Below are 57,671 nucleotides of genomic sequence, written 5' to 3'. Positions count from 1 at the left end.
ATTGCACACGCCAATGCCTTAGCCAATCATTTAGAGATGGAAGCGTTTACATGTAAGGATTTTTTAGAGGAGCGTTTTGAGTTTAAATTTGATTTTATCATTTCAAATCCTCCTTTTTATCATCAAGGTGTTGTCAAAAGCGAGAATGAATCCCTGCGCTTAAGTCGTTATAGTAGTGCGTTACCTTTTGAGGCCTTTGTGAAAAAGGTCAGTAAAAATCTCTCCAATCGTGGTTATTTTTGTTTCTGCTATGATGCTAAACAATTAGGCAACGTTATGCATGCTTTGCTTGAAAATAAACTCAGCGTTGAAGCGCTCCGTTTCGTTCACCCTAAAGAGGATAAAGAAGCCTCTTTGGTGTTGGTTAGTGCACGTAAAAATTCAAAATCATTGTGCAAAATCCACGCACCTTTAATGATGTATCAGCAAAATGAGATGAGCGAAGAAGCTCAAGCAATTTTTAAACATTCCCAAACAAAGAGTCTTGAATGGACGAATTAATCTATTGTGAAAATTATCCTTATGCCTTCAATCCCAAAGCGTGTCAAAGTTGTGAAGGACGCTGTTGTATAGGCGAAAGCGGATACATTTGGGTGACGCCCTTAGAGATAGCAGCCATGGCTGAAAAACTTTTATTAACAAAAGAGACGTTTATCAATAACTATTTACTAAAAATTCGCTATCGTTTCACGATTAAAGAGGTTGCGTATGAAGATGGGTATGGGTGTATCTTTTTTGATAGAGCAAAAAAGAGTTGTTCCATCTATGACGTGCGTCCATCTCAGTGTCGAACCTTTCCTTTTTGGGAATATTTTAAAGAAAACATTGACGAGGTAGTTTCAGAATGTCCCGGTATTATTCGCTTATAGTCGTTCTCTTTTTAGTCGTAGGATGTAGCACAAAAGAGGTTGTTGTGCTTAATGAAACCACTAAAAAAGTGTTTGAAGAAGAAGACAATCTTATTTTGCAAGCTTTGAATTACCAACAAAATGGTGATTATGTCAATGCTAGAAAAATTTACCATCTTTTGTATGAACAGAGTCAAAAAAAAGTTTATTTGATGGAAGATGCTGGACTGGCGTTTGTTTTAGGCGAGCCTGATGCGTCCACGCTCATTCAAGAAGGGCTTCAAAAATACCCTGATGAGAAAAACTTTAACCGTTTGTGGGTTGGGCAGTTGGTGAAAGAAAAACGCTACGAAGAAGCAGAAAAAGAGATTTTAAAACTCATCGCACACGATAAAAGTGTTCAACATTTAAGTATCGCTGGGAATTTATACCTTCAAATGAAAGCGTATGATCTAGCACTTAAGTATTTTGAAAGTGCCTATAAACAAGAACAGTCTGAGGATTTACTCATTAACATTGTTGAGTTACAATACCGCTTTTTGGATCGTAGGGATGATGCTATCGCACATTTAGAAACTTATGCCAATATGGAAGGCTGTGGCAATAAAACGTGTTTTAAATTGATTGAGATTTATGGACGAGAACGCAATGTACAAGGCTTAATTGCAACTTATAAAAAGCTCTATAAAGAGCATCAAAATGAAGAGTTGTCTAAAAAAATTATAGAATTGATGTTGTATATGAAAGATACAAAAGGTGCCATTGATTTTCTGCAAGAAACTCCCTACAATCAAGATATGCTTTTACACATTTATGCGACACAAAAACGTTTTTTAGATGCCTATACATTGGCAGAGCGTTTGTACAATGAGAGTAAAAATCTTGATTATTTGGGAAAAATGGCTATTTATGAATATGAGTTGCATAAGAATGATTTAACGGCTGAAGTGCTTCAGTCGATTGCCAGTAAATTTGAAGAAGTGACGAGTGTTTTACGGGATTCGGTCTATTTTAACTATTATGGTTATTTGTTGATTGACCATGATATGCAGATTGAAAAAGGGATTAGTTTAGTTCAAGAAGCCCTTAAAATGGAACCCAATTCTCCTTTTTATCTTGACTCATTGGCATGGGGATACTACAAGATTGGACAATGTGAAAAGGCGTATGAAATCATCAAAGAGTTGGGTGAGTCGATTATGGAAGAAGAAGTTTTGGAACACCTTAATGCTATTAAAAAATGTTTAGAAGAGAAAAAATAATGATTTTAGATGAGATTATTAAGCGTACACGTGAGGATTTAGAGAAAAAGAAAAAAGAGTACACGATGGATTGGTTGGGAAGAAGCCTTGCCTTCAACCCTTTTATGCCTCGTGATGTAAAGCCCTACCTGAAAGCGACCCCACAAAACCCTTATCGCATTATTGCTGAAGTCAAAAAGGCAAGTCCAAGTAAGGGAATTATTAAAGAGGATTTTGACCCTTTGATGATTGCTAAGGCGTATGAACTTGGAGGCGCTGATGCTATCTCTGTACTCACGGAGCCACACTATTTTAAAGGCAACTTAGAATACCTCACTCAAATTCGCCGTTATGTTCCAACCCCTTTGTTGCGTAAAGATTTTATTATTGATGAGTATCAAATCTTAGAAGCGCTTGTATATGGGGCTGATTTTATTTTATTGATTGCAAAAGCGCTGAGTAAAACTGAACTTAAGCATTTATTGGAGTATGCATTACGACTTGGACTAGAAGTTTTAGTCGAAATACATGACAAAGAAGATTTAGTCAAAGCGATGTATGCGGGAGCTAATATTATCGGGATAAACCATCGAAATTTAGAGACGTTTGAGATGGATATGAGTTTAACGGAAAAGCTGATGCCCCTGATTCCTCAAAATAAAATTATTGTCGCAGAGAGTGGCTTGAATGATAAAGAGACTATTAAGCATCTAAGTCAGGTCGGTGCAGATGCGTTTTTAATTGGAGAGTATTTTATGCGAGAAGATGACATAGAAGCTTCTCTTCGTGCGATAAAAAAGGTAGATTGATGGATTATATGTACGCACCATGGCGCAGTGCTTATTTTAGTGAAAAACCAGAAGGATGTGTTTTTTGTAATATTACAAACCATCCCCAAAAAGATGAAGAACATCATGTACTTTACCGTGATGAACACTGTTTTATTGTTATGAATCGTTACCCGTACTCTCCTGGGCATTTTATGGTAATTCCGCACCACCATACTGACTGTGTTGAAGCGTTAAGTCCTGAAGTGTGGATGCATATCTCTTTCATTGTGCAGCGTTGTATTGTTCTTTTAAAAGAGGGCATTGGAGCGCAAGGAGTGAATTTAGGAATGAATTTAGGTAAAAGTGGTGGAGCGGGCATTGCTGAACATATTCATTATCATGTGATTCCTCGCTGGTTAGGTGATACCAACTTTATTACCACCATTGCGGATAGCAGAGTTTATGGGGCTGATTTTGAAAAAATCTACACACATCTTAAAGGTTTGATTCCAAAGTATCTTTCATGCTAAAGGATTTAGAGATTGAGGCGTTTATAGCGCAAAAATCCTCTTTTGATTTGCTTATTGATGCACGAAGCCCTAAAGAGTTTAATGAATCCCATATCCCTAGTGCTTCTAATTATTATGCGTTAAATGACGCGGAACATCATGAAGTAGGAACGGTTTATAAACAAGTGTCGCATAACGATGCAAAGCTTTTAGGGGCACACTATATCTGCCTTAATGCTGCACGTCATTTAATGGAGATTGGTAGAGCCTATAAAATAGGTTCAAAAATAGGTATTTATTGTGCTAAAGGAGGGCTTAGGTCAAGTTCTCTGGCTATCATTCTCTCTCATATTGGCTATCAGGTATTTCGTCTTCAAGGTGGCTATAAACGTTATCGCTACCATGTTTTAAATTACTTAGAACATTTGCCCCACAACCGTTTTATTGTCTTAGGTGGCAATACAGGCTGCGGAAAAAGTGAGTTGCTTCAAAAACTCTCCTCTTCTTTAGACCTTGAATCTCTTGCCAATCATTTAGGTTCAAGTTTTGGAAGTATCAAAGGAATTCAGCCTAGCCAAAAGAGTTTTGAAAATCATTTGTACGAGAGGCTTCGAGCATTGCCGCCAGAATCGTATATTTTTGTGGAAGCAGAAAGTAAAAAAATGGGTAGATGTACCATTCCTTCACTGCTGTATCAACGTATTCATCAAGGGTTTCGTGTTGAAGTTTTTGCGCCATTAGAACAGCGTATTCAACGTATTTTAAATGATTATCAAACGATGAGCCCTGAGTTTTTTTATCATGCGATGTATAAAATCACCCCTTACATTCAAAAAAATATAAAAGAAGCGATTTTGGAAGCGTATGAGCATCATGACCTTGAAAAAGTGGTAGCGATGCTTTTAGTGGAGTATTACGATAGGGTCTATAAAAAACCTCAGCATAACGATATGTCGCTTGAAAATAACGAAGAAAAGAGCGCTTTAGAAACGCTCAAATCTTTACATGTAAAACTCTCTTCGTTATCTGATTCTAAAATGTAAGTAATTTTTTTCCATTAGCGAGTTTAACTGCTTCTTTAATCGCATTTACGTAACTGAGTATTGAGGGATGTGCATCTTTATAGGCAATATCAAATGCTGTTCCATGATCGACGGATGTTCGAACAACGCCTGCATTGAGGCTTACATTAATGCTTTCATCAAAATAGAGTGCTTTGAGTGGAATCAGTCCTTGATCGTGATACATACAGACGAAGTAGCGAAATTTCTCACGATTGGCTTTGGTAAATGCCATATCAGGAACTAAAGGTCCTATAAAGACTTCACGCTCTAAAAAGTGGTTTGCTTTTGCAATCGCTTTTTTAATCTCCTCTTCTTCTCCTCCAATGACACCATTATCTCCCGCATGTGGGTTCAGTCCTAAGACAGCGATTTTATCTTCCCCTAGCTCTTCATAGACTTTGAGTAAAAAAGGTTTGAGTTTTTTTGCTTTGATTTCATGCGGAACATCACACAAAGGAATATGATGGGTGTATAAAATGGTAAACATCTCCTCACATCCTAGCATCATAATCGCTTCACAACCCAATAAATCACTGAGTGCATCGGTATGACCTTTGTACTCCAGTCCTGCCATTGCCCATGACTCTTTGTTAATAGGAAGGGTGACAATGCCACTGACTTCATTACTTTTAGCCAAAGCCACAGCAGTAATAAAAGAGTCATACGAACTCTCTCCCGCTTCTGCTGAACAGACACCTGCTTCAATTTCAAAAACTTTGCCACAATCTCGTATCTCAAAATCCAAAGGAACATCTAAGCCTAAAAGCGCAGCCCCCCAACCTAGCATATTTTCATTAATACAATAAATCGGTTGGCACAGCTTTTTAACTTCATCATGCGCTCTTAGCGCAATTTCCAGACCAATTCCATTTAAATCCCCAATGCTAATCGCTATTTTTTTCATCGTAACAATCCTAACATCTCTTTGATAGCGCTTTCAAACCCAACAAAAACAGAGCGTGCGATGATGCTCTGTCCAATGTTCAGTTCGCAAATTTCTTTAATTTGTACAATACGTTTGACATTGTGGTAGTTTAATCCATGCCCTGCTGCTACTTTAAGCCCTAATTGATGAGCATATTTAGCTGCCATTTCAAGTTCATGCGTGGCTTCAATTAGCTTTACATGTAAGGATTCTCTGTCTAATTCTAAGGCTTTAATGCTATGTGCTGAGCGAGAGAGGTTAGAGTAGAGCATGGCGTAAATGTTGGCATAAAGACCCGTATGCAGTTCTACCCATTGAGCGCCTGTTTGTTGAGATGCTTCTATCATAGCGCTTGTTGGGTCAATAAAGAGTGAAAGTTCAATATGCTCTTTGGCTAAACGTTTGGCGATATCTGTGATACGTGTTTGGTTTTTATACACATCTAGCCCTCCCTCCGTTGTCACTTCTTCACGTTTTTCAGGAACTAATGTTGCACGGTGTGGACGAAGTTCTAAAACTTTTTCAATAATCTCTTCATTAATAGAACACTCTAAATTAACAGGAAGTTGTGCGTTTTGAATGATTTTAGAAGCATCATCATCATTGATGTGACGGCGGTCTTCTCTTAGATGAATGGTAATTTGATCCGCTCCTGAACGTTTCACTAAAGAGATGGCATCCAAAGGATCAGGGTCGTTGACTTTTCTCGCTTCTCTAAGCACCGCAATATGATCAATATTTATACCTAAAAGCATTTGTCTTCCTTTGCTCTGTTTTAAGCGATTATAGCCAAAAGATGATTCTAAAAAAATTTTATCTTATGGATAGCGTTTTTGTAGAAGGTGGTTTATGAAGAACTTAAATAGACTTTTTGCAAAATTAATTTTGCAAGAAGGAAAAGCACCAAAGGTGCGTGGGCTTTTTGCCAAAAAAAACCTAGTGTTAACGTAGCCTTTTCACAGAAACTGCGTTTTGAGCTTTGCTTTAAAGGCGTGTCAGGAGTTCTGCAAGAACTCTAATGGAGCTTGATATGCGCTTTATCTAAAATGCCATACTCAAAGTTGGTATGACAAGCAAAGCAGTTAGAACCATTTTTAACGTCTGTTGGCATGGGAATATTTTTGTGAATCTCTCTCCAGTACGGGACTTTTCGCATAGAAAGGGGACGAAGTTCACCTAAAGAGTGTAGGGTGTTGAAGGCAAGTTTATGGCTAGAGTGTTCTGCACTGTTGGCAACAAGATAGGCTTCAATGCTTTTTTGGTCTGCTTTAGTGATGTTATGTTCTGTGATTTTTTCTCCAAAATGGTTCTCTAAACCTCCCATAAGCCTCACCCATGAATCTTTGGGTAACATAAAAGGAGGGTAGGTTTTATGACATTTTTCACAGCGCTCATAGGCTAAATGTTCTGCTTTAAAATCACGATTTTCAAAATGGCTTTGTGTGAGTATTGTCGTTGGATTTATCTTTACATGTAAAAGGATTGCAAGGCATAAAAAGATAATGCCATAGGCAAAAAATTGTAAACGCATTGAGATGTGCGTTGTTTTGCCTTCTGCTTTTTTATATCCCGTAATCATGGCAAAAACCATCTCTGTTTTGTGGTAAAACTGTTCAATCAAAACACCCAAAATATGTACGATGGCACAGGAAAGAAGCAGGTAGGAAAAGGCTTGATGAAAAAAGGAAAGCGTGAAAGCGTGTGAAAAATAAGAAGGATTTAAAAAGGCAAAAAGACCGCTGGCTTCTTGCACTCCTTGCAACATAAATCCGCTCAAAACAATGAAGCTTCCAAGCGTTAAGACAATCAGCGTAAACCAGCTTGATGCGGCATTGTGTCCTGCATAGATTTTACGCCATCGGTTTTGAATTTTTTCAACAAAATAGAATTTTAAAGCCTCAAAACTGAGTTTAAAAGTTTTAAATTTAGCATACGAAGGTCCGATAAATCCCCAAATAATTCTAAAAAGCAAAACAATCCCAAAGATAAATCCAAAGGCAACATGCCATTTAAAAAGAGGATAAAAAAAGGATGTGATAAACGAGAAGAAAAAAGAGAGCGCAATAATCCAATGGATAATGCGCGTACACAAAGGCCATACAAAAACATACGTTTGAGGCGGTGTATGATTCATGGAAGAGGAGGATGTTTTTTGCGCTCTATGAGATTTAAAAAACATCCGTATCCGTTTTATTGAGCGGGATGAAAGCTATTGTAGATATAGTTTGCCATCGCTTTAATGTCGTAGTCATACCCTTTTTCAGCCAGTTTTTTCATGTTGTGTTCCATCACTTCATGCTCGCTGGCGGTGGATTGACCCAAGCCTCCATTTTTGATATCAAACAGTCAGTTTGTTGATAGCAGGGCTTTTTTTCTCCGCTACACCTTCACCTTTTGTACCGTGGCAATGCAGACATGTCTCTTTATAGACAACATCCGTGGTATATTTATACGATTTTACTTCTTCTTTTGGCTTCGAATCACAACCACTTAACACGACAAGGGCAACCATCAGCGATAATGCTACATTGATTTTTTTCATTTTTAGTCCTTTTTGTATCATCTGTTTCATTAAGCACGACCTGAGAGCATGCCGTAAATTGTCATTGGTTTTAAGGCATAAACTTTCACTAACCACCATATCCATCGTTCTTGTGTTGGATCAAGTGGAAACGAAGGCGTTGGTTTCGCCGTCCAGTTAAACTCTGCCATCATAATAGTGCCTATACTTGTAACCAATGGACACACCGTATAACCATCATAGGCAGCAGGTAATTTCTCTTTTTTCTCCATCACGGCGATGAGATTATCTACGACAACGCCATACTGTTTTCTCGCACTTCCACCTGTTTTTCCCATAGGAAGCGCTGCAATATCCCCAATTCCAAAGACATTTTTATAGGTGACATGTTGCAAGGTCTCTTTCACCACAGGCATCCACCCTTTGCTAGAACCAAGAGGCGATTTGCCAACAATGTCAGAGGCTTTTTGCGGTGGCGTGATATGAATAAAGTCATATTTTTTCTCAACATTTTGGCTTTTAACCACCATGGTGTATTCTTCTAAATCTTCGTCGTATTCGCCTTTTTCAAGCCATTTTTTCTCAAACGTTGCTATTTTTTTATCCGTGTCGATTGCCACAAGATTGGTTTTGTATTCCCATTTAAAGTCTCTAACCTGGAACTGTTTTAAAATAGCTTCATGGTACTCAGGTACACCAAACATTTTATCACCTGAAGGGCAGAAGGTCAACTCCACTTTATCTCTCACACCCGCTTTACTCAATAAATCATGGGCGATATACATGATTTTTTTAGGCGCACCACCACACTTAATCGCAGTGTCTGGGTCTGTAAAAATCGCTTGTAGTTTTTCACTGCCTTTGTGTGCCTTAGCCTTAGCAATTAACTCTTGAATGCCTTTGTAGGTATCAACGGCACCGTCTGCAAAATAGATAGAGTAAACTCCCTCTTTACCTATTTTCTTTTTAACAATGCTATTCTCCCCCGAAGAGGTTATCTCACCTTCAAGCCCTTTAATCGCGCCAAAGTTGAGCATTAAACCTGTGGCTACAATCAAATAGTCATAACTGACTTCTGTACCATTTTTCAAAATCACTTTATTGGCGTCAGGATTAAATTCTACCACCCAGTCTTGAATCCACTTGACCCCTTTAGGAATGAATTTTTCAGTTTCATAGGTGATATCACTCTTTTGCCAAACACCGGCTGCAATGAGGGTTTGTCCTGGCTGGTATGAAACAGATGTTGGGTTAGGTTCAATAATCGTAATGTCTGGATTTGAAAGGTTGTGCGTAAGCTTAGCGGCGGTTGCAACACCTGCGAGTCCTCCACCAACAATGACGATTTTTCCTATTGCATTTGAAGCTGCCTTTGCAGAAGTTGCAGTTGCACTGCTTCCTACAATACCAGCTACCATTGGAGAGAGGGCTAGAAGTTTCATCGCTTCACGGCGAGAAAGGCCACTCTCCTGTTTTTCAAGATCACGAAGTATCTCTTCTATGATTTTGTCGTTTTTCATAGATTGTCCGTCCTTTTTGTTGTGTTCCCCCATTCTACTTCCAACAATCTGAGGTTTTCCTTGGTTAATAAAATTATACTTAATAATTTTACTTGTTTATAATTTTCTGAAAATATAGCGACTATGTAACATCAAAAAACCTCCTCTTAAGCTACTTTTTCTTAAAATCCATCCTCTATTCTTATTCGAAAGTGAAGCACGTGTTATGAAAAAAGAGTTTTTTATTTTTCTATTATTGTTAGTATTTTTAGCGTTAGGTATACATATGAACCAATGGATTTCCCATCCTATCGAGCATTTTCAACAGTTGATGTCCCATCAGCCGTATCATCCTTTGCTTTATACGTTTATTGTTTATGCAGTGATTGGATTTATTCGCTTGATTTTTTGGGGACTTGTAAAATTGTTTCGTGGTCGAAGATGATTGCGTGCGATTTAGGCTCCAATACGTTACGTATTGTTGAAATAGAGTGTCAAAAGCGTGTAAAAGTTAGAACGTACGAGAAGATTGTGCGTACGGCTAAAGAGTTACATGCGACCATGCGTATTGGTGAAGAGGCGCAAAGAGCTATTTTTTCAGCGCTCGAAGAGGCTTCTTCTCTTTTTGATTTCAAGCATGAACCTTCTGTTTGTGTGACCACCCAAGCCATGCGTGTTGCTTTGAATTCACAAGAAATTTTAGAAGAGATAAAACGTCGTTTTGGGCTTAATTTTGAGATTATTTCAGGCGAACAAGAGGCGTATTTTACCTCTTTAGCGATTGAGCATGCGCTCCAAAGAGAAGGATTTGCTGCGCATACGTATGCTTTATTTGATTTAGGCGGTGGTTCTACTGAACTTATTTTTTGTAAAAATGGCGAAAAAACTACAAAAAGTTTCCCTTTTGGCATTATCAGTGTAGCCGAACAGTATCGAACAGATATTGAACAAAATGTAACACGTATTGTAGAGTCCATTGAGGATTTTCTTCCTAAAGAGGGTGGAATTGAAGAGAATTATTTACAATTAGTAACAACTGCTGGAACACCTACGACCGTTGCTGCTTTTTTAGAGGGGCTTGATTATGCGCATTATGACGCATCGAAAGTCAATGGAAAAGTATTATATGTAAAAGATTTTGATCAAGCGTATACAAAGCTTATTGCGTTAAATCATGAAGATGCAGAACGTTACACAGGTACTAATCGCAGGGATTTGATCGTTGTGGGAATTTTAATTGTCAAAGCGATTATGCGGAAATTGGGTTTTGATCGTTGTGTGGTTATTGATGATGGTCTGCGTGAAGGTGTTGCACTGGCTCATTGTCAAGGTAAGGTTAGAATCTTTTAATAGAGTTCTTACAGAACTCTTAACATGCCTTTCAAGCAAAGCGCTAAGGGCTACGTTAACACTGTTCTTTCTTTGGTCAAAAGCCCACGTACCCTTAGTGCTTTTCCTTCTTACAAAATGTGTTTTGCAAGAAGTCTAATTTAAGAAAGTAAACCTGCGTTGTTTAGGGCATAGTGTTCGAAAAGTTTAATATTTCTTTGCTATAATAACCCACTTTTTTACAGACTGTAAATGCTACAAAAGGTAAATAATCAAAAATTTTTTACTTTCTGTCCCTTTTACATGTAAAGATATTGGTAAGTTGGAGTGCAACGTAGGTTTTTGAGCTTTGCGTTACATGTAAAATATTCTGCCTCGTAAGAGGCAAGCTTTAGCGCCAAGTGCAACGTAGGTTTTTGAGCTTTGCGTTACATGTAAAATATTCTGCCTCGCAAGAGGCAAGCTTTAGCGGCAAGTGCAACGTAGGTTTTTGAGCTTTGCTCAAAAGCCGTTATTAAAAATATGAAAGGAGAGGTCATGGAGTTAAGCGGTTCCCAAATGGTCATTGAAGCACTACGGAAGGAGAACGTCAGCGTCGTCTTTGGCTATCCTGGTGGTGCGATTATGAATGTTTATGATGAAGTGTATAAACAAAACCATTTTAAACATATTTTAACAAGGCACGAACAAGCAGCGATTCACGCAGCCGATGGTTATGCAAGAGCCAGTGGGGAAGTAGGGGTTGCCTTTGTGACCAGTGGTCCTGGTTTCACCAACGCTGTAACAGGGTTAGCAACAGCCTATATGGATTCGATTCCTATGGTGGTGATTAGCGGGCAGGTTCCTATTAGTATGATTGGAACAGATGCGTTTCAAGAGATTGATGCAGTGGGTATTAGCCGTCCGTGTGTTAAACACAACTATTTGGTGAAGCATGTTAAAGATTTGCCACGTATTTTAAAAGAGGCATTTTATATCGCAAGAAGTGGCAGACCGGGTCCTGTACATGTGGATATTCCTAAAGATGTTACAGCTCAAATGGGACATTTTGCTTATCCAACTGATATTAAAATGCAAACGTATAAGCCAACCTACAAAGGCAATCCTCGCCAAATTAAAAAGGCTATTGAGGCGATTGTTGCGTCAAAACGTCCTGTTTTATATATTGGTGGTGGAGCGATTCATTCAGACGCAGCATCTGAAATTAGAGAATTAGCGGCTTTGTGTGGTATTCCTGCGGTTGAAACTTTAATGGCACGTGGTGTTATGGGTCATGATAATCCACTGCTTCTTGGTATGCTTGGAATGCATGGCTGTTATAGTGCGAATATGGCGATGAGTGAAGCTGATTTGATGATTGCATTTGGTGCTCGTTTTGATGATAGGGTTACAGGAAAACTCAGCGAATTTGCAAAACATGCCAAAATTATTCATGTCGATATTGACCCTAGTAGCATCGGTAAAATTGTTCCGATTGATTATCCGATTGTTGGGGATTTGAAAAATGTTATTGAGGCGATGATGCCTTTAGCCAAAGAGCATGTTAAAGAGGAAAAGTATAAACCATGGCGAGATCTGTTAAATCGCTACAATGAAATTCATCCTTTAAAATACGAAGATTCTAACGAGGTCATTAAACCGCAATGGGCGATTGAGCGTGTAGGAGAGATTTTAGGTGACAAAGCAGTTATCTGTACGGATGTGGGACAACACCAAATGTGGACGGCACAGTTTTATCCCTTCTCTTACCCTAGACAATGGCTTACCAGTGGAGGTTTAGGTACGATGGGGTATGGACTTCCAGCTGCTTTGGGTGCCAAAGTGGCAATGCCTGATAAAGCGGTTGTCAATTTTACAGGGGATGGTTCGATTTTGATGAACATTCAAGAGCTGATGACAGCCGTTGAGAGTCGTATACCTGTCATCAATGTCATTTTAAATAATCAATTTTTAGGAATGGTTCGCCAATGGCAAACTTTCTTTTATGACAAACGTTACTCTTCTACCGACTTAACCATGCAACCTGATTTTGTAAAATTGGTGGAGAGTTTTGGAGGACGTGGGTTTAGGGTTAAAACCAAAGAAGAGTTTGACAAAGCCTTTGAAGAGGCCGTTGCTTCAAATGTTGTCTGTATGATTGATGTGAATGTTGATCGCTTTGAAAATGTTTTACCAATGGTTCCAGCGGGTGGAACTTTGTATAACATGATGCTTGAGTACAAGGAGTAAGAGATGGAATATACCAGAAGAGTTTTATCGGTTATTGTCTTAAATGAGGATGGTGTTTTATCTCGTATTTCTGGGCTTTTTGCAGGACGTGGATACAATATTGACTCCTTAACCGTCGCGCCTATTCCTAAAACCAATCTCTCACGTTTAACCATTGTTACCTCAGGTAACGAGCATGTTTTAGAACAAATTGTGAAGCAGTTGCATAAATTGATTCCAACCTACAAGGTCATCGAGTCAGGACAGTTTGTTGAAAAAGAGATGGCACTGGTCAAAATTCCACTTAGTGAAGATTTTAATGGATTGGATGCGATGCTTAAAGCGTATAATGGAACGATTGCAAGCAGTGGGGAAGAGTCGATAGTCATCATGGTAGCTGATGATTATGATCGCATTGATAACTTTTTAAAAGCAGTGAAAAAATATAATCCTACGGATATTGTCAGAAGCGGTTCTGTCGCATTGGATATGTAATGATGAAGCTTAGTTTTTTAGCGCAAACCATGCAGTTAGCCTTTGAGGGAGAAGATAAGGAGGTGCGTTCTTTTGCACCTCTTAAAGATGCCACATCTGAGCATATCTCTTTCTTATCTGATCCAAAACTCTTAGATGATTTAAAAACAACGAAAGCAGGAGCGGTTATTGTTAGTCCTGCTTTTGAAGGTTTTGTTCCTTCTCATTGTCGTCTTTTAGTGAGTGACAATCCCTACTTGAGTATGGCATATGCGAGTAAACTCTTTGCCAAAGCCCCTTTTGATACGTCTATGCCTTCAAATATTTCTCCCAAAGCTCATGTTTCCCATCATGTGAGTATTGGCAGTCGTAGTGTGGTAGAAGAGGGGAGTTATATTATGCCCAATGTAAGTATTGGTGCGGATGTGCGTATTGGAAAAAATGTCACTATTTATCCTAATGTGGTTATTTATGATAACGCTATCATCGGAGATTCTTGTATGATACAAGCAGGAGCTGTCATTGGGAGTGATGGTTTTGGTTATGCGCATACTAAGACGGGAGAACATGTTAAAATTTACCATCATGGTAATGTTATTTTGGAAGAAGAGGTAGAAATTGGAGCTAATAGTACGATTGATCGTGCTGTTTTTGGCTCAACCATCATTAAAAAAGGGACAAAAATAGACAACCTTGTGCAAATAGGACATAACTGTGAAGTTGGTGCCTACAGCATTATCGTAGCACAAGCGGGACTTGCAGGTTCGAGTAAGTTAGGTCGCAATGTTGTTATGGGTGGACAAAGTGCCACAGCTGGACATTTAGAAATTGGTGATTTTGCAACGATTGCAGCACGTGGTGGCGTTTCAAAATCAATCGAGGGAGGCAAGGTCTATGGTGGATTTCCTCTGACATTGCAAAGTGAATGGCTCAAAAATAATGCCAAACTTGCTCGATTTTTCAAAAAGAATTAAAGGATTCAGAATGGGTGGAAAAAATACAGTACTAACAAAAATTGCTTTGGCGGGAACAAAACATGGCATGATTTCCGTATCACATTTAGAAGAGCCTTATGGAAATGGTTCATTTCCTGTTGTGAGTATTGGAATTTCATTGAAAAACAGTGCGCAAGAGCCAGATTGGAAAGCGCATATTCCCTATGAAAATATTGATGAATTGATTAATGCGCTTAAAGAAGCAAAAGAGCGTTTTAACGCTGAATCAAAATAATAAAAACAAAAGAGGCTTACATGTAAAGCGTTACATGTAAACCTCTTTTATAATGAAGTAATATACTCTTCTATCGCAATCGCAACCCGTTTTGAAAATGAAACGGCTTCTACAACAGTTCTTGCTCCCGTTACCACATCCCCTGATGCAAAAACTCCTTGCATGGTTGTATGTCCACTTTCATCGGTAATGACTAAACCTTTTCCATCAACTTCAATTTCTCTCGCACCTTGAATGATATTGTCTTTGGGAGTTTGACTGATGGCAATTAAAATAGTATTTGCATTCAGTAATCCCTCTTCTTGATGCTCATCAGTGGTTCGGTATTTGACTCCGTCTTCTGTAATTTCAATAGGTTGTTTGTAGAGTTCAAATTTGACACCATCCATTTTGGCGCATTCTACTTCATGCTTAGAAGCAGGAATATCTTCCATGCCTTTACGATACATCACAATCACCTCTTGCGCACCACTGCGTATCGCTGTTCTTGCTACATCCATTGCCACATTTCCAGCACCTAAAACCACTACTTTTTTCCCTAAACGATACACCGAAGGACTTTTAAGATAATCAATCGCAAAATGGACGTGTCCTAAACTCTCCCCTTTAATTCCTAGCTTTTTAGGTGACCACACGCCCGTTCCAATAAAAACGGCTTTAAATTCATCACGGAAAAGATCCCCAACGGTAATATTCTTACCAATGGTAATATTAGGTCGAATAATGACTCCTAATTGACCTAGTTTACTCTCTATCGTATCTAAAATCGTTTTATCGAGTCTGAAATCCGGAATTCCATAACGAAGTACACCTCCGATTTTATCGTTGGCATCGTACATGGTGATTTCATATCCTTTTGCCGCTAAAATAAATGCCAAAGCAATACCTGCAGGACCACTACCAATAATAGCGATTTTATGACCATTCCGAATGGGTTTTTCAAACTGTTTATCATTGATGTAAAGCTCAGAAATATAATTTTCAATACTTCCCACACTCACAGCCGTTCCCTTTTTGTTTAAAATACAGTGCCCCTCGCAATGTTTTTCATGAGGGCAGACCAAAGAGCAGATAACAGAAAGTGGATTGTTTTCAAAAAGCATTTGACCTGCTTTTTTAATTTCACCTGCTAAAAAGAGACGAATCATCTCAGGAATTGGGGTTTGAACAGGGCACCCTTTTTGGCATGAAGGTTTCTTACACCCTAAACAGGTGTTTGCAAGTGTGATGACATATTTGTTCATGTCTGTCCTTTATCGGTCAAAATAATGTGGTAATTTTAGCAAAGCTATTAGACTTTTTTGAGAAGTTTTTAAAGGAGGGTACTTTTTTAAGTACCCTTTAAAAGAAGCGTTATTTGTAATTTTCAACAAAAGATTTAATTCGAGCAATGCCTTCTTTGATGGTAGCATCATCGGTTGCAAAAGAGAGTCTAAAATAGCCCTCTGTTCCAAATCCCAGTCCAGGAACAACAGCAACACCTGTCTCTTCAAGGAGTTTTGAACAAAATTTCATCGAATCATTTTCAATCGCTTTGGTATTGACATAAAGGTAAAAAGCACCCGCAGGTTTAACAACACTCAATCCTTGGATATTACTCAACAGTTCATATGCCATGTTACGACGTCTCTCAAATGCAACACGCATTGCTTCAATATCAGCATCGACATCACCTTCTAAGGCAGGAATGGCAGCTTTTTGAGTGATCGAGTTGATGTTTGAAGTGCTTTGACCTTGTAAATCCACAATCGCATTGACAATCTCTTTGATGGGACAAGCCAGATAACCAAAACGCCATCCGGGCATCGCCACGGATTTACTCAGACCATTAACCGTAATGGTTCGGTTGTACATATCTTCACTGATAGATGCAACTGAGGTGAATTTTAGATTGTCAAATAAAATCTTTTCATACATTTCATCTGAAACCACTAAAATATTGGTTCCTTTTAGAACCTCCGCAATACCTTCTAAATCAGCTTTTGAATAAACTGAACCGGTTGGATTGGATGGAGTGTTAAACAACAACACTTTTGTTTTAGGTGTAATAGCTGCTTTGAGTTGTGCAGGTGTGATTTTAAAATCTGTGGATTCATCGGTTTCAATATACACAGGGATACCACCTGAATATTTGACAATTTCAGGGTAAGTGACCCAATAAGGAGAAGGAATAATAACCTCATCTCCTTCATCAATAATCGCTTGGAAAATGTTAAACAACGAGTGCTTTGCGCCTACGTTGACAACAATTTGAGAAGGTGTGTAGTCGAGATTATTTTCACGCTTTAGTTTTCCAGCAATCGCTTTTAAGACTTCAGGCGTACCTGCAACAGCAGTATATTTTGAAAAACCATTTTTAATGGCTTCAATAGCGGCATCTTTAACACGTTGTGGTGTGTCAAAATCGGGTTCACCTGCTGAAAAGCTAAGGATATCTTTTCCTTGTGCTTTAAGATCTCTTGCTAATGCTGTGATAGCTAGCGTCAAAGATGGTGATAAAACTTGAACTCTTTTTGATAGCATGAAGACTTCCCCTGTAAAAATATCGTGCAGATTATAGCGAAAAATTAACTATTTCATTCCAAAAAAGTTTTATTCTTTGACCGATTCAAGGTAACATTTATAGATACTCTCAAGTTCATCATCTTTCACTTTAGCATCATGATGGCTCTTCAAAACAGCTTCTTCCAAAATTTTGATACGTTTAAACATATAGATGAAAAGTTCTTTATTGATATCGGGGATTTTATTGTGTGCCATAGGATTTTTATCACGCCCTTTTTCAATAATACGAGCAGGAATCCCCACTGCCGTTGAGTCATCAGGGATGCTTTTGACAACCACAGAGTTAGAGCCGATACGGCAGTTTTCTCCTATGTGAATATCGCCTAAGACTTTTGCCCCTGAGCCAATAACGGTTTTATTTCCAATGGTTGGATGCCGTTTCATGCCTCGTGCTAAACTTACCCCGCCTAAAGTGACGCCTTGGTAAATCAGCACATCATCTCCAACAATGGCTGTTTCACCGATGACTACGCCAAAAGCATGGTCTAAAAAGACACGCCGTCCAATGGTACAAGCAGGGTGAATATCAATATTGGTGATTATCTGTGAAATACCCATAATTACACGTGCTAAGGTACGAAACCCTTTTACATGTAAAGCGTGTGCCATACGGTAATTGACCACTGCCCAGACACCTGGATAGTTGAAAAAAAGTTCTATTTTGGAGTTAATTGCAGGGTCTTGTAAAAGAGGTTGTACAAAATCCTCTTTAATATGCGCCCACAATGAAATCTTACTCATAGTTTACGCCTTCATTGCTATTGATGGTTTTTAGATATCCATTGTCATTTAAGAAAAGATAAATTTCACCTAAAATATATTTTTTCTCTTTTTCGCTGATAATATCAGAGGCTTCAATACGCTCATTAAGGTTTTCTTGCACCTCTCTGATGTCATAATCAAGGTCTTCTAAAATATCGCTAATGCTTTGAGATTCCAGCATGTTTTGAATTTCAAATCCATCATCATCAATGATGACAGTGGCTTCTGTTGGATGGGTAAACAAGTTGTGTTTCATTCCTAAAACTTCTTGATAAGCTCCTACTAAGAAAAAGCCCAAAAAGTAGTCACGATTTTTAATATCTACATCGTGTAAGAAGAGAGGGGTTTCGGTGTTAAAGCCAATTTCACCATCGCTATCGCAGGTAATATCCCATAAAGAAGCCGATCGTGTGGGTGTTTCATCGAGCCTATCCAAAGGCATGACAGGGAATGTTTGCTCAATGCCCCAAAAATCAGGCAGACTTTGGAACAATGAGAAATTGACTAAATAACGCTCTTGCACACGGTCTTGAATGTCTAAAATCTCATTTAATTTTTTATCGGCAATCAATCCTACCGCTTTTTTAATAATGAGATTGACCAAAATTTCTGTGTTTGAACGGTCTTGTAAATCAATATAACCCAAATCAAAAAGAGTGAGTAGTGATTCCATATGATCAATACTATCGTGCAAAAATTCGAGGGCATTTTTTCGATTCATGGTGTTAAATAAATCAAATAATTCTTGAATGAGAGGAGGGTTGTTCTCTTTGAGATGCAACTTTTGATCGGTATATTCTTGTGAAAAAAGCTCTAAAACGGGGGCGACTAAAACGGCATGGTGCGCCGCAACAAAGCGACCTGATTCAATAAAAATATCAGGTTCTGAAACATTTTTACGATTAGCAATATCTTTTAAAAGATAGACAACGTCATTGGCATATTCACTTAAAGAGTAGTTTTTATGTAGGGTTGTTTTATGTTGAGAATACTCCACCGCCAAACCACCGCCAAGATTGATTGCTCTAAGATTGGTTGCCCCCATACGGCAAAGTTCTGCATAGATATTTCCCGCTTCTCTTAGTGCTTTTTTTAATGGCGCGATATCAGTAATTTGTGAGCCAATATGAAAATGAATCATCGTAAATTTTTCAAGTAAATTGGCATCACGAATCATATTGACCGCTTCTAAAAGCTCCGTGGAGGTTAACCCAAATTTAGAGTTAATTCCTCCACTTTTTGCCCAAATACCAATGCCTGAGCTATGCAGGCGAATACGAAGACCAATGTTAGGCACACATCCAAAACGATCTTTTGCGATAGAGATAATACTCTCAAGCTCATTAATACCTTCAATCGTAAGGGTGATGTTATGTCCCATCTCCGCAGCGATAAACCCTAAAGAAATCATCTCGTTATCTTTAAAACCATTCACCGTAATGGGCGCATTAGGATTGTTGTATGCCATGGCTAGAAGCAACTCTGCTTTGGAACCTGCCTCAAGACCGTAGTTATATTTTTGGCCTAAAGAGACAAGGTTTTTGACAAAGTTGGGAAATTGGTTGACTTTAAGAGGGTAGACCGCATTAAAACTTCCCTCGTAATTAAACTCTCTTTTCGCATCCGAAAAACTTTTGTAAATCATGCGAATCTGTTTTTGGATTAGATGTGGGAACCGAAGTAAAATGGGACCTCGAATGCCATCTTTTCGAATTTCTTGAATAATCTCCATCAAAGAGGGTTCACACCCTGTATTGACTTTTACTTTACCATCTTCAATAAAGAAGTTGTCGTTTCCCCACGTTTTAATACCATAATCCAATGTTGTGCTCCTTAAAATTGTGCCATAGCGATAATTTTTTCTTCTTTACTCTCTAAATCTTTAATCCAAACCGTGTTCTTAGCCAGTTCATCTTCTCCAATGCACACGCAAAATTTTGCTTCATTTTTATCGGCTAGTTTAAGATGATTTTTCAGTGATTTTGCCTCATAATGGGTTAAAACTTTTGCTTCAAGGCGCTTAGTCTCTACCAGTCTAAAAACGACATCTAGAGCCTCATCACACAAAGCACCGATATAATATCCCTCACGTGTTGGTTCTGGCATCTTGACTAAATCCATCAAACGCTCAATTCCCATCGCAAATCCTACCGCAGGTGTGGCTTTACCATCTAAAAACTCAACCAACCTATCATAACGTCCACCTCCTGCAATAGCGCTTTGTGCGCCAATTTCAGAACTGACAAATTCAAAAGCTGTTTTAGAATAATAATCCAACCCTCGAACCAATTTTGGATTGACGTGGTAGGAGATCTCAAATGTGTCTAAAATACGTTTTAATGTCTCAAAATCTTCTTTACATGTAAGGCATAAATGCTCAATAATTAACGGTGCATTTTTGAGCAAGGTTTTACAGTGTTCATTTTTACAATCCAATACACGAATAGGATTGGTAAGTTTTCTTCGTTCGCAATCCTCGCATAAGCCTTCCGTGTTTTCTAAAAAAGTGACTAACTTTGAGCGATATGTTGGCATACAAGAGGGGCATCCTAGGGAGTTGATTTCCAAGCTATACCCAATGTCTAAAGCATCTAACATTGTTTTAAGCATTAAAATAATCGTTGCATCTTCTCTGACATCCGCTTCGCCAAAACTTTCTACACCAAATTGGTGAAATTGGCGTAAACGTCCTTTTTGAGGTCTCTCATAACGAAACATAGGTCCATGATAAAAGAAGCGTCTTGTGCCACCTGCTTTGTCATATTTTTGTTGAATAAACGCTCTAACCACACCTGCGGTACCCTCAGGACGCAAACAGACATCATTGTCCCCTTTGTCTCTAAATTGGTACATCTCTTTACCTACAATATCGCTGCTCTCTCCAACACTGCGTTTAAAGAGTGCGGTCTCTTCTAAGATAGGCGTTTCAATCAATGAAAATCCATAGCGGTGTGCGATGCGTGTACACGTCTTTATAATATAGTCATACACTTCATTTTCAGGGGATAGTGTATCTTTCATTCCACGTAAAGCATTAATCATTTAAAAATTCCTCAATCTGTCTGTAAAGTGTTTCGATATCTTGTGCGGCATCGACTTCTAAAACCTTAATAGGTAAGGTTTTTGCAACACGGCGCATTATATCTTGAATCTGTAACAAATAGCTTACACCACGCTCTTCAATCGCATCGTGTTCTTTCATCCCCAAACGCTCTTTGATGAGATGTTCATTGCTCACAAAAAGAACCATTTTTTCAGGATAATCTTCCTCTAGCGCTAAACGATTCATTTGGAGTAAAAAAGTACCATCGATATCGCTATGGTTAGCACAAGCGTATGCAATACCTGATAAAAATCCTCGATCACTCATTACTATTTTTTCGTGTCGTAAAGGTTTAACAACGGTATCATAATGAAACGCACGGTCAGCTAAAAAGAGAAAAAGCTCTGCATTGAATGAACCTTTGAGTTCTCCACCCAAAAGCATTTCACGTAGTTTGGAACCCGTTGGCGTTCCTCCTGGTTCTTTGGTTGCATGGACGTGTGGATGACGTTTGGCAAAAAGAGAAACTTGGGTACTTTTTCCTGAAGTATCCACACCTTCAAAAATTACATACATGTAAACCTGCTTTTGATATAAGGTTGAATCGCTTCAGGCACTAAATGGGCAATATCGCCACCGTGTTTTGCGATACTTCGAACCACTGAGGAGCTAATAAACGCATTTTTAAGGCTCGGCATCAAATAAACTGTTTCTATCTCACTCCATAAAGAGGCGTTGGCGTAGCCCATTTGAAGTTCAAACTCAAAGTCACTGACCGCACGAAGTCCTCGTATCATGACACGGATATCTTTGGATTTTGAAAAATTAACCAATAATCCATCAAAGGGCTCTACTTCAACACCTTCTAAATCGCAAATAGCAGATTCAACCATTTTGACACGTGTTTGAATGTCAAAGAGTGGACGTTTGTCCTCAGAGAGGGCAACCGCAACTAAGACTTTATCAAAGAGTTTTCGCGCACGTTTAATGACATCCATATGTCCGTTCGTAATGGGATCAAATGTCCCTGGATAAATCGCAACTCTCATGCTCCCTCCCATCGTGGAAAAAGTGTGTGTTCAATGCCTAAAAGATCAAACCATTTTCCGATTAAAAAATTTTCCATTGCTTCAAGGGTGGTTGTTTGGGCATAGTATCCTAAAACAGGTGGCGCTATATGAACCCCAATGGCGGAGAGTTTAAGCATATTTTCTAACGCAATGGGTGAAAAAGGCATTTCTCTAGGGGCTAGTAGAAGAGGGCGTTTTTCTTTAATCATCACAGCAGCACTTCTGGTTAATAAATTATCGGCTATACCATAACTGATTTTTGCTAAGGTATTCATACTGCAAGGAATAATCGCCATAGCATCTGTTTTAAAAGAACCTGAAGCTGTTATGGCACCGATATTGTTATCATCAAGAAGGGTTGTATTGGACTCTTTTTGAAAGACGACGTTTGCATGGTCTGAGACAATGAGGTACTTTTCAATCTCTAAAGGAAGGGCACGCAGAAACTTTAAACCCAATTCTACACCGCTAGCACCACTGATGCCAATGACTATTTTTTTCATTCGAGAATCACCGCTTCTTTTGAAGATATAATTTTTGCACTCAAAACTTTGCCTTGTTCGGTTCTGATTTTCACAACATCACCCACATCTGCATCATTTAATAGCGTCGCTTGTATTTCGATAACCAATCCTTCTTCTTTAAAAAGCGTTTTGATGCGTTCATTTTTAGAGAACATTTTTTTAATGCCAACATGATACTCAGCTAAAATCTGTCCTTCCCGTAATGTTCCCTTCACGAAAGCATTTTGAGGGATTTTTTCTACGATAGCACGAAGGGGAATATCATCGAGTGGTAGCCAAACAGTCTCATAGTCATCAAATGTGAGGATTTTACCGTTATGCAAATTATGTTTTGCTTTAAAAACAGGGGCGGTAGCATTCATCTCGTAGAAAAAATAGAGTTTTTTTTCTTTGTTGGCAATTTTAAATGTGGCAAAAAAAGAGCCATTGTTTTTGCGTAGAGTTGTGTTAGAGAGTTCTATGGTATGAAGGTCGTAGCGTATAAAATCCTCAGGCAGAGAATGTTTGATAAAAATGTGTGGTTTTCCTTCAATACGCACGTGAGGAGCTTTCTCTTGAAAGGCTTTTATAAAAGCATTTTCAAGTAACTTGGATTTGCCCATTAGCGCACAGTCACGTTGAAAGATTACCACTCCGCCACTGCTGTCGATGAGTGTGACATTGTGATCTTCAAAGACAGGAAGAAGGGTATTGGAAGAGACACTGTAATAGGTTCTATCTTTGGGAATTTCTAAAACTACAAAATCTTTTGGACCTGTATAGCCAAAAAAAGAGGCTTTAAGAGAATCTTCTTTAATACAATAACGCTTATCAAGGAAAAGTGTTTGTGAAAAGAGGGGAAGGAATAAAAGAAGTAAAAAAAAGATGGAGCGGGAAACGAGGTTCGAACTCGCGACCCCAACCTTGGCAAGGTTGTGCTCTACCACTGAGCTATTCCCGCAAAACGGACGAAATATTATCAAAAAAACCCTTTCATGTCAATGTTTTATAGAAAAAATATTTAAAAAAAGGTGATTTAAGGGCATTAATACCCTTAAATGCTTTTAAAAAAGGATGATTTTAATCGCCTCCATTGCCTCAACACGCTCTGTTTTTTCATCACTGATCCAAAGTGCGTTGCTTCCAATAAGAGGTTTTACCATACCTGAGCCATATTTGTTTTTTCCAAACGCATGAAAAACACCTTTGCTAAACGTACCTAAAACAAGATTAACACGACCTGAACGCATGGAAAAAGCTTCTTGATTTAGGGCGTCAATTTTTTCAAAATGGATGGTTGTTTGTCCTTGTAATTTTTTCAATAAAGGTATAACAAAAACAAAGGCGTTGACATACGCTGCCAAAGGGTTCCCTGGCATTGAAGTAACGAGAATACTTCCCATTTTTCCTAGCATGGTGGGTTTGCCTGGTTTGATATTGATGCCGTGAAATGAGGCTTCAAAACCATTGGCGACTAAAGCACGTTCTACAAAATCTGCTTCTCCCATACTCACCCCACCGCTGGTTAAGAGCACATCATACTGTTTCATTTGTGCAAAATAGGCAGTAGCGGTTTCTAAATGATCAGGAACAACCCCGCAGTAATGCGCATCAAATCCATGCTCTTTGAGGAGAGAGAGAAGCGAGATGGCATTGATATCATAAATTTCATTTTCGTTAGCATTTTCCCATGGGGATTTGAGTTCATTGCCTGTGGAGAAGATAGCGATGTGCAGTTTTTTATAGACTTCAACCATCATAATTCCCTGCGAAGCAAGAAGGGCAATTTCACGAGATGTCATACAAACGCCCTCAGAAAGTAAGCATGTCCCGATGCGGGCTTCTTCTCCTTTAAGACGCAGGGCACTTCCTTTTTTGAGTTTAGAGGGGAGTACGACGTTGGTTTCATCATAAGAGTGTGCATCTTCAAAGGGAAGGATGGTATCGGCATCTTCTGGAACTTTAGCCCCTGTCATAATTTTGTAGCACTCATTTTCACCTAAGCAAGGAGCAACAACATCTCCTGCTAAAATCGTTTTTTTAATACGAAGTTGCTCTACATTTTCTTTATATGTAAAGGCAAAACCATCCATCGCAGCGTTGGTGTACGAGGGAAGATTTTTTTTACATGTTATTTCTTTTGCTAAGGTACGCCCTAGTGCGTCAAAGAGACTCACCCATTCTGTATGGGGTTTGGTTGTGGCTAGGGCGAGTGAGTTTTTGATGGCTTCATCAAAAGCGAGGCTGTGAACATGTGGCATGGATTACTCCTCTAGTCGTTGGATATGCGCACCAAGCTTTGAAAATTTACCTTCTAAATCTTCATAGCCTCTATCGAGGTGGTAAATACGGTGAATTTTTGTGACACCATCTGCCACTAAAGCCGCTAAAATTAGTGCTGAACTGGCTCGTAAATCTGTTGCCATCACATCTGCCGCATTGAGTGACATGGGTCCTTCTACGGTAGCACTGTGTCCTTTGAGTTTGATATTTGCGCCCATGCGTGAAAGTTCGCTAACATGCATAAAACGATTTTCAAAGAGACGTTCATCAATAATGCTCGTGCCTTTTGCTTGGGTGCATAACGCCATAAATTGAGCTTGTAAATCAGTTGGAAAGCCTGGATATTCTGAGGTTTCAATATCCGAAGGTAAAATTTTCTCACACGGATAAATGCTTAAGGTATCTTGGCTAGATTCAATACGAAAGCCCATCTGCTCTAATTTTAAGATAACTGCTTCTAAATGGTTAGGATTGACATGTGTGAGTGTAATGTGAGATTGCGTAATAGCTGCCGCACACAAATACGTTCCTGCTTCAATGCGATCAGGAATAACGTTAAAATCGGGAATTTCAAGCAACGTACCTTTGCTGCCTTCTATGATTAGTTTTGAACTTCCAATGCCTTCAATACGAACCCCCGCTTGTGCTAAAATCTCACATAATTGAACCACTTCAGGCTCTTTAGCGACATTTAAAAGGGTGGTTGTTCCATGGGCGAGTGCTGCTGCCATAATGATATTTTCACTGCCCGTCACAGTAACTTTATCGAAAATAATTGTCGCTCCCTTTAATCCATTGGGTGCTTTAGCAAGAACGTAGCCTTGTTTAATCTCAATAATTGCTCCCATTTGCTCTAACGCTTTTAAATGCAAATCAATAGGACGCTGACCAATGGCACATCCGCCCGGCAAAGAGACTTCACAATGTCCAAAACGTGCCAAAAGAGGTCCTAAGGTTAAGATAGAAGCACGCATTTTTCGTACGATATCATAATTGGCACACGCAGAATTTACTGTTGTCGCATCGACTTCGAATCTGTTTTTCTCTTGAGATGTAAAAGAACCACCTAGGTTGCTAAGAAGCTGAAGTAGGGTTTTTACATCAGCTACTTCGGGTACATTGCCGAGGGTTATTTTTCGTTTTGAGAGTAACGTAAGGGCTAAAAGAGGTAATGCGGCATTTTTTGCGCCTGAAATACGAACGCTTCCACTTAATTTTTGTTTGCCCTGAATCGCTAAATAATACATCATTTCGGATTTCCTTATAAAAAATAAGGCATTGTAGTTAAAAAATCATTAAAATTTCTATGAATTTTGGTAGAATGTAAATTCATATGATTATGAGGAAACAGGATGCTTTTAGAAGAGTTTTTACAGGAGACACGCTATTTATCTATCGGACATCTCTACTTTCATGAGGCAAAATTAACCTTATTTGAGAATGCCAAAAAAAAATTTGCACACTTTGTCACGGTTGATGTTGAACATGAGATGAAAACATTTCCTGATATGGATGTTTTATTGATAGAAATTGGTGACGTTAGTAAAGAAAAGCTCAAACGTTTGGTGAGCCTTTTTACCAAATATAAGCCAATCGTGACTTATCTTTTTACCGATGATATTGAAAACAAACTGCTCCTCAAATTTGCCTTGCATTTTGGGATTACCGATGTGCTTCCTCTTCTCAATCAAGAAAAAACGCTTCTTTCTATTTTTTCAAAAAATCCCAATAAGCTTGATGAAAAGCTCCATCTTTTTAAAAAAACAGAGCTTGAAACTAAAATAGAACAATTTTTTCCTTTTTTCCTTTTTCAAGGCAACCATTTGGTCTATGCGAATGCCAAAGCACAGAGGCTTTATGAAACCAATGAAGTTGCGTTGATTGAAGATAAGATGTATTGTGACGAGGATGTTTTGGCATTGTTGGAAAATAAAAGTGATGCACATGGGATGATAGTTCTCGATGATGTTTATTATATGGCGATTGTGAAATGTTTTCCTAAGAAAAATGAAAAAATTTTAACGTTGATGAGTGATTTTCCAAGAGGGGAGATAAAGGATTGTTCTTTTATGCTCAATCGTTTCGATTTTGTCGATCAACTTAAAGATCGTTTGGCACAGCAAAGTGTGACGCAAACAGAGATTGCATTGACCTTTATTTTGATTTCAAATAGTGAGAAACTCTCTAAAAATTTCAGCGGTTCAGCTTTGCATGAGACATTAAAAAGGGTTTTGAATTTACTGTTTGACTTAACCGAAGAGGATCAAGCACTGGTTCAATGGAGTCCAAATCTCTACCTTATAATGAGTGAAAAACGTCATTTTGAGCATGTATGCAAACAGGCAAAGCATATTCAAAAAGAGCTTATCAACACGCCTTTTCATCCCCAAATAAAACCTGTGATTGTCACGTCTGCGATGGAGATTGATGCGATTGATTTAAGCCAAAGCATTGAGATTATTGAAAAAATCAACACGCAGACCTTAGTCCCTCATGATGTTGAACATATAGCGTATTATGAGGTTGCGTATCTGGATAATATTTTAGATGAGGGGGAGCAGATCGCTTATTTGATGCATCATGCTATTCAAAATAAACTTCCTATTAAACTGCTCAATATCTATAAAGGTTTGTGTATTAACACCACCTCAACCGTGTTAAAAATGTCCAATAACACGTATCACATTTCGTGTGAAAATTTACAAGGTTATGCGATGCAATTAGAGGGAGAAACGGTACTTCAAGCCTCTAATTTTCCGAAAGATATCCGAGCAGAAGTGGCATTTTTAGATATTAAAAAATCCTTTGCTATCATCAAAAATCTCTCCTTCTTACCCAATAGCGCCAACAGCCGTCAGCACACTCGTGTGCAAACAAGTTTTAGAACACCCATTGTCATCAAATATGCCAAACGCTCTTCCGCGCAAGGGGATATTCTTGATATTTCTGTGAATTCGATTGCGATGAAAATCAAAAAACTTTTTCGAGAGGAAGAGTTAAAAGAGAGTAAAGTCCATCTCAATTTTTCCCTTCCAAATGATACTGGTGAATACGGTTATGTGATTATGGATATTGACGCAAAAGTGACCCATATTTCGCAACTGGATGAAGATCATACAAAAGTAGTCGTCTTGCTAGATGATTTGCCTAAGCCTTATGATGAGTATCTTTTACACTATATGTATGCACGTCAAAAAGAGTTGATTTTGGAAATTAGGCGTGCAACAAAAGCGTATAACTAATAGACTTCTTTCATAACTTTACATGTAAAGATTAAAGATGGTTAATAATACTCGCATTGTACGCCGCACCAAAGCCATTGTCTATATTAACCACACTCACACCACTCGCACAACTGTTGAGCATGGAAAGCAGGGCTGCAACCCCTCCAAAACTAGCCCCATAACCCACGCTGGTTGGAACGGCAATGACAGGTTTATCCACTAATCCTCCAATAACACTTGCAAGCGCACCTTCCATCCCTGCAATAACAATAACCACTTTGGCATTTTGTATGATTTCCAAATGCGCAAACAAACGGTGAATTCCCGCCACACCGACATCCACAATTTTTTGAACATCATTGCCTAAAATCAGCGCTGTTTCATACGCTTCTTCGACCACATACAAATCAGATGTTCCCGCCGCAACAATAGCGATGTAACTGTTTGGTTTGGGTAGAGACGTTACATGTAACGTGATGGTTCGACCTAGGGCATTGTATTTTGCCTCTAAAAAGCGTGCGCTAATAGTCTGATACACTTCAATACTGGCTCGTGTAATAAGAATGTTATTGCCTTTTTCAAAGAGTTTTTCGGTGATACCCAAGATCTGCTCAGCTGTTTTACTCTCCCCGTAAATCACCTCAGGATACCCTTGTCGAAGAGAGCGATGATGGTCTATTTTGGCAAAATCAATATCTTCAAATGGTGCGGCTTTCATTTTTTGCACAGCATCTTGAATGCTGATATGCCCCTCTTTAACTCCTTGCAATAATGCTTCTAGAGCACATTCACTCATCTAAACTCCTTTTCGCTCATAACGATATCCTTGTAAATCAAGCGTTACATGTAAAAATCCATACGACTTAACCTCCTCAATGATGGTTGAAAAAGCACCATCATTCATCAAACGTAAAGCATCCTCTTTTTCCATCTCTATACGTGCTATATTGGCTTCATAGCGTACACGCATCTTGGGGTATCCTTGTGCTATTAAGTAGGCTTCTGCATCGTGAACTTTTTTCAGAGCGGACTCTTCTACCACTACTCCATATGAAAACCGTGTCAATAAACAGGCATACGAAGGCTTATTCCATGTGGAAAGACCCACCGCTTTTGAGAGTAAACGTATCTCTGCTTTGCTTAGTCCTACGTCTAAAAGAGGCGTTAAAATCGACAATTCTAAGAGTGCCACACGTCCAGGTCGTTTTTCCATCGTATCATCCACATTGCTTCCCTCTGCGATAACACGAAAATCTCTTTGTTGTGCAAAGGTTGTTAAGGAAGAGAAGAGGGCATGTTTACACAGATAACATCTCTCTTTTGGATTGGTGCGTAGTTCTTCCATCCATGGTTTTACGAGCACCAAATGCCTTGCACCAATCTCATCAGCAATACGCCTTGCCTCCTCTATCTCCGACTCTGCGATATAGGGTGTTTGGAGGCTAATCGCTAAGACATTTTCACCCAAAACATCATAAGCGGTTTTCAGTAAAAAAGAGCTATCCACCCCGCCTGAAAAAGCAACAATAAGACGCTCATAAGAGCTAAGCAGTCTCTTTAACTTTTCATATTTTTCAAACATTCTCTCTCTTTTCCATTATCCTAGAGACAGAGTCATATACTTTTGAAATAGGTACATGATAAGAACGTGCGGCATTTTTGCACTGTTCGTATTCGGCTTTGTATTTAAGGAGTTTTCCTTGATAAAAACTGCACTTCACCTCAATGAGACCAAAGGGAGTTTCAAGACGTTCCATGTGACGCTCTAAAGCAATTTTATCGACCTTGTAACGCCTAAGTCCAATGGAGCTTGTCTCTTCAAAAAGAATACGCATCGCTTCTTGCTCTTTTGCTTTGGTCACTAAGAGACTCAGCTTAACGCCCAAGCGATTTTTCTTTGTAGTAATAGCGGTGGTATAAACATCTTTAACGCCCACTTCAAAAAGCCTCTCTTGCGCATAAGCGAGAATTTCTGGGCTCATATCATCAAGGTTACACTCTAGGACAATCTCTTCTTCGTGGCGTGTCTCTTCGTTGATCAGACAAACACGTAAAACATTGGGAATGGAGAAATCGTTATGCCCAATGCCATAGCCTATTTTTTCGATATTGAAACAAGGTGAGACTTCAAAGCTCTCAACATTGGACTTAATAATCGCAGCCCCTGTGGGTGTTGTGGCTTCAGCATGGATGCGATTGAGGGTAATGGGGATGCCTTTGAGTATCTCTAAAGTCGCAGGAGCGGGAACGGGGAAGGTACCATGCGCACAAGTGACAAAACCTCCTCCTAGTTCGATAGAAGAAGCGATAATCTTTTTTACATGTAACGCTTCAAAACAGATGGCAGCCCCTACAATATCGACAATCGAATCAATCGCCCCCACTTCATGAAATCCAACCTCATGCGGTGCTTTACCATGAATTTTCCCCTCTGCCACAGCAATTTCCCAAAACATCGCAATGCTTCGCTTTTTAATGGAGGAAGAAAGGTCACTCGTTTGAATCAGTGCTTCAATGCTTTGATACGTTCGATGTTCATGATGATGTTCATGATGATGAGCGTGGGTATGCCACATTGTGTTCGCAGGGGTATGGCGTTCTTCTTTTAGTTTCACATCAACACGTGTCCCACAAATTCCCATCTTGCTTGAGGATGTAACCTCAAGCTTAAAGTGTTCATCCAACCCAAGTTTTGAGAGTTCCGTCTTTAGATGTGTTTCATCCACACCCAAATCCAGCAAAGCACCCAAATGCATATCGCCACTAATCCCACTGAAACAATCATAATAAAGAACACTCATAAAAATCCTTATTGAACCACTTTAGGTACGGTAATAGAACCAAAAGGAAGCACAATAATACGTGCGTTTTCACCTTTTTCTTTTATTGCATCCGCTAAGGCATCGTGTAAATCATGATACGGTTTTAAATGCACCGCTTTCATCTCCTCATCACTGAGCTCACTCACCGCCCAGCTTTGTGCCCAAAGGTTGATTTCTGCCATTTTTGCGGCTTTGTGATAGCCAAGCTTATAGCCACATTTGATTTTATCAAGAACAGCTTGTGCTGAGGGGGCTGAGCTCATCAACTTAAAGAAGCCTTCCTCGCCAATGCCCGTTCGACACTTTGCCACCATAATCAAAATGCCATTCTCTTTGAGGGCTAATTTTCCGTTGTCCAAGGCTTTTTGAGATTGGTACAAGTCAATGTCCATCGGATAAGGTGCAACAGAGATAACAATATCTGCTTTTTGAGGAATCGTGATACAAAAAACCTCATCGGCTTTATCAATAGCTGCATAAAAAGAATCACTCAAATCACCCGCACTGACCGCACAGATGTCATGGTCACTATCCAAAACCGTCATAATCGCAAAAATATCAATATGTTTCAGCACACCCATGGCATCCATCATATCTTCATGGACAGGATTGCCTTTAAGACGGAGTGCTTGTGCGTCAGGGTGGAGGGCTAAGAGGTGATTTTGCGTGATAGTATCGTATGCCGCAACCCCTGGTAAAAAAGCTTTTCTTCCACCGGTGTATCCTGCAAAGTAGTGCGGTTCAACCGAACCAATCGCACACACTTTTTTTGCCTCAGCTACGATTTTATTAAGGTACATTTCTGTTCCATTACTCGATGTTCCAAGATATACCATCGAATCGTTCCTAGAGTCGTGACTCCATAAACGATTCTTTACATGTAAATCTTCATAAATTTCTTGACCTAAAATAAAATGCCACTCTTCCTCCGTGGGTGCTCGATGGCATCCCGTAGCCACGATAAAGTAGATATCCTTTTCTTTAATCTTAGGATAGATACGTGCGAGTACTTTTCGTGTAGGAGTAGGGCGTGTACCGTCATTGACAATAAATACAATGCGCTCGTTTGTCTCAATAAAATGATCAAAACTCTCTTTGCCCAAAGGATGTGCGAGTGCTTCATCAATGGCGTTGTTATAGTCTATTTTGGGGACACTGTTGGGGTTATATACACCTATTAAGTGTTTATCATCAATCTCTAATTCAAACGTTTCATCTTTTCCATAACCAACCGTTACGTTCATACATTATCCTTTATCACCGATTTTTAGATAGACATTTTTCTTACCCATACACCTTACATAGATAAGTCTCTTAAAGTTTTTAGAGGAGACTTATTTGATATAAAATATTTAATATTTTATCACCGATTATTTTTTTTCTCTATCACTCAGAAAAGAAGGAAGAGAGAGAAAAGAAAAAAGGTGATTTTAAAGAAACACCCAAAAGAGAGTCATTCTTATGGGGTAATTATCAAGAGTTTTCATAAAATTCTTGACATACTCAACACAGGGGTTTTCCTTAGCAGAATACCCCTGTTGGCTTCTTACAAAATAAGCTTTGCAAAAAGCCAACGATAGGGAAATGATTTATTCAAATACTTCGTATTGTGCACGACCAATTTTATAAAGGTCTGCACCATAGGTATCGTTGATAACGGTCAATGGAAAATCAACCACTTCAAGTCTACGAATTGCTTCTGGTCCTAATTCTGGGTAAGCAATGACTTCAGCGCTTTTGATTTGACGAGCAAGTAGAGCACCTGCGCCTCCTGTTGCACCAAAATAAATCGCTTTAGATTTGACACACGCATCAATGACTTCTTGATTACGTTTGCCTTTTCCAATCATCCCTCTAAGACCTTGCTCGTTAATTAAACGAGGAGAGTAAGAGTCCATTCTGTACGATGTTGTTGGTCCCGCACTACCGATTGGGTCACCTGGCTTTGGAGGTGTTGGTCCAACAAAGTAAATAACCGCTCCTTTCATATCAAAGGGTAACTCTTTACCTTCATCTAAAAGGTCAACCAATTTTTTATGTGCGGCGTCACGTGCGGTATACACAACACCTGTTAAATAGACAATATCACCTGCTTTTAGTTGTACAACGTCTGCTTCGCTAAGTGGTGCTGTTAAATGGTAAGTTTTGCTCATAATAATTCTCCTTATAGCGTAATGTGCATGTGACGTGAGCTGTGGCATTGTACGTTAACACTGACGGGCAAACTTGCGATATGGCAAGGATTTTTCTCAATGTGAACACCAAGAACCGTTTGTGTACCTCCCATACCCATTGCACCGATACCTAAATTATTGAGAAGAACCATTAATTCATCTTCCATACCTTGAAGGACTGGATCTGGGTTTTTACTGCCAAGGTCTCTAAAAAGTGCATGTTTAGAAGAGATAACGGCTTTTTCAAATGTTCCACCGATTCCAACACCAACCGTTAATGGAGGACATGGATTTGGACCTGCATCTGAAATCACTTGTTTGACGTATTCGATAATGCCTTTTCTACCTTTTGCAGGTGGGAATACTGTCGCACGGGAAACGTTTTCACTTCCGCCACCTTTTGCAGCGTATTCGATTTCAATTTTATCACCTTCTACAATGTCAAAGTGAATGATAGCTGGTAAGTTATAACCCACTTCATCTTTAAGATTTGCACGGGTATCCCAATGACAGGTAGATGCTCTTAAGTAACCCTCTTTGTACCCAAGTTCAGTTCCCTCGTTGATTGCTTTTTTAAGGCTTCCACCAACAACTTTTACATCCTCTCCGACTTTCACAAAGAAAACCGCCAAGCCTGTATCTTGACACAAAGGTCTTGCTTCATTTTTAGCAATATCCGCATTTTCCAAAATTTGTTTCAATACAGATTTGCATACTTCACTTTTCTCTTTGTCATATGCATCTTGTATTGCTTTATACGCATCTTTTGGCAAATTCGTTGCACTATAAAGGATCATGTCCTTTACACTCTTGACGATGTCTTCGTACTTGATTTCTCTCATTTTCCTCTCCGAAAAAGTTGGTTTTGGTCACACATAGTACTAGGTGTAGAGGTGCTTTGTTGAGTTTACATTTAAAAGGAGAGCACCTCTAAAAATCTTTACATGTAAAGATTTTTAGAAGTGTACATCCCACGATGGGGATGTACCTTTAACGATTACATAAAAACGAAGGCTCCAACAAGTAAGACCGCAAGGAAAATCGCTCCAAAGATAGCGCCTAGTGCCCACCAACGTGCTTGAGAAATATATCCAGCACCGTACCAAATTGGTGAAGGACCTGTACCGTATGGAGTAATGATACCCATGATACCAAGTGTTCCTGATAATAAAATCATAAACGTTGGGATTTGCTCAGGTGCAACAAATTTCATTGCTATAACGATGAAAACTGGTAACAATGCTGAAACGTGTGCAGTGACACTTGCGAAGAAATAGTGAAGGATAAAGAACACAATTAACATCGCAACAACCAATGCGGTTGGGCTAAGACCTGAGAGTGAAGCTTCTGCTAAAGTACCAATCCATTTTAAGATTCCTACTTTTGCCAAACCACTTGCAAGTGCAACCAAGGTAGCAAACCATACTAAAACGTTCCATGCGCCTTTGTTTCCGATAATATCATCCCAAGAGATAACATTACAAAGAACCATTAAAGAGACGATAGAAATCGCAGCCATTGTTGCGTTAACACCTAACTCTTTACCAAAAATCCAAAGAACAAGTGCAAGAACCGCAAAGAAAAGCATCATAATTTCTTTGAAACTGATTGAACCCATTTTTTTCAATTCGCCCGCTGCCCAGATAGGTGCTTCAGGAGATTGTTTTTGAGTTGGTGGGAAAATCAGGTAGGCTAACAACGGTACCAATAAGAAAAGTGGTAACATTAATGGAACCATAATACTAGCCCATGCACCCCATTCAATGGTTACTTTGGCACTTTTTTCAATGATGTTTACCGCCAATAAGTTTGGAGCAAGTCCTGTTAGGAACATAGAACTTGTCACACATGTTGCAGCCATCGCTACCCATGAAATGTATGCACCCAGTTTACGTGGTTCATTATCTGGAAGAGAGTTGAAAATTTGTGGAATATTAATCGCGATAGGAAAGATAGTACCACCACTTCTTGCGGTATTTGAAGGCATAAACGGTGCAAGAAGAAGGTCAGCAAACGCAACCGCATAACCAAGACCTAGTGAGCTTTTTCCCATGAATTTAACCATGATAAGAGAAATTCTTTTACCAAGCCCTGTTTTTTGGTACCCTGCTGCAAACATAAATGCCGCAAAAATTAACCAAATAATAGAGTTAGAAAAACCAGAAAGCGCCCATTTAACACCCTCAGCAGGTTTTGGGTCAATAATGCCTAAAAGGGCAACCAAACACACACCTACTAAACCTACGAGTGCTGCAGGAACAGGCTCAATAACAAGACCGACAACAACTCCTAAAAAGATTGCCATAAAATGCCATGCATTTGCACTCAATCCCTCAGGCGCAGGGATAAACCAAACGACTAACGTCACCAACACTGGAATCAGCATTGATATTGCTTTTTTCGACATCGCGAAACCTCCATAATAAATTTGAACTCAACATCTCAAAATATTAAGACTGGTGTAATTATAGGGCGAGAAAAGAGATATAAATGAGACTTTTTTGCTAGAATTACAAAAAAAAGTGTCTGGAATCTTATGAATTTATTAAAAATTGTAATTGTTTTATTTTTTTATACTTCATTCCTTCATGCCAATGAGATTTTATTGCTTCATTCGTATAATAAAGGATTGAAATGGAGTGATGGTATCTCTAAAGGTGTTGAAGATGAGATGAAAAAACATCCTCAATTTGAGCTGACGACTGAATATATGGATAGCAAGAAGATAGAATCTGAAAACTATCTTGAGGAATTGCTGATTTTATATCGAAAGAAATTTTCTCAGCGTCGCTATAAAGCGATTATTGCCGCAGATAATTATGCGTATGAATTCGCACTTAAGTATCACCAAGAACTTTTTGTGGATACCCCTGTGATTTTTTGTGGGGTGGAAAATTTTAATCCTAAAGATATCACACCTTATCATAAACCTTATTTTACAGGTGTGGTGGAATATAAAGATATTCGTAAAAATTTAGAACTGATTTATCAGCTTTTTCCTGCAACAAAAATGGTTTATATTATCAGTGATGATGCATACTCTTCGTTGGTGATTAAAGATCAGATTATTGAGGAGTCCAATTTTTTTAAAGATAAGTTTAGAGTGGTGTTCGATAATCAGATTGATTTTAATGCGATTGATGAAAAAATTAACAAACTTCCTAAACAGAGTGTTATTTTGTTTACCAGTTTTTACCGTGATATGTATGGGAGTTATGTTCCCTATCACAAACTTCAAGAATTTTTTCAACGCTCCAAATTTCCTGTTTTTGCGTTAAATCACATACATCTTAATGAAGGTATTATTGGTGGGTTTGTGGTCAACCCTTATGAACAAGGTTCGATGGCGGTTAAAAAAGCGTTTGCGTTGATTCAAGGACGAGCGATTCGTACTTTGCCTGTTGATATTCCTGTGGGTACCTATGCCTTTGATAATCATGTCCTACGTAAATTTGGTATTCCTTTAAGTGATGTTCCTTCTCCCTCGGAGGTGATTAATGGGGTGGAGAGTTTTTATGAAAAGCATCAAAAATTTGTGGAGAATGCTTTTGCCTTAATGCCTCTTTTGCTGCTATTGACAACTATTTTGATTTTAAATGTCATCAAACGGATTTCTCTTGAAAAGGAGCTTTTACGTCAAAATAAATTAGACCATGTGCTTTTAAATAACATCCAAAGTGCTATTTTTTGGAAAGCAAATGACGGAAAAATACTCGGATGTAATGATCTTTTATGTGAAATTTTACAGCGTGATCGTTTTGATATTATTGGAAAGCATGTTAAAGAGATTATGCCAGATATCTGCGATAGAATTCAAGAAGTACCCTTAGATAGTCCAGAAAGTGCTGAAATTGAAATGGAAATTCCTTATAAAGAGAAAAAAATCTTTTCAGCAAGAAGAACGTATTATACCGATGAAAAAAATCACGAAGCGGGTGTTGTTACGATTTTGACGGATATTACAGAGAAAAAACGTATTGACACGGAGCGAAAGCGTCACGAACAATTTGTGATTCAGCGTTCCAAACAGTCTGAAGTGGGAGAGATGATAGCTAGTATCGCACATCAGTGGAAAACGCCTTTGGTTGAAATCTCAGCCATTGCTCAGGAACTTATTTATAAACGACGTAAAAAAGTCTTAGATGAAGAAGATACGCAAAAATTTGTGGATGATATTATGACGCAAGTGAAATACATGTCTAACACCATTGACGATTTTAGGCAATTCATCAAACCTTCTACGAAAAAGACACTTTTTAATGTGCGTGAGGCGGTTGATGCGCTGTTAAATGTTCTAAATCACAGTGTAAAATACAACTATATCACCCTTTCGATTCTTCAAAAAGAGCACGAAGCGCTTTTAGCGTTTGGGTATCCTAATGAATTTAAACAGTGTGTTTTAAACATCATTAATAATGCAAAAGATAGTATTATAAAAAAAAGAGAGACAAAGCCAACAGAAGGTATGATAGAGATTGAAATTAAAAGTGACGAGCATTACATCTATTTGGATATCAGTGATGATGGATGTGGCATTGAGAAGAAGAATTTAGAGAGTATTTTTGATCCTTTTGTGAGTACCAAAGCAAATGGTGATGGATTTGGCTTGTATATGGCTCGTTTGATTATTGAAGATAAAATGGGCGGAAAAATTATCGCTAAACAGAGAGAAAATGGTGCGCAAATTTGTATTACGGTTAAAAAAGCCAAAGGAGATGCATGAAAATATTGATACTAGAAGATAACGAACGTTTAGCCAATCTTGTGGTTGAAGCATTAGAGCAGAAGAAATACCATGTAGATCTTTTTGACGATGGGAAAAAAGCACTGGAAGCGATTGACAACGGATACGATTGTTTTATTCTAGATATTAATGTTCCTGGCATGGATGGATTAACCCTTTTAAAAGAGATTCGTAGTATGGATAATGCGACTCCTGCGATTATCATTAGTGCGAATGTGGAGCTTGAAACGATTCAAGAGGCGTATTGCAAAGGGTGCGACGAATACTTGAAAAAACCTTTTTACATGTACGAATTAGAGATGAAAATTGAAAAGTTATGCAAACCCAAAATGAGTTTGATTCATTTGTTTGAAGGATTTACCTATTCGATTGAACAAGAGAAATTAGTTGATGGGGAGGGTGAAGAGATTAAATTGGCTAAAAAAGAGATTTTACTTCTCAATCTTTTTGCTAAAAATTTAGATAAAAATATCTCTTTTGAGCGTATAGAGCAGTATGTTTGGGGTGGAGAATTAACCACCACAGAGAATATTCGTGCTTTAGTGAAACGCTTACGTAAAAAACTCCCTGAAGATACCATCGAAAATCAAGGCGGTATAGGGTATCGCCTCAATTATCAACGTTAAAAAGGTTTAGTGGATGTATTTAAATATTACAGAAGATTTTTTACAACTCGATTATGAAAAAGATATGAAACAGTTTGATGCAGAGCGTTATTTTGAAGAAGAAGGTCATGAGGCGTTTGATGCAAACTCTTTACCAGAGATGCTTATGATGCTCAATCAAATTGGTGAAGATTTGCATTTGGATGAATATTCGCTGAAGAAATTAGAGATTTTTTTAAAAACCGAGTTGCCTTTTTTTGCCGTTAACAGACGTTTAGTACGTCAATGGGTACAAAAGAATTTTGTCTATTAAGACTCGTGTTTTGAAAGGGTTAAAATGAAAAAAATTTACTTTATTAGACACGCAAAATCCAGTTGGAGTGATGAAACACTTGATGATTTTTTACGTCCTTTAAATGCACGAGGTAAGGCAGATTTGCGTTTAATGGGAAGACGACTTAAATCGTTTGATGTTCTACCCAACACGATTTACTCCAGTCCTGCAAAACGAGCGCTTAAAACAGCTAAAGCTTTAGCAGAGATTATTGGTTATGATAAGAAAGATATTCAGCTCCATGAAGCTTTGTACGAAGGAAGTTATGAAACCTATTTGGATGTGATACACCAGATAGAAGATACGTGTGATTCTGTCTTTATTGTAGGACATAATCCTACGATTACTGAAGTGGCGGAGCGTTTAAGCGGGGCTATTTTAAGTAATATTCCAACGTGTGCGATTGTCTGTATTGCCTTTGAGGCTGAACATTTTCAAGAGATAGGAGAAGAGAGTGGGCATATTCTCTTTTTTGACTATCCCAAAAAGCATCGAAAAGATTAGCTTTCTTACAGAACTCATTTTCTAAGAAGGAAATGTACCAAGAGTTCTGCAAAAACGCTATTAGAACCTTTTACGTAAAAAGAGAAAAAGGGTTATGGTAAACATAAGACACCCTAGCATTATTTCTGCGACGATTAAAGAGCCTTTTGGAAACTCACTGAGGGGAAGTCCTTGTGTGTTGATACCAAAATAACCTACAATAAGATTTAGAGGTAGAAAAATACCAGAGAGAATCGTTAAAAGATAAATAGTACGATTCATTTTTTCATTATTTCGGCTGGTATAAAAGGTGTAAAGGTTGTTGAGTTTTTCACCTGCTAATAAGACAGAACGATGCGTTCGCTCCAAATGTTCATGAATATCTTTAAAATGAATCATTAAAAAATCTTCACGCTCTTCGTACCGCTCAATGAATGCTTCAATCGTTTCTGCACCCAAAGCCAATAAACGTTGCAAACGGGCTAAATCTTTTTTGTGCCCCAACCAATCACGTATAAAGGCGTTAAAGGGGGCTGTATTGTAGAGTCTCTCTTCCATCCAATCAATACTCTCATGGATATTGGCAACAATTTTCATTGTTTCATTGGTTTTTTCATTTAAAATGTCATAGACCTTATGCAAAGTTTCAAAGAGTTCAAAGGTATGGTTTGCTTTGTCAAAGTAGTAATAACGACTTCCCTCAAAAACAAAAGCATACGAATGAATCCTCAATTCCTTCTCTTTGGTAGGAAGCGCTACAATAAGCATATCATAAGCACCTTCTTGAACAAAAATAGAAGGATGTGTAGGATTTTTAAGGTCTAAGAGATGAAAACGATTGAGATTTTCTTGTATAGGACTCATGCTACATTCCATCCAGTGTATCTGCTGCGATTTTAAGACGTTCTTTATCAAAATGGGTATAAATGCGTGACGTATTTAAATCGGCATGTCCGAGTGCTTCTTGCACCAAAATAAGGTCTCTGTTTTTTTGATATAACAACGTTGCAAAGGTGTGTCGTAACATATGCGCACCGTTTTTTTCCTTTCGAATTCCTGCGTGAAAGAGCATTTTATCCATCACGTAACTGACATACGCTTGGGTGAGAGGCTTTCCTGTTCGGCTTTGAAACAACAGCGCAGAATCACTGCTTCGATACTCCATCCACTCCTGCAAGTCCGCTTCAATCGTTTCGTACTTAATCATGGCGGTACGTGGTTTGTTCCCTTTTCCTCGAATGTGGCATATGAGGTAATTCTCCTCTTTGACCATATCTTTTATCTTTAAACCTAATGCCTCGCTGACACGCATCCCTGTGTATAAAATCATCTTAATTAATAAGCGGTTTTTAGCTTGAGCGTAAGGTTTAAATTCTGTTTCCTCAATGGCTTTTAAGAAGCGAGTAATCTCCTCTTTATACATATGCGCAGGTAATTTTTCACCCCTTCTTCCACCGAGTCCTCCCCAATTTTTAAGCTCAATACGAAATTGGTACGTAGTGCCTTTTTCATCCTCATTTTGTTTATCTAGAAACTTAAAAAATGAGAGCAGGGCAATGCGGTAATTCTTTTTAGTCGCATCGGAGAGGGAGCCGGTTTGCGAGGCTAAAAACTCACTTAAAAGTTCTTCATCGATCTCTTTGAGCGAGTGTAGCTGGAGCGGAACGACATACGTGTAAAACTTTTCCAAAGGGTTGATAAAAAGGTTAATACCAATGAGACCGATATTTCGAGCCTCTTTGGAGAGATCTTTCAAGGCTTGCATAGAAGTGCATCCTTGATTGAGTGTGCCAATAATTTTTGAGAGCTTGGCATTTTCAACCACGTGTCGATTGGAAAGAGAGGTAAGTTTGGATTTGATAAAACGATTGAGCCAAAAGAGTAAACTCTGCTCAAAACTCTCTTTTTCATCGACTTTGTAACGCATTATTTGCCTCGTTTCCTGTAAAACTCAGCTTTAAAGGTTTGAAATTCACCCTTTAAAATAGCTTCTCGCATCTGCTTCATCAACGTGAGATAATAATGCAAATTGTGAATCGAAGCCAATCGAAAATAGGTCAGCTCTTTGGCTCGGAAAAGATGGTGCAAATAGCCCCTTGAATAGTGTTTACATGTAAAACAGTCACACTCAGGGTCAATAGCACTCTCATCCCGTGCAAATTTTGCATTTTTAATGCTCATCTTCCCAAAGGAGGTAAAGAGTGTTCCATTGCGTGCGTTACGCGTGGGCATCACACAATCAAACATATCCACCCCTCGTTCGACATTTTCGACTAAATCTTCAGGTGTTCCCACACCCATAAGGTAGCGTGGTTTCTCTTTAGGCATCAAAGGTGTGACAAACTCAACTGTTTCATACATCAACGCATTGCTTTCCCCGACACTAAGACCCCCAATCGCAAAGCCATCAAAGGGTAAAGCACAGAGCTCTTGAGCGCTGATACGGCGAAACTCTTTATCGGTTCCTCCTTGAATAATGGCAAAAATATTTTGATGAAGACCCACGCCTTCACTTTGGCGTTTTTGATGATAGCTAATCGCACGCTTTGCCCAATTTGTTGTTCGCTCGATAGAGAGTGCGACACGCTCTTTGGTTGCAGGAAGTGCCACCAAATCATCTAAAATCATCATAATATCGGAGTTTAGATTGTACTGAATGTCCAGTACTTTCTCAGGGGTAAAATAGTGGGTTGAGCCATCAATATGGCTTTTAAACATAATGCCATCTTTATCTGCTTTGGAGATATCACTAAGGCTAAACGCTTGAAAGCCACCACTATCCGTTAAAAAACTATTGGGAAATTTGGTAAATCCGTGCAAACCACCAAAGTGTTTTACGACTTCATCGTTGGGGCGTAAATAGAGATGATAGGTATTGCCTAAAATAATCTTAGCCCCTAACATTTCGCTCATATCAAAAGCATCCAAACTTTTGACGCTACCAACAGTTCCTACGGGCATAAAGACAGGGGTTTGAATCGTACTGTGTGCTGTTTTTATCGTGCAGGCACGGGCATCGCCGTCTATTTTATCTATCTGAAATTCCATTTTTGTTACAATATCCTTTTTTATTAAGAGGGAGTTTGAGTTATGAAAAAAATATTAATCATCGCTGATGGCATTCTAGCAAAACAATTTTTAGAAAAAGTTATGGAGAGCGAAGCGGGTGAGAACAGTTATACGATTATAACGTATAAAGAAGAGACCCTCCCGAAAAAACGTCCTGAAAATTTTAAATTTTTTGAGTTTGACCCTACGAGTTTTGATAAGCTTTCTGTTGTTTTAAATGAACAATTCTTTCAAGTGATGTTGCTTCTCTCCAATGAACTTGATGCTAAAAGTACCTATAAAAATATTCGACGTTTAGACAGTAAAGTGCGTGTTGTGATGATGGATAGATGGGATTTGGATTTGGAGGAAAATGATGATAAACGACTTTTATTGGTTAATTCTCGTGATATTTTAGCCTCTCGTTTTAAAGACCACCTGCCTAATATGCCTATTGTGGCGCAAAATATTGGACTAGGCATTGGTGAAATTATGGAAGTTTCCATTCCTGTTGGAAGCTCGTATGCTTATCGTCATTTAGCCTCTATTGAGCAGAGTAAATGGCGCATTGCTGCGGTGTATCGCTCTAACACGCTTTTATTGCCTAGACCTGCCTTGATGCTTTTGCCTAATGACCTGCTTTTGATGATTGGTGAACCGCATGTGTTACAGAGTGTTTTTCGAAGTATTAAACGAGAACAAGGGCAATTTCCATCGCCTTTTGGAAGCAGTATTTACTGTTTAGTGGATATGCTAGAGATGGAAGAAAAAGCGATTGATATTTTGATTAACGATGCTTTATTGCTTCACTCTAAACTTAATAGTAACAAGTTACATGTAAAGATTATCAACCCGACCTATTCAAAAACATTTGAAAAGATTAAAAGCTATCACAATCACCATATTAACGTGATGATAGACTACTTTCAAACCAATCCTCGAAAAGTGCTCAAAGAAGATACCGAGCGGATGGATATTGGGCTGATCGTGGTGATGAATGCGTTTTTTCATAACAATAAACGAACACTTTTTAAAACAAAACTTCCTGTCATTAAAATTGGGAAAAGGGGCTTTTTGGCACTGAGTGAAGGGGTTGTTCTCAACAGTGATGCACATGATATTGAACAAGAATCCTCCGTGATTTTTGATGTTTCAGCACAACTCGGTTTAAAACTAAAACTCTATACGTATACACCCGATGAAGAGAAGAGTGATAGCAGTTTGATTGAGCATTTTGACAATCTTTCAAAGATTTTTGGGCGAGAGGTTGATGTGATTCAAAGTGAGAAAAATCCTCTCATTAAACTGAAAAACCAAGATACCATTTTGCAATTTTTACCGTTTAATCAAAAGGTTTTAGAGTCCAATATCTTCTCCATTTTTTCAACCAATATGGAAAAATTACACTTTAAATTGGCAGATAACTACCAATTATTCATTCCAGTCAATGCATAATTAAGCGCTTTTTCAGTAAAATAAAATCAAAAAAATTTGGATATGCCATGTATGTTGATGTCATTTTAAACCAACCTGCTTCACGAGATTATCGTGTTTATATCGACCAATTAGAAACCTTACATTTTGATACGAAAGTGCTGATTGTCACCAATACTACGGTTGCTTCTTTACACCTTGAGACGCTTCAAAAAAAGATAGAAGCCAAAGAGCTTTACAGTGTCATCTTACCAGATGGTGAGCAGTATAAAAATATGCAGAGTCTTAACCTCATTTTAAATGCGTGTTTTGAGCATCGTTTGGATAGAAAGTCTCTTCTGATTGCCTTTGGTGGCGGTGTGATTGGAGATATGACAGGTTTTGCGGCTTCCATTTACCAAAGAGGCATTGATTTTATTCAGATTCCAACGACCCTGCTTTCTCAAGTCGATGCGAGTGTTGGCGGTAAAACAGGCATTAACAACAGCTATGGCAAAAACCTGATTGGCTCTTTTTGGCAACCTCGGGCGGTTTATTGTGAGAGTGTTTTTTTAAAAACCCTTCCTAAAAGAGAGTTTTCAGCAGGGGTTGCTGAAATGATTAAAATGGCAGTCACCTTTGATAAAGCTTTTTTTGAGTGGCTAGAAACGCATGATTTAGAGGATGAGGCACATCTTAAAGAGGCGATTGCTAAGAGTATTGCCATTAAAGCTCGTGTGGTAGCTTTGGATGAAACAGAGCAGGGGATACGAGCCGTACTCAATTATGGGCATACGTTTGCGCATGTCATTGAAAACCAGACACACTACACGACCTTTTTACACGGAGAAGCAGTGGCCATTGGTATGGTCATGGCAAATATTTTAGCCCAAAAATTAACGTTTTTAAACGCCGATGAAGCGCTTCGTATTGTTACACTTTTAGAGCATTACGATTTGCCAACACACTATCGCATTGAAAATGTAGAAGCATTTTACGATGCCTTTTTCTTAGACAAAAAAAGTGAGCATGCGGTGATTAAATTTATTTTAGCTCAGGGCATTGGTGGATATGAAATATCCCGAAATATCCCTAAAGAAGTTGTTTTAGAAGCATTAAAGGAAGCCAATGCCTAAAAAAATTTTATGGCTTATTTTCTTTACATGTAATCTGCTTTTGGCGGAAACCAATACGACCAATAAACTAGAAGAGACGATAAGAATGGACTCTTTTCGTCAAAAAATAGAAGCGATTGATGCGTCTATTCAAGATAATATTTGGTTTAAACGGTATGCGAGTTATTTGAACTATCAAAAACTCCTTGAAGAACTCTCAACGGTTGAGCATGAGAGTAAAAAATTTAAAAATGGTAAAGATAAAGCTTCTTTGGAGCGTTATGAAAAACTACTGAGTAAACAAGAGTCTCTCAAACAGCAGATTGAACTTTTGCAAGAGTTCAAAAACTCTCCTTTTTCAACACTGGTTGAGCCACTAGAGCTTGAGAGTTACCCAAAAGTCACCAATCCTTTTGCGATTATTTCAGCGCTTTCGTATATCAAAAAAATCAAACAAGACAGCCTTGAGTATAAAACAAGGCTGGATCAATTAAGTGTGCTCGTGGGTAAACTAAAAGAGAAAGTAGGTTTGCTTGAAGAAATTTACCGTATGGAAGCTTCTGTTATCAATGAAGATTTGATTTATGAGGCGCAAAAAGAGCTCAATGCGTTTATTACGGCACAGGAGATCGCCAATACCAGTTACTCTTTACATGTAAAAAAAGTGGACGAGGCGAGTGGACGCATTACGCAAGATATTACTGTGCAGATGAAACGGGCGTTTAATATTGGTATTTTTATTATTGTGGTGATTGTGGTCTCTTTGTTGTTAAAGTTTGCCGCAAAACGTTATATCACCGACAATGACCGTTTTTATACGGTCAATAAAATTATCAATTTTGTCAACGTCACTTTGATTGTGTTGATTTTGCTCTTCTCGTACATTGAAAATGTTTCTTATCTGGTGACCGTACTAGGATTTGCCTCAGCGGGTATTGCGATTGCGATGAAAGATTGGTTTATGAGCATTTTAGGGTGGATGGTCATCGTTTTTGGTGGCAGTTTTCATGTAGGAGACCGCATTAAAGTGCAAAAAGATGGCTTACTGTATATCGGAGATATTATTGATATTTCACTCCTTCGCATGACACTTTTAGAAGATGTTACCATCAGCACTTACCGTGAAAATAGGCGTGCGGGACGAATTGTTTTTGTGCCTAATAATTATGTTTTTACCAGTTTGATTTCGAATTATACGCATGGAACGATTCGTACGGTTTGGGATGGTATTGATATTTTTATTACCTTTGATTCAAACCATAAAAAAGCAGTGCACATCGCCCGTGAAATTACCAAAAAATATGCCAAAGGGTATACCGACATCGCTCGTAAACAACTCAATTTGCTTCGCAGTCAATACAGCCTTAAAAATACCAATGTTGAGCCTCGAATCTTTTCCTTTATTGAGCCACAGGGATTTTGTATTAGCAGTTGGTATATGACCAATTCGTATGCAACCTTAACGCTTCGCAGTACCATTAGCAGTGAAATCGTGGATGCCTTTCGTAAAGAATCTGATATTACCATTGCGTATCATACGACCAATATTAATTTAGCACGTCAAGAAAAACCGCACATGATGCATGATGCTCCAAAGAGTCCTGATGAAAAAAGTCTTTTTTAAAACGTTTGGGTGTCGCACCAACATTTACGACACACAAGTGATGATGGAAAATCTCAAAGATTTTGAAGTCACGGAGCATGAGGCAGAAGCAGATATTGTCGTGGTGAACTCCTGCACGGTCACCAATGGCGCAGATACAGGGGTTAGAAGCTACATTAATCACGCATCCAAACTGGGAAAAAAAGTCGTTTTAGCGGGGTGTGGCGCTATGAGTAAAGGAGAGGCTCTTTTTGCTCAAAATAGAGTTTTTGGCGTCTTAGGTCACTCGGAGAAGCGCTCCATTAACACCTTGCTTCACAATGCGACTCCTTTTTTTCAAATCGGTGATTTAACTTCACTCGATGAAACGATTGTGCATGAGTACACAGGCAAAACCAAAGCGTTTATTAAGATTCAAGAGGGGTGTAATTTTCGCTGTTCGTACTGTATTATTCCCTTTGTCAGGGGTAACGCACGCAGTCAAGATGAGCAGAAGATTATTGAGCAGGTTGAAAAATTAGCGCTCAATGGCTATGGTGAGTTTGTACTTACGGGTACTAACATTGGAAGTTATGGCAAAGATAAAGGGAGCAGTTTAGGCAGACTCGTGCAACGCTTAGGTGCGATTCGAGGGGTCAGGCGGATTCGTTTAGGGAGTATTGAGCCTGTACAAATTGATGAGAGTTTTAGAGAAATTTTAAATGAGCCATGGTTAGAACGTCATTTGCATATCGCTCTTCAGCATACTTCTGAAGCGATGCTTCAACTGATGCGACGACGCAACAATGTTAAGCGTGATTTAGAGCTGTTTATGGAGCTTGGCGAAAAAGGGTTTGCTCTAGGAACGGATTTTATTACCGGACATCCAGGAGAGAGTGAGGCTATTTGGGAAGAGGCGTATAGCACCCTAGAGCGCTTTCCTCTGACGCATATTCATGCTTTTACCTACTCTAAGCGAGATGGCACACCCTCAAGTACCATGAAGCCAGAAATCAAAGGTGATATTGCCAAAATAAGGCATCAGCAAGTTGAAGCACTTATTGAGCGTAAAAATCGTGCGTTCCGTGAAAAAAACCACACCACACCTTTAGAGGTTTTAGTGGAAGAGTACAAAGAGAATTTTTTTGTTGGCTACGACCAATTCTATAATAAAGTGATGATTCAAAGCGAACGTGATTTGCTAAAAGAGTGGGTCAAGCTTGAATCATATGACATTAGGCAGGAGGCAAATTATGCCCATTTTTAAATCTCAAAAACTCATGCTTTCGCTCATGGCGTTGAGTGTTTTTATTATTTTGCTTCTTTTTGGGTATGTCCGTAATGGTTCAACAATCATTGATTTACCCACTTACCATGCACTTTTAGAAAGTGGGGCGATTAAAAAAGCAATCGTAGAAGAGAATGAGGTTGTTTTGTATAGCACACATGAGCAGTATGTCATCATCAAAGATGGAATTGATGTGGCAGAGTTGCTTAAAAAAGTGCCCATCGAAGTACATAAACGTAATCCCATTATGGAAGATTTAATGCTAGTGGGGGTAATGGGTTCACTTTTATTTATTTTGCTTCTGTTCGCGCGTAAAAAAAGAGCAGAAGAGCTCCAAAAAGAGCAAGAAGCTAACCAAAAAGCCCTTGCGAGCTATGATCCGTTTATGAGTAGCATCATACGTCCTGTCCGAGCACAGGTGAGTTTTAAAGATGTTGCGGGGATTCAAGACGTGAAAGAAGAACTAGAAGAAGTGGTGGATTTTCTCAAAAATCCAGCCGTCTATAAACGCTATGGTATTAGGCTTCCTAAAGGTGTTTTACTCGTAGGTCCTCCTGGCGTAGGAAAAACCATGATAGCCAAAGCTGTTGCGGGGGAGGCGAGTGTACCCTTTTTCTACCAAAGTGGAGCAACTTTTGTTCAGATTTATGTGGGTATGGGTGCGAAGAGGGTCAAAGAGCTTTTTTCACAAGCCAAAGCGCATGCACCTTCGATTATTTTCATTGACGAAATTGATGCGGTAGGACGTGCACGAGGTGGCACACGCAACGATGAGAGGGAAGCCACCCTCAATCAGCTTTTAACCGAAATGGACGGCTTTGAGGACAGTAGCGGGGTGATTGTTATTGCGGCGACCAATAAAATAGATATTATTGATGAGGCACTGCTACGTTCAGGACGTTTTGATAGACGTATTTTTATCTCGCTACCCGATAAAAATGACCGTTTAGAAATCCTTAAAACATATTTGAAGAACAAACCATCTGATGTTGATGTTGAAGCGTTAGCTACCATGAGTGTGGGGTTTAGCGGTGCGGCATTGGCGACGTTTGTAAATGAAGCAGCGATTAACGCTCTGCGCCGTCATGCCGAGATCATTGAGCTTCAAGATTTTATTGCCGTACGTCAAAAAGTCTTGATGGGCAAGAAAAAAGTGCTCAGTTTTTCCGATGATGAGAAGAAAATTCAAGCCTATTATCAAGCCGCTAAAGCGTTGTGTGCTTATTGGTTTGAGATAGAGTTTGACAAAATCAGCATTGTCAATGACCGCATTAAAGATATGGACAGAGAAATTGAGTCTAAAACGCAGATGCAAAGTAAAATTAAAGTCTATTTAGCGGGTATGGTGGCTATGAAACTCAAATACAATGAAAAATTCACCAATGCCACCGAAGATATCAACCGTGCGACACAAATCGCCAAAGAGATGGTTGAACAGTATGCTATGGGTGAAAAATTGCTTCCGTATGAGAGTGATATTTTGCTTATTTTAGAGAATGCCCATACCGAATTGGAACATTTTTTGGAAGGAATGAATGCTCCACTGGAAAAAATTGCGCAAGAGTTGTATGAGCAAGAGAGCATTTCTCGTACACGTCTTAAGGCGATTATTGATGCGATTCTTTAGTGGTTTTTGTTTTAAAAATGAGGAGGCTCTGTTTGAGCCTTATCTGATTAAAAGTGCCTTTTGTGTTGCAGGGTTTAGTTATGGTGCGATTCAAGCGTTTGAATATGCCTTTACATGTAAAGAGCGCATCGACACACTTCAGCTCTTTTCTCCTGCCTTTTTTGGGGATAAAAATGCCAAATTTAAAAAACTCCAAACCCTCTCTTTTACGAAAAATAGTGACGCTTATACGCAAAATTTTATGCAAAATTGTGCGTATCCTTCCACATTTGATATGCAACCATTTTTCAAAAAAGGGAGCATCGAAGAGCTAAGTGAGCTGTTGCACTACACGTGGGATGAGGCACATTTGCGCTCTTTACAAGAAAGAGGCGTAAATATTGAAGTCTATATAGGAGAAGATGATGCCATCATCAATGCATTACATGTAAAAGACTTTTTCATTCCCTTTGCAACGGTGTATTACCTTAAAAAAGTAGGGCACATACTGAAAAATTAAGCTTTCTGCTGTTCTAACCAAGTTCGAGGAGTTACACCATACCATTTTTTAAATGCTACTAAAAAAGGACTTAATTCAGCATATCCTAAATATGTTGCGATTGTTCCAGAATCAAATCCTTTAAGTAAATAATGTATCGCTAATTTTTGCCGAATTTCATTGAGACACAAAGTAAAGCTAGTACCTTCTTTTTTAAGATTTTGTTGAATCGTTCTTGCGTGCATTCCCATTTTTGTAGCAACACTTTCTAAAGAGACATCGAGTTCTCCCATATTTAAAAAAATCAATCCACAAACTCTCTTTTTAAAGGTTTTATAATTTCTAAATTCTAAAACCACATTAGCTTCTGTTGAAAAAAGTTGAAAAAAATAAGGATTAGCATACCGTGTTGGCATATTTAATTGGGATTTATCGAAATACAGTGCATTTTCAGTGCTATCAAAAAATATTTTTTCTCCAAAAATATCATTATATGTTCGATCATATCCTAAAGGTTTTGAATGTTGAAATATAGCCCGTACAGGTACAATTGGTTTTTCACTGATTTGATTCAAAATGTCTAATAAAACTGCAAAATTTATTTCAGCTCTATATTTTTCAAGATGCAAAGTTCTTTTTGCGATCAAAGTTAGTTTAATTAAACCATCTTCAACACATAAAATTGGTTTTATTTTTGGGCTAAGAAGAGGGTAATAGTGACGTAAATGATGAAGAGCAACATTTAAATTTGAAGAATGTCGCATGATATATCCTAGAAGCCCAAGATCATTTACACTGCCTAAAATCGATTTTGCTACTTTAAATAATAACGAACAACTGCCTATTTTTTCAATAGCTTCATCAAGCAATTCAGTGATATAAGAAACGATTATAGGGTCTTTTATACTCGCTAACTCTTCTATATTTACTTTCTGTACAACTTTGAACGCTGAAACATCAAAATTATAATTATCTTTTAAAAATGAAAGAATATATATGTATATTTCTCTCGCTACTAATGTATCTCCTATTCGCATTTTATCATTCCTCCCCTCACAAATTATCTTTGATAAAAACTACATCGGCTATACAATGGTATTTTAAATTAATAGAATTATGAGTTTTTGAACAAGAAGGAGGAAAACCATGCATAAAATTTATGACTATAATGAAAAAACTTCCGAAAGGGTAGGAGGATAACAACATGAATGAGATTTCAAAATATCAAATCAAAAGATTTTCTTTAAGCATTATTACATCTACGTTTCTACTCAATATTTTTTCAAGTGCAGCTTTTGCTGCATGTGTTACCAGCGATGGTCTAACTTATACCTGTTCTGGTACCACGACCAACGGCATCCAGACTAATTCCTATTACTATGATCCCGTCACCATTACCCTCAACAGCGGAGCTGATATTTCAGATGCATCAGGCACTGCCATCGAAGACCTGAGCGCTTCTGCCAATCTGACTATGGAAAGCGGCTCCAAACTCTCTGGTAAAGTCCTTCTGGGGGATGGTAGCGATAGTATGACTATCAATGTCAAGGGCGGAGTTAAAATGGGCAGTATAAAAAGCTGCTAAAAAGTAGTTTTTACAACCAAAAGCTTAAATGAGCAGATTAGTTCTGCTAAAGTCTTTTTTCAAATATATTGAAAGGAGACAGATGCTTAAAAAAGGTGATGTAAAAATGATTCATAAGATGCTCAAAGATGGTCTGAGTAAGAGTGCTATTGCACGTAAACTTGACATTAACAGAGATACCGTTGCGAAGTATGCGAAGCTGCCAGAGGGTTATATTCCTGTTATAAAAAGAGAACCTGTAGAGACAACGGTTGATCCGTATCTGCCCAATATAGCAAGAATGCTAGAAGAGGCACACGCATTAGGTATTTCTATCCCCAATACATCCATATATGATGAGATTCAGAAACTTGGTTATCGAGGAAGTCTTCGGTGGATGAAAGATATTATGCTTCGTTATGAGCTTCGTCAGAAAGTAAAAAACGAAGAACCACTTGTCAGATTTGAGACAAACAAGGCTCAACAGATGCAAGTGGATTGGGTTGAATTTCCCAAAGATAATTTATCTGCATTTGTTGCAACTATGGGATACTCTAGAGCATCTTATGTGGAATATGTGATGGATGAGAAAGTAGACACTCTCATAAAATGCCACATGAACGCCTTTAGTTATTTTGGTGGTGTGCCACATGAGGCACTCTATGATAATATGAAGACGGTTATTTCCAAACGCAATGCTTATGGATATGGTAAGCATAAATTCAATGAACAATTCCGCGACTTTGCCCAAAAACATTGTGGTATGGCTTTAAAAGTTTGTAAACCTTATCGTGCACAAACCAAGGGAAAAGTAGAGAGATTTAATCACTATTTCCGATACAGTTTTCACAATATGTTTAAAGTGAGACTTTCCCTGATGGGCTATAAGATGACATTAGAAAATGCCAATGCGGCAGTCATAGATTGGTTAGATTTTACAGCAAATGCGAGAATACATCAAACAACACTCCACAGACCGTTTGATCTGTTAGCAGAAGAGCAATTGCAGTTGCTTCCTCTGCCTAAGACTTATCATGGGATACACCCGCTCAAAGCCACCACTAAAAGTGTAACACAAGATAGCCAAACATCCAATAGAATAACTATTCACATTCCCACTCGTGATCTTCAAAGTTACGATCAATTTATACCTATGTTAGCGTATATAGTTTTACCTGCCTATACGCTAGGAGGTATATTATGGCATTAAATACACATATCGAAACGTTATGCAAAGAGCTTCAACTCTCAACCGTTAATGACGTTCATCATGAAATGGCTAATCGTGCCGCAAAAGAGGGTTGGAAATATGGTGAATATCTTTATGAGATACTCAAACTCGAAGCAAACAATAGAGCTGTACGCTCTCGTGCTACTTTGACAAAAATGGCAGGATTTCCAACCATTAAAACACTTGAACAGTTTGATTTTAATTTCACAGTTGGTGTAAATAGAAGACAAATTGAGGAGCTCTCAACATTAGAGTTTATCAAGCGAAATGAAAATATCATCCTTCTTGGACACTCTGGTGTTGGGAAAACCCATCTGGCTATTGCACTGGCGTATCAAGCTGTTCAAAAACGTATTAAAGCAAGATTTATCACAGTAGCTGATCTTATTTTGCAGATGAGTAACGCAAAAAAAGAGAAACGCTATGATTCATTTATACGTCAAGCCATTATGGCACCAGCGTTATTAGTCATTGATGAGATTGGCTATTTCCCAATGAGCAAAGAAGATGCTCATCATTTCTTTCAAGTGATCTCTAAACGCTATGAACGTGGTGCAACTATCGTTACATCCAATCTCGTCTTTAGTCAGTGGAGTGGCATCTTTGCCAATGATAAAGTGGTAACGACTGCCATTTTAGATAGATTATTACATCACTCCCATATTATCAATATTCTAGGAGATTCATTTCGTTTAAAAGAGAAAAAAGATGAGGGAATCGTAGATTCAGATTTGTATAAGTTTAAAGCTAAAAATTCGGTGAAAGGAGAAGAAATAACGCAAGGTGCTTAAGGTTACGTTTCGTAATTTTTTTACGAAAAAACTGCTGAATTTAACTCCGCCCTTGACAATCAAAAGCCGATATTTCTAGTGCCACCTTGCTTGATGGTAGTAACAGCATCAACCCCTACTATTTCCCCTATGGGGATGACCAAGAACCTATGGTCGAAATAGTCGATCTTTTAGGCATTGATTCTGATGGCGCTATGAACACCTTCACATTCCTAGAAACAATGCAGAGTCTTGCTGGTGCTGTTCTTGTGAATTGGGAAACGGTTAATATAGATGCTTCTAATGTCACCCTTACTGATGGTACGCTTATTACAGGAAATGACACAGGGTATGGTTTATTCCTTAAAAACAGTGCTACTCTCAACAGCCCTGCAACTCTTGCTCTTATAGGCAATGTGGATATCGACGCCTCTTCCACGCTCAACCTCAACCTGGGCGGCGATATAATAGGTCATGTCACAAATGCAGGTTTGATTTACTGGCAAAATTTAAATCATACACTGAAGATTAGTGGTAATTATGTTGGTATTGCAGGTTCAAATATCTCGCTAGAAACCGTTTTAGGAGATGACACCTCGCTTACAGATAAAATGCACGTTACTTCCATCCCTGCTGTAGCAGTGGGGATGGGGATGGCTGTCACTACTACTGGTAATACCTGTCAAGGGCGGAGTTAAATTCAGCAGTTTTTTCGTAAAAAAATTACGAAACGTAACCTTAAGCACCTTGCGTTATTTCTTCTCCTTTCACCGAATTTTTAGCTTTAAACTTATACAAATCTGAATCTACGATTCCCTCATCTTTTTTCTCTTTTAAACGAAATGAATCTCCTAGAATATTGATAATATGGGAGTGATGTAATAATCTATCTAAAATGGCAGTCGTTACCACTTTATCATTGGCAAAGATGCCACTCCACTGACTAAAGACGAGATTGGATGTAACGATAGTTGCACCACGTTCATAGCGTTTAGAGATCACTTGAAAGAAATGATGAGCATCTTCTTTGCTCATTGGGAAATAGCCAATCTCATCAATGACTAATAACGCTGGTGCCATAATGGCTTGACGTATAAATGAATCATAGCGTTTCTCTTTTTTTGCGTTACTCATCTGCAAAATAAGATCAGCTACTGTGATAAATCTTGCTTTAATACGTTTTTGAACAGCTTGATACGCCAGTGCAATAGCCAGATGGGTTTTCCCAACACCAGAGTGTCCAAGAAGGATGATATTTTCATTTCGCTTGATAAACTCTAATGTTGAGAGCTCCTCAATTTGTCTTCTATTTACACCAACTGTGAAATTAAAATCAAACTGTTCAAGTGTTTTAATGGTTGGAAATCCTGCCATTTTTGTCAAAGTAGCACGAGAGCGTACAGCTCTATTGTTTGCTTCGAGTTTGAGTATCTCATAAAGATATTCACCATATTTCCAACCCTCTTTTGCGGCACGATTAGCCATTTCATGATGAACGTCATTAACGGTTGAGAGTTGAAGCTCTTTGCATAACGTTTCGATATGTGTATTTAATGCCATAATATACCTCCTAGCGTATAGGCAGGTAAAACTATATACGCTAACATAGGTATAAATTGATCGTAACTTTGAAGATCACGAGTGGGAATGTGAATAGTTATTCTATTGGATGTTTGGCTATCTTGTGTTACACTTTTAGTGGTGGCTTTGAGCGGGTGTATCCCATGATAAGTCTTAGGCAGAGGAAGCAACTGCAATTGCTCTTCTGCTAACAGATCAAACGGTCTGTGGAGTGTTGTTTGATGTATTCTCGCATTTGCTGTAAAATCTAACCAATCTATGACTGCCGCATTGGCATTTTCTAATGTCATCTTATAGCCCATCAGGGAAAGTCTCACTTTAAACATATTGTGAAAACTGTATCGGAAATAGTGATTAAATCTCTCTACTTTTCCCTTGGTTTGTGCACGATAAGGTTTACAAACTTTTAAAGCCATACCACAATGTTTTTGGGCAAAGTCGCGGAATTGTTCATTGAATTTATGCTTACCATATCCATAAGCATTGCGTTTGGAAATAACCGTCTTCATATTATCATAGAGTGCCTCATGTGGCACACCACCAAAATAACTAAAGGCGTTCATGTGGCATTTTATGAGAGTGTCTACTTTCTCATCCATCACATATTCCACATAAGATGCTCTAGAGTATCCCATAGTTGCAACAAATGCAGATAAATTATCTTTGGGAAATTCAACCCAATCCACTTGCATCTGTTGAGCCTTGTTTGTCTCAAATCTGACAAGTGGTTCTTCGTTTTTTACTTTCTGACGAAGCTCATAACGAAGCATAATATCTTTCATCCACCGAAGACTTCCTCGATAACCAAGTTTCTGAATCTCATCATATATGGATGTATTGGGGATAGAAATACCTAATGCGTGTGCCTCTTCTAGCATTCTTGCTATATTGGGCAGATACGGATCAACCGTTGTCTCTACAGGTTCTCTTTTTATAACAGGAATATAACCCTCTGGCAGCTTCGCATACTTCGCAACGGTATCTCTGTTAATGTCAAGTTTACGTGCAATAGCACTCTTACTCAGACCATCTTTGAGCATCTTATGAATCATTTTTACATCACCTTTTTTAAGCATCTGTCTCCTTTCAATATATTTGAAAAAAGACTTTAGCAGAACTAATCTGCTCATTTAAGCTTTTGGTTGTAAAAACTACTTTTTAGCAGCTTTTTATACTGCCCATTTTAACTCCGCCCTTGACAGTTAGGCTATGAGGGAAGTTTACGTTGGACATATGAGTAGAGATTTTACATATATTGATGATATTGTTGATTGCATTGTAAAAGTGATTGATAATCCAGCAAAAATCTCTGATGAATTTAATGCGTATTCTCCAAATCCTTCAATATCGAGTGCTCCATATAGGATTAAAATGGGAAAATATTGATTTGGATAAAAATAAAATCAATGTGTGCATGAGAGTGCGTAAAGGTACGATTGATTTGCCAAAAGGAGATAAGATCAGATTGATTGATTTAATCCCTCAAGCAAAACAAGCTCTTTTAACCCAAAGACAGCTTACGGGACTTTCAACCTATGTGTTTCATTCCAAAGAGGGCAAACCCTATTTTAGTGAAACAAGCATTACGCAATCTATTCAAGAATTGTGTAAAAAGCTTCATATTGTAGGCGGTGGTGGTTTACAAAAAATGAGGCGAATGCATAATACAATGCTAAAGCAATTTGGATTGCCTCTTGATTGGATTCTTCATCAAATGGGTCATGAAACAGATGAAGTCAATCGTAATCATTATACGGGAACAATAACCGTTGATATCAGCAAAATAATTGCATGATTTTGACAATTATTGACACCAGTAAAGTTTAAGGTTTGGAATATCGTATTTTAGGGAGTTAGGGTGGTACCTGAGGCCGGACTCGAACTCATGGAAAAACATGTTCAAAATCCTTAAATTTAGGTGTTTTATAAAAAATAGTTAGCTAAGAACACATACTTTTATCATCTTTTATTGACACTTTTAAGTATAATAATACATAAAATATTACATATTATAACAATGTTTAATTATCTAAAATTGTCATTTTTTATGCTCTATTATGGATTTTTAATAGTATATTAAAGCATTCATTTCGAATAAAATGATAATATCTCAGTAAATATCGATGCTCAATTTGTAGATTGCCTTTTATCTCAAAAAGATAAAATTCTCTTGGATATATATGATATTCTTCTTCACAATAAGGTATATATCCAAGTTCTTCTGCCCACTGATCAAAAGTAAGTTTCCATATTTGATCAAATGCGTCATCTATTTTATAAGTATTTAAAAATGCTTTATAAGAATTCGAGAGTCGCGTAAAGTCTTCTTTAATTTTCTCTCGCATGTAAAGAAAATTTTCTGAATGAAATTGATCCATTACATAGGTAGATTCATCTATCATTTTTTGTTTTTGTCGTTCTTCCTTCTTAACTATAGGTAATAGAGCACATTTTTCATAGCCAAGAATGTGTTTGGCTTCTTCAGAAGAATTTACTTCTTCACTCAATTGTTTATATAAAGTTGTCATTTTTTCTTTTTTTCGCGTTTTTTGTTTTAGTGTTAATTCATTTGATTTGAGATCTTCATAGTGTTTGAAATATTTTGTTTTTATAGATTCTATTTTTTCATTGTGTGTACTAGACCCTGTATTATCCTCTTGTTTTGTAGTTTTTATACTCTCTAAGATACTCGTTTTACATGAAATTTCAAATTGCTTTAAAATATCTAGTATTTTATTAAACAT

The 57,671-nt window shown here is 38.3% G+C and carries 59 protein-coding genes and 1 tRNA gene (2 of these 60 only partly in view); 28 read left to right on the top strand and 32 right to left on the bottom strand.

What is annotated here, in order from left to right:
* The 6 genes in view from SDEL_RS06635 to mnmH are tightly spaced (each overlapping or abutting the next) and all read left to right on the top strand, a layout consistent with a single transcriptional unit that may run on beyond the window.
* Positions 1 to 501: the 3' portion of a tRNA1(Val) (adenine(37)-N6)-methyltransferase gene (locus tag SDEL_RS06635; protein ID WP_012857080.1), read on the top strand. It extends 201 nt beyond the left edge of the window; the window shows 501 of its 702 coding nt (coding positions 202–702); its start codon lies off the left edge, out of view; the stop codon is at positions 499 to 501.
* Complete coding sequence (locus SDEL_RS06630; RefSeq protein ID WP_012857079.1) at positions 489 to 869, top strand: YkgJ family cysteine cluster protein; 381 nt, start codon at positions 489 to 491, stop codon at positions 867 to 869. The genes SDEL_RS06635 and SDEL_RS06630 overlap by 13 nt, the downstream gene beginning before the upstream one ends.
* On the top strand, positions 845 to 2,110 hold the full coding sequence (locus SDEL_RS06625; RefSeq protein ID WP_012857078.1) for a tetratricopeptide repeat protein: 1,266 nt from the start codon (positions 845 to 847) through the stop codon (positions 2,108 to 2,110). The genes SDEL_RS06630 and SDEL_RS06625 overlap by 25 nt, the downstream gene beginning before the upstream one ends.
* Positions 2,110 to 2,898, top strand: a complete 789-nt coding sequence (gene trpC, locus SDEL_RS06620; RefSeq protein WP_012857077.1) for an indole-3-glycerol phosphate synthase TrpC — start codon at positions 2,110 to 2,112, stop codon at positions 2,896 to 2,898. The genes SDEL_RS06625 and trpC overlap by 1 nt, the downstream gene beginning before the upstream one ends.
* Positions 2,898 to 3,389, top strand: a complete 492-nt coding sequence (locus tag SDEL_RS06615) for an HIT family protein (protein WP_012857076.1) — start codon at positions 2,898 to 2,900, stop codon at positions 3,387 to 3,389. The genes trpC and SDEL_RS06615 overlap by 1 nt, the downstream gene beginning before the upstream one ends.
* Positions 3,383 to 4,411, top strand: coding sequence for a tRNA 2-selenouridine(34) synthase MnmH (mnmH, locus tag SDEL_RS06610; RefSeq protein ID WP_012857075.1), 1,029 nt, complete (start codon positions 3,383 to 3,385; stop codon positions 4,409 to 4,411). The genes SDEL_RS06615 and mnmH overlap by 7 nt, the downstream gene beginning before the upstream one ends.
* Here mnmH and pdxA read toward each other — a convergent pair.
* From pdxA to SDEL_RS06585, 6 genes are all read right to left on the bottom strand, one after another.
* Positions 4,401 to 5,336: a 4-hydroxythreonine-4-phosphate dehydrogenase gene (gene pdxA, locus SDEL_RS06605; RefSeq protein ID WP_012857074.1), complete on the bottom strand. Its 936-nt coding sequence runs from the start codon at positions 5,334 to 5,336 to the stop codon at positions 4,401 to 4,403. The genes mnmH and pdxA overlap by 11 nt on opposite strands.
* Positions 5,333 to 6,112, bottom strand: a complete 780-nt coding sequence (locus SDEL_RS06600; protein ID WP_012857073.1) for a pyridoxine 5'-phosphate synthase — start codon at positions 6,110 to 6,112, stop codon at positions 5,333 to 5,335. The genes pdxA and SDEL_RS06600 overlap by 4 nt, the downstream gene beginning before the upstream one ends.
* 260 nt (positions 6,113 to 6,372) lie before the next feature.
* Positions 6,373 to 7,536, bottom strand: a complete 1,164-nt coding sequence (locus SDEL_RS06595) for a cytochrome b/b6 domain-containing protein (RefSeq protein ID WP_012857072.1) — start codon at positions 7,534 to 7,536, stop codon at positions 6,373 to 6,375.
* A gap of 11 nt (positions 7,537 to 7,547) precedes the next feature.
* Positions 7,548 to 7,679 (bottom strand): hypothetical protein, encoded by a 132-nt coding sequence (locus SDEL_RS12390; protein WP_280938025.1) that lies wholly within the window; start codon positions 7,677 to 7,679, stop codon positions 7,548 to 7,550.
* Between the two features lie 16 nt (positions 7,680 to 7,695).
* A complete protein-coding gene (locus SDEL_RS06590) occupies positions 7,696 to 7,899 on the bottom strand; it encodes a c-type cytochrome (RefSeq protein ID WP_012857070.1) in 204 nt (67 codons plus the stop codon).
* A 29-nt stretch (positions 7,900 to 7,928) separates the two neighbouring features.
* The gene (locus SDEL_RS06585) at positions 7,929 to 9,398 is read right to left on the bottom strand and encodes an NAD(P)/FAD-dependent oxidoreductase (RefSeq protein ID WP_012857069.1); all 1,470 of its coding nucleotides are present in this window, start codon (positions 9,396 to 9,398) and stop codon (positions 7,929 to 7,931) included.
* Positions 9,399 to 9,663: 265 nt separating this feature from the next.
* On the opposite strand from SDEL_RS06585, the gene SDEL_RS12145 reads away from it, so the two are divergent.
* From SDEL_RS12145 to SDEL_RS06555, 6 genes are all read left to right on the top strand, one after another.
* Positions 9,664 to 9,822, top strand: coding sequence for a hypothetical protein (locus SDEL_RS12145; RefSeq protein ID WP_190275658.1), 159 nt, complete (start codon positions 9,664 to 9,666; stop codon positions 9,820 to 9,822).
* A complete protein-coding gene (locus tag SDEL_RS06575; RefSeq protein WP_012857068.1) occupies positions 9,819 to 10,727 on the top strand; it encodes a Ppx/GppA phosphatase family protein in 909 nt (302 codons plus the stop codon). The genes SDEL_RS12145 and SDEL_RS06575 overlap by 4 nt, the downstream gene beginning before the upstream one ends.
* A gap of 516 nt (positions 10,728 to 11,243) precedes the next feature.
* Complete coding sequence (locus SDEL_RS06570; protein ID WP_012857067.1) at positions 11,244 to 12,935, top strand: acetolactate synthase large subunit; 1,692 nt, start codon at positions 11,244 to 11,246, stop codon at positions 12,933 to 12,935.
* Between the two features lie 3 nt (positions 12,936 to 12,938).
* The gene (ilvN, locus tag SDEL_RS06565) at positions 12,939 to 13,409 is read left to right on the top strand and encodes an acetolactate synthase small subunit (protein WP_012857066.1); all 471 of its coding nucleotides are present in this window, start codon (positions 12,939 to 12,941) and stop codon (positions 13,407 to 13,409) included.
* Between the two features lie 2 nt (positions 13,410 to 13,411).
* On the top strand, positions 13,412 to 14,362 hold the full coding sequence (gene lpxD, locus SDEL_RS06560; protein WP_041666527.1) for a UDP-3-O-(3-hydroxymyristoyl)glucosamine N-acyltransferase: 951 nt from the start codon (positions 13,412 to 13,414) through the stop codon (positions 14,360 to 14,362).
* 10 nt (positions 14,363 to 14,372) lie between these two features.
* Positions 14,373 to 14,618, top strand: a complete 246-nt coding sequence (locus SDEL_RS06555; protein ID WP_012857064.1) for a hypothetical protein — start codon at positions 14,373 to 14,375, stop codon at positions 14,616 to 14,618.
* A 47-nt stretch (positions 14,619 to 14,665) separates the two neighbouring features.
* Here SDEL_RS06555 and SDEL_RS06550 read toward each other — a convergent pair whose 3' ends face one another.
* From SDEL_RS06550 to murA, 12 genes are all read right to left on the bottom strand, one after another.
* Positions 14,666 to 15,862 (bottom strand): NAD(P)-dependent oxidoreductase, encoded by a 1,197-nt coding sequence (locus SDEL_RS06550; protein ID WP_012857063.1) that lies wholly within the window; start codon positions 15,860 to 15,862, stop codon positions 14,666 to 14,668.
* 109 nt (positions 15,863 to 15,971) lie between these two features.
* Positions 15,972 to 17,141, bottom strand: coding sequence for a pyridoxal phosphate-dependent aminotransferase (locus SDEL_RS06545; RefSeq protein ID WP_012857062.1), 1,170 nt, complete (start codon positions 17,139 to 17,141; stop codon positions 15,972 to 15,974).
* Positions 17,142 to 17,210: 69 nt separating this feature from the next.
* Positions 17,211 to 17,924: a serine O-acetyltransferase gene (cysE, locus tag SDEL_RS06540; RefSeq protein WP_012857061.1), complete on the bottom strand. Its 714-nt coding sequence runs from the start codon at positions 17,922 to 17,924 to the stop codon at positions 17,211 to 17,213.
* Positions 17,917 to 19,767, bottom strand: a complete 1,851-nt coding sequence (gene speA, locus SDEL_RS06535; RefSeq protein WP_012857060.1) for a biosynthetic arginine decarboxylase — start codon at positions 19,765 to 19,767, stop codon at positions 17,917 to 17,919. Before speA ends, cysE begins: the two co-directional genes overlap by 8 nt.
* Positions 19,768 to 19,778: 11 nt before the next feature.
* Positions 19,779 to 20,987 carry a histidine--tRNA ligase gene (gene hisS, locus SDEL_RS06530; protein ID WP_012857059.1) on the bottom strand — a complete coding sequence of 403 codons (1,209 nt, stop codon included), beginning with the start codon at positions 20,985 to 20,987 and terminating at the stop codon, positions 19,779 to 19,781.
* A complete protein-coding gene (tmk, locus tag SDEL_RS06525; RefSeq protein WP_012857058.1) occupies positions 20,980 to 21,564 on the bottom strand; it encodes a dTMP kinase in 585 nt (194 codons plus the stop codon). The genes hisS and tmk overlap by 8 nt, the downstream gene beginning before the upstream one ends.
* A complete protein-coding gene (coaD, locus tag SDEL_RS06520) occupies positions 21,555 to 22,037 on the bottom strand; it encodes a pantetheine-phosphate adenylyltransferase (protein ID WP_012857057.1) in 483 nt (160 codons plus the stop codon). The genes tmk and coaD overlap by 10 nt, the downstream gene beginning before the upstream one ends.
* Positions 22,034 to 22,561 (bottom strand): UbiX family flavin prenyltransferase, encoded by a 528-nt coding sequence (locus SDEL_RS06515; protein ID WP_012857056.1) that lies wholly within the window; start codon positions 22,559 to 22,561, stop codon positions 22,034 to 22,036. The genes coaD and SDEL_RS06515 overlap by 4 nt, the downstream gene beginning before the upstream one ends.
* Positions 22,558 to 23,121 carry a flagellar basal body P-ring formation chaperone FlgA gene (gene flgA, locus SDEL_RS11845; protein WP_190275657.1) on the bottom strand — a complete coding sequence of 188 codons (564 nt, stop codon included), beginning with the start codon at positions 23,119 to 23,121 and terminating at the stop codon, positions 22,558 to 22,560. The genes SDEL_RS06515 and flgA overlap by 4 nt, the downstream gene beginning before the upstream one ends.
* A 326-nt stretch (positions 23,122 to 23,447) precedes the next feature.
* Positions 23,448 to 23,522, bottom strand: a tRNA-Gly gene (locus SDEL_RS06505).
* Between the two features lie 103 nt (positions 23,523 to 23,625).
* Positions 23,626 to 24,822, bottom strand: coding sequence for a molybdopterin molybdotransferase MoeA (locus SDEL_RS06500; RefSeq protein WP_012857055.1), 1,197 nt, complete (start codon positions 24,820 to 24,822; stop codon positions 23,626 to 23,628).
* 3 nt (positions 24,823 to 24,825) lie between these two features.
* Positions 24,826 to 26,094, bottom strand: a complete 1,269-nt coding sequence (murA, locus tag SDEL_RS06495; protein ID WP_012857054.1) for a UDP-N-acetylglucosamine 1-carboxyvinyltransferase — start codon at positions 26,092 to 26,094, stop codon at positions 24,826 to 24,828.
* Positions 26,095 to 26,196: 102 nt separating this feature from the next.
* Between murA and SDEL_RS06490 the strand changes: the two genes are divergently transcribed.
* The gene (locus tag SDEL_RS06490) at positions 26,197 to 28,086 is read left to right on the top strand and encodes a pilus biosynthesis protein PilZ (RefSeq protein ID WP_012857053.1); all 1,890 of its coding nucleotides are present in this window, start codon (positions 26,197 to 26,199) and stop codon (positions 28,084 to 28,086) included.
* Positions 28,087 to 28,117: 31 nt separating this feature from the next.
* Here SDEL_RS06490 and larB read toward each other — a convergent pair whose 3' ends face one another.
* From larB to SDEL_RS06455, 7 genes are all read right to left on the bottom strand, one after another.
* A complete protein-coding gene (gene larB, locus SDEL_RS06485; protein ID WP_012857052.1) occupies positions 28,118 to 28,864 on the bottom strand; it encodes a nickel pincer cofactor biosynthesis protein LarB in 747 nt (248 codons plus the stop codon).
* A complete protein-coding gene (gene larE, locus SDEL_RS06480) occupies positions 28,865 to 29,650 on the bottom strand; it encodes an ATP-dependent sacrificial sulfur transferase LarE (RefSeq protein ID WP_012857051.1) in 786 nt (261 codons plus the stop codon).
* Entirely contained in the window at positions 29,643 to 30,869 is a 1,227-nt protein-coding gene (larC, locus tag SDEL_RS06475) for a nickel pincer cofactor biosynthesis protein LarC (RefSeq protein WP_012857050.1), read from the bottom strand. Before larC ends, larE begins: the two co-directional genes overlap by 8 nt.
* Positions 30,870 to 30,877: 8 nt before the next feature.
* Positions 30,878 to 32,134 carry a lactate racemase domain-containing protein gene (locus SDEL_RS06470; protein WP_012857049.1) on the bottom strand — a complete coding sequence of 419 codons (1,257 nt, stop codon included), beginning with the start codon at positions 32,132 to 32,134 and terminating at the stop codon, positions 30,878 to 30,880.
* Positions 32,135 to 32,479: 345 nt separating this feature from the next.
* Positions 32,480 to 33,043 carry a Fe-S-containing hydro-lyase gene (locus tag SDEL_RS06465; protein WP_012857048.1) on the bottom strand — a complete coding sequence of 188 codons (564 nt, stop codon included), beginning with the start codon at positions 33,041 to 33,043 and terminating at the stop codon, positions 32,480 to 32,482.
* Positions 33,044 to 33,054: 11 nt separating this feature from the next.
* Entirely contained in the window at positions 33,055 to 33,906 is an 852-nt protein-coding gene (locus SDEL_RS06460) for a fumarate hydratase (protein WP_012857047.1), read from the bottom strand.
* Positions 33,907 to 34,061: 155 nt separating this feature from the next.
* Positions 34,062 to 35,471 carry a DASS family sodium-coupled anion symporter gene (locus SDEL_RS06455; protein ID WP_012857046.1) on the bottom strand — a complete coding sequence of 470 codons (1,410 nt, stop codon included), beginning with the start codon at positions 35,469 to 35,471 and terminating at the stop codon, positions 34,062 to 34,064.
* A 129-nt stretch (positions 35,472 to 35,600) separates the two neighbouring features.
* Here SDEL_RS06455 and SDEL_RS06450 point away from each other — a divergent pair, with 129 nt between their 5' ends.
* Genes SDEL_RS06450 through SDEL_RS06435 form a run of 4 tightly spaced genes read left to right on the top strand, consistent with a single transcriptional unit; the run spans position 35,601 to position 39,251 of the window.
* On the top strand, positions 35,601 to 37,787 hold the full coding sequence (locus SDEL_RS06450) for a sensor histidine kinase (RefSeq protein WP_012857045.1): 2,187 nt from the start codon (positions 35,601 to 35,603) through the stop codon (positions 37,785 to 37,787).
* The gene (locus SDEL_RS06445) at positions 37,784 to 38,434 is read left to right on the top strand and encodes a response regulator transcription factor (protein WP_012857044.1); all 651 of its coding nucleotides are present in this window, start codon (positions 37,784 to 37,786) and stop codon (positions 38,432 to 38,434) included. The genes SDEL_RS06450 and SDEL_RS06445 overlap by 4 nt, the downstream gene beginning before the upstream one ends.
* Positions 38,435 to 38,447: 13 nt before the next feature.
* Positions 38,448 to 38,726: a hypothetical protein gene (locus SDEL_RS06440; RefSeq protein WP_012857043.1), complete on the top strand. Its 279-nt coding sequence runs from the start codon at positions 38,448 to 38,450 to the stop codon at positions 38,724 to 38,726.
* Between the two features lie 24 nt (positions 38,727 to 38,750).
* Positions 38,751 to 39,251: a SixA phosphatase family protein gene (locus tag SDEL_RS06435; protein ID WP_012857042.1), complete on the top strand. Its 501-nt coding sequence runs from the start codon at positions 38,751 to 38,753 to the stop codon at positions 39,249 to 39,251.
* Positions 39,252 to 39,311: 60 nt separating this feature from the next.
* On the opposite strand, the gene SDEL_RS06430 is transcribed toward SDEL_RS06435, so the two are convergent.
* The 3 genes from SDEL_RS06430 to tgt are packed head-to-tail and all read right to left on the bottom strand — an operon-like array spanning position 39,312 to position 42,278.
* Positions 39,312 to 40,094: a CorA family divalent cation transporter gene (locus SDEL_RS06430; protein ID WP_012857041.1), complete on the bottom strand. Its 783-nt coding sequence runs from the start codon at positions 40,092 to 40,094 to the stop codon at positions 39,312 to 39,314.
* A 1-nt stretch (position 40,095) separates the two neighbouring features.
* Positions 40,096 to 41,157, bottom strand: coding sequence for a tyrosine-type recombinase/integrase (locus SDEL_RS06425; protein WP_012857040.1), 1,062 nt, complete (start codon positions 41,155 to 41,157; stop codon positions 40,096 to 40,098).
* The gene (tgt, locus tag SDEL_RS06420) at positions 41,157 to 42,278 is read right to left on the bottom strand and encodes a tRNA guanosine(34) transglycosylase Tgt (RefSeq protein WP_012857039.1); all 1,122 of its coding nucleotides are present in this window, start codon (positions 42,276 to 42,278) and stop codon (positions 41,157 to 41,159) included. The genes SDEL_RS06425 and tgt overlap by 1 nt, the downstream gene beginning before the upstream one ends.
* A gap of 42 nt (positions 42,279 to 42,320) precedes the next feature.
* Between tgt and SDEL_RS06415 the strand changes: the two genes are divergently transcribed.
* Genes SDEL_RS06415 through bioV form a run of 6 tightly spaced genes read left to right on the top strand, consistent with a single transcriptional unit; the run spans position 42,321 to position 49,802 of the window.
* Positions 42,321 to 43,733, top strand: a complete 1,413-nt coding sequence (locus tag SDEL_RS06415; RefSeq protein WP_012857038.1) for a COG3400 family protein — start codon at positions 42,321 to 42,323, stop codon at positions 43,731 to 43,733.
* A gap of 47 nt (positions 43,734 to 43,780) precedes the next feature.
* Positions 43,781 to 44,827: a 3-dehydroquinate synthase gene (aroB, locus tag SDEL_RS06410; RefSeq protein ID WP_012857037.1), complete on the top strand. Its 1,047-nt coding sequence runs from the start codon at positions 43,781 to 43,783 to the stop codon at positions 44,825 to 44,827.
* A complete protein-coding gene (locus tag SDEL_RS06405) occupies positions 44,820 to 46,430 on the top strand; it encodes a mechanosensitive ion channel domain-containing protein (protein WP_012857036.1) in 1,611 nt (536 codons plus the stop codon). Before aroB ends, SDEL_RS06405 begins: the two co-directional genes overlap by 8 nt.
* Complete coding sequence (gene mtaB, locus SDEL_RS06400) at positions 46,411 to 47,655, top strand: tRNA (N(6)-L-threonylcarbamoyladenosine(37)-C(2))-methylthiotransferase MtaB (protein WP_012857035.1); 1,245 nt, start codon at positions 46,411 to 46,413, stop codon at positions 47,653 to 47,655. Before SDEL_RS06405 ends, mtaB begins: the two co-directional genes overlap by 20 nt.
* Entirely contained in the window at positions 47,642 to 49,303 is a 1,662-nt protein-coding gene (locus tag SDEL_RS06395; RefSeq protein ID WP_012857034.1) for an AAA family ATPase, read from the top strand. The genes mtaB and SDEL_RS06395 overlap by 14 nt, the downstream gene beginning before the upstream one ends.
* Entirely contained in the window at positions 49,290 to 49,802 is a 513-nt protein-coding gene (gene bioV / locus SDEL_RS06390) for a pimelyl-ACP methyl ester esterase BioV (RefSeq protein ID WP_012857033.1), read from the top strand. Before SDEL_RS06395 ends, bioV begins: the two co-directional genes overlap by 14 nt.
* Here bioV and SDEL_RS06385 read toward each other — a convergent pair.
* Positions 49,799 to 50,818 (bottom strand): AraC family transcriptional regulator, encoded by a 1,020-nt coding sequence (locus SDEL_RS06385; protein WP_012857032.1) that lies wholly within the window; start codon positions 50,816 to 50,818, stop codon positions 49,799 to 49,801. The two genes, bioV and SDEL_RS06385, sit on opposite strands and share 4 nt — an antisense overlap.
* A 167-nt stretch (positions 50,819 to 50,985) precedes the next feature.
* On the opposite strand from SDEL_RS06385, the gene SDEL_RS06380 reads away from it, so the two are divergent.
* The 4 genes from SDEL_RS06380 to SDEL_RS06365 all read left to right on the top strand — a co-directional run bounded on the left by SDEL_RS06380 (position 50,986) and on the right by SDEL_RS06365 (position 54,044).
* Complete coding sequence (locus SDEL_RS06380) at positions 50,986 to 51,366, top strand: hypothetical protein (RefSeq protein WP_012857031.1); 381 nt, start codon at positions 50,986 to 50,988, stop codon at positions 51,364 to 51,366.
* Between the two features lie 82 nt (positions 51,367 to 51,448).
* On the top strand, positions 51,449 to 52,555 hold the full coding sequence (gene istA, locus SDEL_RS06375) for an IS21 family transposase (protein WP_012856716.1): 1,107 nt from the start codon (positions 51,449 to 51,451) through the stop codon (positions 52,553 to 52,555).
* The gene (gene istB, locus SDEL_RS06370) at positions 52,546 to 53,367 is read left to right on the top strand and encodes an IS21-like element helper ATPase IstB (protein ID WP_012856717.1); all 822 of its coding nucleotides are present in this window, start codon (positions 52,546 to 52,548) and stop codon (positions 53,365 to 53,367) included. Before istA (SDEL_RS06375) ends, istB (SDEL_RS06370) begins: the two co-directional genes overlap by 10 nt.
* A 149-nt stretch (positions 53,368 to 53,516) precedes the next feature.
* Entirely contained in the window at positions 53,517 to 54,044 is a 528-nt protein-coding gene (locus tag SDEL_RS06365; RefSeq protein ID WP_041666324.1) for a hypothetical protein, read from the top strand.
* 40 nt (positions 54,045 to 54,084) lie between these two features.
* Here SDEL_RS06365 and istB (SDEL_RS06360) read toward each other — a convergent pair whose 3' ends face one another.
* Together istB (SDEL_RS06360) and istA (SDEL_RS06355) are read right to left on the bottom strand one after the other, a co-directional pair.
* A complete protein-coding gene (gene istB / locus SDEL_RS06360; RefSeq protein ID WP_012856717.1) occupies positions 54,085 to 54,906 on the bottom strand; it encodes an IS21-like element helper ATPase IstB in 822 nt (273 codons plus the stop codon).
* Positions 54,897 to 56,003 carry an IS21 family transposase gene (gene istA, locus SDEL_RS06355; protein WP_012856716.1) on the bottom strand — a complete coding sequence of 369 codons (1,107 nt, stop codon included), beginning with the start codon at positions 56,001 to 56,003 and terminating at the stop codon, positions 54,897 to 54,899. The genes istB (SDEL_RS06360) and istA (SDEL_RS06355) overlap by 10 nt, the downstream gene beginning before the upstream one ends.
* A gap of 245 nt (positions 56,004 to 56,248) precedes the next feature.
* On the opposite strand from istA (SDEL_RS06355), the gene SDEL_RS06350 reads away from it, so the two are divergent.
* A complete protein-coding gene (locus tag SDEL_RS06350; RefSeq protein WP_223295811.1) occupies positions 56,249 to 56,722 on the top strand; it encodes a tyrosine-type recombinase/integrase in 474 nt (157 codons plus the stop codon).
* A gap of 250 nt (positions 56,723 to 56,972) precedes the next feature.
* Here the strand turns inward: SDEL_RS06350 and SDEL_RS06345 are convergent, their stop codons facing one another.
* Positions 56,973 to 57,671: the 3' portion of a hypothetical protein gene (locus tag SDEL_RS06345; RefSeq protein ID WP_012857029.1), read on the bottom strand. The gene runs 489 nt beyond the window's last position; the window shows 699 of its 1,188 coding nt (coding positions 490–1,188); its start codon lies beyond the right edge, outside the window; it ends in the stop codon at positions 56,973 to 56,975.

The organism is Sulfurospirillum deleyianum DSM 6946, assembly GCF_000024885.1.
GTDB lineage: Bacteria > Campylobacterota > Campylobacteria > Campylobacterales > Sulfurospirillaceae > Sulfurospirillum > Sulfurospirillum deleyianum.
The sequence above is the reverse complement of the archived record's forward strand: the minus strand, read 5'-3'. Positions and strand labels throughout refer to the sequence as shown.

Coding starts and splice junctions, on each gene's coding strand:
- SDEL_RS06630 (WP_012857079.1), top strand. CDS start 489: ATGGACGAATTAATCTATTGTGAAAATTATCCTTATGCCTTCAATCCC.
- SDEL_RS06625 (WP_012857078.1), top strand. CDS start 845: ATGTCCCGGTATTATTCGCTTATAGTCGTTCTCTTTTTAGTCGTAGGA.
- trpC (WP_012857077.1), top strand. CDS start 2,110: ATGATTTTAGATGAGATTATTAAGCGTACACGTGAGGATTTAGAGAAA.
- SDEL_RS06615 (WP_012857076.1), top strand. CDS start 2,898: ATGGATTATATGTACGCACCATGGCGCAGTGCTTATTTTAGTGAAAAA.
- mnmH (WP_012857075.1), top strand. CDS start 3,383: ATGCTAAAGGATTTAGAGATTGAGGCGTTTATAGCGCAAAAATCCTCT.
- pdxA (WP_012857074.1), bottom strand. CDS start 5,336: ATGAAAAAAATAGCGATTAGCATTGGGGATTTAAATGGAATTGGTCTG.
- SDEL_RS06600 (WP_012857073.1), bottom strand. CDS start 6,112: ATGCTTTTAGGTATAAATATTGATCATATTGCGGTGCTTAGAGAAGCG.
- SDEL_RS06595 (WP_012857072.1), bottom strand. CDS start 7,536: ATGTTTTTTAAATCTCATAGAGCGCAAAAAACATCCTCCTCTTCCATG.
- SDEL_RS06590 (WP_012857070.1), bottom strand. CDS start 7,899: ATGAAAAAAATCAATGTAGCATTATCGCTGATGGTTGCCCTTGTCGTG.
- SDEL_RS06585 (WP_012857069.1), bottom strand. CDS start 9,398: ATGAAAAACGACAAAATCATAGAAGAGATACTTCGTGATCTTGAAAAA.
- SDEL_RS12145 (WP_190275658.1), top strand. CDS start 9,664: ATGAACCAATGGATTTCCCATCCTATCGAGCATTTTCAACAGTTGATG.
- SDEL_RS06575 (WP_012857068.1), top strand. CDS start 9,819: ATGATTGCGTGCGATTTAGGCTCCAATACGTTACGTATTGTTGAAATA.
- SDEL_RS06570 (WP_012857067.1), top strand. CDS start 11,244: ATGGAGTTAAGCGGTTCCCAAATGGTCATTGAAGCACTACGGAAGGAG.
- ilvN (WP_012857066.1), top strand. CDS start 12,939: ATGGAATATACCAGAAGAGTTTTATCGGTTATTGTCTTAAATGAGGAT.
- lpxD (WP_041666527.1), top strand. CDS start 13,412: ATGAAGCTTAGTTTTTTAGCGCAAACCATGCAGTTAGCCTTTGAGGGA.
- SDEL_RS06555 (WP_012857064.1), top strand. CDS start 14,373: ATGGGTGGAAAAAATACAGTACTAACAAAAATTGCTTTGGCGGGAACA.
- SDEL_RS06550 (WP_012857063.1), bottom strand. CDS start 15,862: ATGAACAAATATGTCATCACACTTGCAAACACCTGTTTAGGGTGTAAG.
- SDEL_RS06545 (WP_012857062.1), bottom strand. CDS start 17,141: ATGCTATCAAAAAGAGTTCAAGTTTTATCACCATCTTTGACGCTAGCT.
- cysE (WP_012857061.1), bottom strand. CDS start 17,924: ATGAGTAAGATTTCATTGTGGGCGCATATTAAAGAGGATTTTGTACAA.
- hisS (WP_012857059.1), bottom strand. CDS start 20,987: ATGATTAATGCTTTACGTGGAATGAAAGATACACTATCCCCTGAAAAT.
- tmk (WP_012857058.1), bottom strand. CDS start 21,564: ATGTATGTAATTTTTGAAGGTGTGGATACTTCAGGAAAAAGTACCCAA.
- coaD (WP_012857057.1), bottom strand. CDS start 22,037: ATGAGAGTTGCGATTTATCCAGGGACATTTGATCCCATTACGAACGGA.
- SDEL_RS06515 (WP_012857056.1), bottom strand. CDS start 22,561: ATGAAAAAAATAGTCATTGGCATCAGTGGTGCTAGCGGTGTAGAATTG.
- SDEL_RS06500 (WP_012857055.1), bottom strand. CDS start 24,822: ATGCCACATGTTCACAGCCTCGCTTTTGATGAAGCCATCAAAAACTCA.
- murA (WP_012857054.1), bottom strand. CDS start 26,094: ATGATGTATTATTTAGCGATTCAGGGCAAACAAAAATTAAGTGGAAGC.
- SDEL_RS06490 (WP_012857053.1), top strand. CDS start 26,197: ATGCTTTTAGAAGAGTTTTTACAGGAGACACGCTATTTATCTATCGGA.
- larB (WP_012857052.1), bottom strand. CDS start 28,864: ATGAGTGAATGTGCTCTAGAAGCATTATTGCAAGGAGTTAAAGAGGGG.
- larE (WP_012857051.1), bottom strand. CDS start 29,650: ATGTTTGAAAAATATGAAAAGTTAAAGAGACTGCTTAGCTCTTATGAG.
- larC (WP_012857050.1), bottom strand. CDS start 30,869: ATGAGTGTTCTTTATTATGATTGTTTCAGTGGGATTAGTGGCGATATG.
- SDEL_RS06470 (WP_012857049.1), bottom strand. CDS start 32,134: ATGAACGTAACGGTTGGTTATGGAAAAGATGAAACGTTTGAATTAGAG.
- SDEL_RS06465 (WP_012857048.1), bottom strand. CDS start 33,043: ATGAGCAAAACTTACCATTTAACAGCACCACTTAGCGAAGCAGACGTT.
- SDEL_RS06460 (WP_012857047.1), bottom strand. CDS start 33,906: ATGAGAGAAATCAAGTACGAAGACATCGTCAAGAGTGTAAAGGACATG.
- SDEL_RS06455 (WP_012857046.1), bottom strand. CDS start 35,471: ATGTCGAAAAAAGCAATATCAATGCTGATTCCAGTGTTGGTGACGTTA.
- SDEL_RS06450 (WP_012857045.1), top strand. CDS start 35,601: ATGAATTTATTAAAAATTGTAATTGTTTTATTTTTTTATACTTCATTC.
- SDEL_RS06445 (WP_012857044.1), top strand. CDS start 37,784: ATGAAAATATTGATACTAGAAGATAACGAACGTTTAGCCAATCTTGTG.
- SDEL_RS06440 (WP_012857043.1), top strand. CDS start 38,448: ATGTATTTAAATATTACAGAAGATTTTTTACAACTCGATTATGAAAAA.
- SDEL_RS06435 (WP_012857042.1), top strand. CDS start 38,751: ATGAAAAAAATTTACTTTATTAGACACGCAAAATCCAGTTGGAGTGAT.
- SDEL_RS06430 (WP_012857041.1), bottom strand. CDS start 40,094: ATGAGTCCTATACAAGAAAATCTCAATCGTTTTCATCTCTTAGACCTT.
- SDEL_RS06425 (WP_012857040.1), bottom strand. CDS start 41,157: ATGCGTTACAAAGTCGATGAAAAAGAGAGTTTTGAGCAGAGTTTACTC.
- tgt (WP_012857039.1), bottom strand. CDS start 42,278: ATGGAATTTCAGATAGATAAAATAGACGGCGATGCCCGTGCCTGCACG.
- SDEL_RS06415 (WP_012857038.1), top strand. CDS start 42,321: ATGAAAAAAATATTAATCATCGCTGATGGCATTCTAGCAAAACAATTT.
- aroB (WP_012857037.1), top strand. CDS start 43,781: ATGTATGTTGATGTCATTTTAAACCAACCTGCTTCACGAGATTATCGT.
- SDEL_RS06405 (WP_012857036.1), top strand. CDS start 44,820: ATGCCTAAAAAAATTTTATGGCTTATTTTCTTTACATGTAATCTGCTT.
- mtaB (WP_012857035.1), top strand. CDS start 46,411: ATGAAAAAAGTCTTTTTTAAAACGTTTGGGTGTCGCACCAACATTTAC.
- SDEL_RS06395 (WP_012857034.1), top strand. CDS start 47,642: ATGCCCATTTTTAAATCTCAAAAACTCATGCTTTCGCTCATGGCGTTG.
- bioV (WP_012857033.1), top strand. CDS start 49,290: ATGCGATTCTTTAGTGGTTTTTGTTTTAAAAATGAGGAGGCTCTGTTT.
- SDEL_RS06385 (WP_012857032.1), bottom strand. CDS start 50,818: ATGCGAATAGGAGATACATTAGTAGCGAGAGAAATATACATATATATT.
- SDEL_RS06380 (WP_012857031.1), top strand. CDS start 50,986: ATGAATGAGATTTCAAAATATCAAATCAAAAGATTTTCTTTAAGCATT.
- istA (WP_012856716.1), top strand. CDS start 51,449: ATGCTTAAAAAAGGTGATGTAAAAATGATTCATAAGATGCTCAAAGAT.
- istB (WP_012856717.1), top strand. CDS start 52,546: ATGGCATTAAATACACATATCGAAACGTTATGCAAAGAGCTTCAACTC.
- SDEL_RS06365 (WP_041666324.1), top strand. CDS start 53,517: ATGGTCGAAATAGTCGATCTTTTAGGCATTGATTCTGATGGCGCTATG.
- istB (WP_012856717.1), bottom strand. CDS start 54,906: ATGGCATTAAATACACATATCGAAACGTTATGCAAAGAGCTTCAACTC.
- istA (WP_012856716.1), bottom strand. CDS start 56,003: ATGCTTAAAAAAGGTGATGTAAAAATGATTCATAAGATGCTCAAAGAT.
- SDEL_RS06350 (WP_223295811.1), top strand. CDS start 56,249: ATGCGTATTCTCCAAATCCTTCAATATCGAGTGCTCCATATAGGATTA.